Raw genomic sequence first — 57671 nt, 5'->3', positions numbered from 1 at the left:
CGTCTTTTCGTCACCGCTGGAACTCTGGGTCGCCGGCCGCGCCCGGCCGAACGCGGAATTGGACGCCACCCTGGATCGCGCCCACGCCTTCGGCTCGCGCTGGCTCAAGGTGTCCCTGGGCTACTTCACCGACACTAATGACCTCGAAAGCCTGCACGCCCTGCTCGACCGTCACCCGGTCAAGCTGCTGGTGGAAAACGACCAGACCCTGCACGGCGGGCGCATCGAACCTTTGCAACGTTTTTTCAGCGACGTCGAACGCCTGGGCCTGCCGGTGAAGATGACCTTCGACATCGGCAACTGGCAGTGGCAGGACCAATCGGCCCTCACCGCCGCTCGCCTGCTGGGCCGGCATGTGGATTACCTGCATTGCAAGGCCGTGGCCCGTCGCCCGGACGGCAAGCTGGTGGCCCTGCCGCCTGGCGCCACCGACCTGCATCTGTGGGAACAACTGCTCAAGCACATGACTCAAGGTATTACCCGGGCGGTGGAATTCCCGTTGCAAGGCGATGACTTGATCGACGTCACCGCGCAACAGGTCGCCGCCCTCACCCTGCTAGGCCAACCCCGTGCGGAGAACGCCCATGTCTGAGATCGATATCCTGTCGTTTGGTGAAACCATGGCGATGTTTGTCGCCGAGCAGACTGGGGAGCTCTCCCAGGTGGCGCAGTTTCACAAGCGCATTGCCGGGGCCGACAGCAACGTTGCCATCGGCCTGTCGCGCCTGGGCTTCAATGTCGCCTGGCTGAGCCGGGTGGGCGATGATTCCCTGGGTCGCTTCGTGGTCGACACGCTGCGCAGGGAAGGCCTGGATTGCCAGCACGTCGCCGTGGACCCGCAACACCCCACCGGCTTTCAGCTCAAGTCCCGCGAAGACGCCGGGGCCGATCCGCAGGTGGAGTACTTTCGCAAAGGCTCGGCAGCCAGCCACTTGTCCATCGCCGACATCTGCCCGGCGCTGCTGCAAGCTCGGCACCTGCACGCCACCGGCATCCCGCCCGCCTTGTCCGAGGCGACCCGTGAACTGTCCCGCGAGCTGATGACGCAGATGCGCAAGGCCGGCCGCAGCGTGTCGTTCGACCCGAACCTGCGGCCGTCGCTGTGGGCCAACCCGCAGATGATGATCCGCGAGATCAACGCCCTCGCCGCCCTGGCCGACTGGGTACTGCCGGGCCTGGGCGAAGGCCGTTTGCTCACCGGCTTCGACGACCCGGCCGACATCGCTGCCTTCTACCTCGACCAGGGCGCCGAAGCCGTGGCCATCAAGCTGGGGCCGGATGGCGCCTACTACCGCACGCAGATGGACCAGGGTTTTGTCGCCGCCGTGCCGGTGGAAAAAGTCGTGGACACGGTGGGTGCGGGCGATGGTTTTGCCGTCGGCATGATCAGCGCACTCCTGGAAAACCTCAGCTTCCCCGAGGCCATCCAACGCGGCAACTGGATCGGCAGCCGTGCCGTGCAGAGCCGTGGCGACATGGAAGGCTTGCCCACCCGTTCAGAGCTGCCCGTTCGATCCGTTGCATAACCCACTCCCTGTTGCCACAACTACAACAAGCTCAGGAGCCACACCATGGATACGCTGAAACTCGCCACCCGCCGCTGGTGGTACATCATGCCCATCGTTTTTATCACCTACAGCCTGGCCTACCTGGACCGCGCCAACTATGGCTTCGCCGCCGCCTCCGGGATGGCCGAAGACCTGATGATCACCCCCGGCATGTCGTCGTTGCTGGGGGCGCTGTTCTTCCTTGGCTACTTTTTCTTCCAGGTGCCGGGGGCGATCTACGCGCAGAAACGCAGCGTGAAGAAACTCATCTTCGTCAGCCTGATCCTCTGGGGCGGCCTGGCCACGCTGACCGGCGTGGTGTCCAACGCCTACATGCTCATCGCCATCCGCTTCATGCTCGGCGTGGTCGAAGCCGCGGTGATGCCGGCCATGCTGGTGTACCTGTGCCATTGGTTTACGCGGGCCGAACGCTCGCGGGCCAACACCTTCCTGATCCTCGGCAACCCGGTGACCATGCTGTGGATGTCGGTGGTGTCGGGCTACCTGGTGCAGCATTTCAGCTGGCGCTGGATGTTCATCATTGAGGGCCTGCCGGCAGTGATCTGGGCGTTTATCTGGTGGAAGCTGGCGGACGAGCGTCCCAAGGATGCCAAGTGGCTCAGCGACACTGAAAAGCGCGACCTGGACAGTGCCCTGGCCGCCGAGCAGGTCGGCATCAAGGCCGTGAAGAATTACGCCGAAGCGTTCCGCTCGCCCAAGGTGATCATCCTGGCGTTGCAGTTCTTTTGCTGGAGCATCGGCGTGTACGGCTTTGTGCTGTGGCTGCCGTCGATCCTCAAGGCCGGCTTGCAGATGGATATGGTCGAGGCCGGCTGGCTCTCGGCGTTGCCTTACCTGGCGGCCGTGATGGGCATGCTCGCGGTGTCGTGGGGCTCGGACAAACTGCAAAAGCGCAAACGCTTCGTGTGGCCGCCGTTGCTGATCGCCTCGGTCGCGTTCTACGCCTCCTACGTGCTGGGGGCCGAGCATTTCTGGTGGTCCTACACCCTGCTGGTGATCGCCGGGGCCTGCATGTATGCGCCCTACGGGCCGTTTTTCGCAATCGTCCCGGAGATCCTGCCAGCCAACGTGGCCGGCGGCGCCATGGCGCTGATCAACAGCATGGGCGCCCTGGGCTCCTTTGGCGGCTCCTACCTGGTGGGCTACCTCAATAGCAGCACCGGCTCGCCCGGTGCCTCGTACCTACTGATGAGCGGCGCGTTGCTGCTGTCGGTGGTACTGACGATTTTTCTCAAGCCCGGCGCCAGTGACCGCACGCCGGCGCCCCACCTGGAATTGAAGGTAAAGACCGCATGAAAAAGTCCGTCGTGTTGTACAAGAAACTCTCCGCACCGCTGATGGCCCGCCTGCATGAACAGGCCGATGTCACCCTGATCGAAGCCCTCGACGACACCGGCCTGGCCAAGCTGCGCGACGCCCTGCCCGGCGCCCATGGCCTGCTCGGCGCCAGCCTGCGCCTGGATGCGAACTTGCTGGACCTGGCGCCGCAGCTGGAAGCCGTGGCGAGCGTCTCGGTGGGCGTCGACAACTACGACATCGACTACCTGACCGCGCGCGGCATCCTGCTCAGCAATACCCCGGACGTGCTCACCGAAACCACTGCCGACACCGGCTTCGCACTGATCCTGGCCACCGCCCGCCGCGTGGTGGAACTGGCCGACATGGTGCGCGCCGGCCAATGGAACAAGAACATCGGCCCTGCGCATTTCGGCACCGATGTACACGGCAAGACCCTGGGCATCATCGGCATGGGCCGTATCGGCGAAGCCCTGGCTCAACGCGGGCATTTTGGCTTTGGCATGCCGGTGATCTATCACAGCCATTCGCCCAAGCCCGCAGTGGAGGCGCGTTTTGGCGCGCAGTACCGCAGCTTGAATGAGTTGCTGCAACAGGCCGACTTTGTTTGCCTGACACTGCCGTTGACCGCTGAAACCGAAAAGCTGGTGGGCGCCGAAGAATTTGCACTGATGGGCCCGGAGACGGTCTTCATCAACATCTCGCGGGGCAAGGTGGTGGATGAAGCGGCGCTGGTGGAGGCCTTGCAACAGCGTACGATTCGGGCGGCGGGCTTGGATGTGTTTGAGCGTGAGCCGTTGAGTCATGACTCGCCGTTGTTGCGCTTGAACAACGTGGTGGCCACGCCGCATATCGGCTCGGCCACGCATGAGACGCGGGAGGCGATGGCCAAGTGTGCGGTGGATAATCTGTTGCAGGCGCTAGCCGGTCAGCGTCCAAAGGACCTGGTCAATGCAGCCGCCTGGAAACAGTGAACCCATGTGGGAGCGGGCTTGCTCGCGAATACGGCGTGTCAGGCAATACATCCTTGACTGATACACCGCTTTCGCGAGCAAGCCCGCTCCCACATTTTTTGATCCCATTTCAAATCAGGTCATGTTAGATCACGAAGCGCGCCACCATCGCGTTCAGGTCCACCGCCAGGCGTGACAGCTCGTGGCTGGCCGCGCTGGTCTGGTTGGCGCCCGCTGCCGACTGGGTGGCGAGGTCGCGGATGTTGACCAGGTTGCGGTCCACTTCGCGCGACACCTGGGCCTGCTCTTCCGAGGCGCTGGCGATCACCAGGTTGCGTTCGTTGATCAGGCTGATGGACTGGGTGATCTGCTCCAGGGCCACACCGGCAGCGCGGGCCATTTCCAAGGTGTTCTGGGTGCGCTGGTTGCTCTGCTGCATCGATTGCACGGCTTCACCGGTGCCGTTCTGGATGCCGGCGACCATCTTCTCGATCTCTTGGGTCGACTGCGCCGTACGATGAGCCAGGGCGCGCACTTCATCGGCGACCACCGCAAAACCACGCCCCGCTTCACCGGCACGGGCCGCTTCGATGGCGGCGTTGAGCGCCAGCAGGTTGGTCTGCTCGGCAATTGCGCGGATCACGTCCAGCACCTTGCCAATGTCACGGCCTTGGGAGGCCAGGCCTTCGATCAGCACGGCGGTGTTCTGCACGTCCTGGGTCATGGTCTGGATCGCGCCGACGGTTTCCACCACGCGGTCACGGCCTTCACGCGCTGCGAGGTTGGACTGGCCGGAGGCTTCGGAGGTGGACACGGCATTGCGCGCCACCTCTTCCACCGCGGCGGTCATCTCGTTGACCGCCGTCGCCGCCTGGTCAATTTCATTGTTCTGTTGCTGCAGGCCTTTGGAGGCTTCTTCAGTGACGGCGCTCAACTCTTCCGCTGCCGAGGCCAGCTGGGTGGCGGAGCCGGCGATGTGCTGGATGGTCTGGCGCAGGTTGGCTTGCATCGACGCCAGGGCGCTGAGCAGACGGGCCGGTTCGTCTTTGCCGTCGTCTTCAATGGCCTTGCTCAGGTTGCCACCGGCAATCGTCTCGGCCACTTCCACTGCTTTGCGCAGCGGCGTGACGATGCTGCGGGTCAGCAACCAGGCCAGCAACACCGTCAGCAGCGCAGCAGCCACCGACACGGCAATCACCCCGGCGATGGCACCCTCGTAGCTCTGCCCCGCTTCAGCGTCGGCCTCCTTGGCATCGGCCGCGTTGATGGCGATCAACTTGTTCAACTGCTCGCCCATCAGGTCGGTGCCGTCCTTGATACGCGTGTTGATCAGCGTGCGCATCTCGTCGACTTTGCCCTGCTTGGACAAGGCCAGCATCTCGGCCTGGGCGGTGAAGTAGTTGTTCAGCGTGGTGACGAACGTCTTGTACAGCGCCGCTTCCTCGGTACCGGCCGGCAATGCTGCATAGCCGGCCTGGGCTGTCTTGACCTTGTCGGCCAACACGCCCATGCGGGTTTCGGCTTCCTGCAGGCCGGCCGGCTCACGGTTGACCAGCACACGGAACGACAGGATGCGCAGGCGCAAGACGTTTTCAGTGATGTTGCCAAGGTAGGTCACGCTGGGCAGTTGGGTGGCGCTCATATCCACCGACGACTGGCGGATCTGCGTCATGCGGTTGACCGCAAACACCCCCAGTAAAATCACTAGCAACGCAATGAACGCAAAACCGAGGAACGCGCGAGGGGCGATATTCAGATGACGGAGGGACATAGGGGGTGCTCTCAGAAGTAGTGTTTGCGAGCGTCCCTGCCGCGAAACGATCAGTCGGTGTCAACGCGCCGCTCTGACCTTTGGTCACCACTGTTATCGTTGGTATGTGGGCCTATACGAGGTATCGGCAGGGCTCGCGGTTTCCCGCAGGGCCTTCATAAATATTTTTTTACACTTCTGACGACCGGCAGTTTCTGGCATTCTTCGCCTCCATTTTCTGACCCGAGCCCGCATTTTGTCTGACGCTCAAGCCCCCCGCCCCCGCTATAAATCCGACCTGATCTACGGTCTGGAAGACCGCCCGCACTTCACTGCGGCGATCTTTGCCGCGCTGCAGCACGTGCTGGCGAGTTTCGTCGGCATCATCACCCCGACCCTGATCGTGGGCGGCGTGCTGGGCCTGGAAAGTGAAGTGCCGTACCTGGTGAGCATGGCGTTGTTCGTGTCGGGGCTGGGCACCTTTGTGCAAGCGCGCACGTTCGGCCCGGTGGGCTCGGGGCTGTTGTGCCTGCAAGGCACCAGCTTTTCGTTTATCAGCGTGATCCTCAGCGCGGGGTTCATGGTCAAGGCCCGGGGTGGCGGCACCGACGAGATCCTGTCGACCATCTTCGGCATCTGCTTTTTTGCCGCCTTTATCGAAGTGGTGCTCAGCCAGTTCATCGGCAAGCTGCGCAAACTGATCACCCCGGTGGTGACCGGCACCATCATCACCTTGATGGGCCTGTCGCTGATCAAGGTCGCGGTCACCGACATGGCCGGTGGCTTCGGCGCCAGCGACCTGGGCGCCGCTGGCAATATGGGCCTGGCCGCGCTGGTGCTGCTGACCATTGTGGTGCTCAACCGCTTCAGCAACCCGTTCCTGCGCCTGGGTTCGATCGTGATCGGCCTGACCTTGGGTTTTGTGGTGGCCTGGTGGATGGGCCGCGTCGACATGGCCGCCCTGCCCCATGTGCCACTGATCAGCGTGCCGGTGCCGTTCAAATACGGGTTCTCGTTCGACTGGGTAGCATTTATCCCGGTGGCGGTGATCTTCCTGATTTCCCCGCTGGAAGCAGCCGGTGACCTGACCGCCAACTCGATGATTTCCCAACAGCCGGTCAAAGGCCCGCTGTACATCAAGCGCATCAAGTCGGGCCTGCTGGCCGACGGCCTCAACTCGGCGATGGCCGCCACCTTCAACAGCCTGCCGATGGTGACCTTCGCCCAGAACAATGGGGTGATCCAGTTGACCGGCGTGGCCAGCCGCTACGTGGCGTACTTCATCGCCGGCCTGCTGGTGCTGCTGGGCCTGTTCCCGGTGATCGGCGCGGTGCTGCAACTGATGCCCAAGCCGGTGCTGGGCGGCGCTACCTTGATCATGTTCGGCACCGTGGCCGTGGCCGGTATCAAGATCCTCGCCGAGGCCGGGCTGCATCGACGCAATGTGCTGATCGTGGCAATCTCCCTCGGCATGGGCCTGGGTGTCGCCGCCGTGCCGGAAGTGTTGCGCGACCTGCCCAAGGCGTTGCACAACATCTTCGAATCGCCGATCACCGTGGGTGCGTTCTGTGCAATCCTGCTGAACATTTTCCTGCCGGAAGAGTTCATAGAACTGGAAGAAGATGAATTTGATCCGGAGTCCTCTACCCTCAAGGTGATGCAAGACCCGGACGTCACGAAATAGGGAGCACTGTTAATGCGCAAGCTCATGGTTCTATCGTTGTTGCTGCTGACCTTGAGCGCCTGCGCCCTGTTCCCCAACCGCGACCCGGTGAATATCACCGTGGTGGGCATTGAACCTCTGCAAAGCCAGGACCTGGAAGTGCGTTTCGCCGTGAAGCTGCGGGTGCAAAACCCCAATGAAACGGCGATCGACTACAACGGCGTGGCCCTGGACCTGGACGTCAATGGCCGGCCGCTGGCCTCGGGAGTGAGTGACCAAAGCGGTTCCATCCCACGTTTCTCTGAGACGGTTCTGATGGTGCCAGTGAGCGTTTCCGCATTCTCCGTGCTGCGCCAGACCCTTGGCCTGAGCCAGACCCAAAGCCTGAACAACCTGCCCTACGTGCTGCGCGGCAAACTGGCGGGTGGGCTGTTTGGCACCCAGCGTTTTGTCGACCGTGGCACGCTTGACCTGCCCAACACGGCCACGTGGTGATCGCCATGCAACCGACGCTCTATACCGAACGCCTGATCCTGCGCCCGCTGACCCTGGACGATGCCGACGCCATCCAGCAGATATTTCCCCACTGGGAAGTGGTGCGTTACCTCAACAACGAGGTGCCCTGGCCTTACCCGGCCGATGGTGCACGCAGCTTCCTGGAGAACGTGGCCTTGCCCGGCATGGCACGTGGCGAGCAATGGCACTGGGCGATGTACCTGAGGGACTCACCTGACACGTTGGTCGGCAACATCAGCCTGTTCGATACCGAAGACGACAACCGTGGCTTCTGGCTCGGCCAGCCATGGCACGGCCAGGGCTACATGACCGAAGCCTGTGCGGTAGTGACTGACTACTGGTTCAACGTGCTCGAGCGCCCGGTATTGCGCGCGCCCAAGGCCGCGCCCAACCAGGGATCGCGGCGGATCTCCGAGCGTGGCGGCATGCGCCTGGTCAAGACGGTCGAAGGCCACTTTGTCGAAGGCACCTTCCCACGGGAAATCTGGGAAATAACCCGGGAAGAATGGCTGGAATCCAAATCCTCCAGTCAATGAATATCCACTGTGGGAGCTGGCTTGCCTGCGATAGCGACCTATCAGCCAAGGATATGCAAGCTGACACACCGCTATCGCAGGCAAGCCAGCTCCCACAGTTTTCCCACCATAGTGTCAGTCGGTGATGAAACGCACGCCCGGTTTGGCGCGCTCATCCACGCTCAACTCGAACACATCCGGCCGGGCATAGTGCCCCACCACGTCGTAGTCATACCGCGCCCGCACCAGATCATCAGTGTCGATCTGTGCCGTCAACAGCCCCGCTTCCCCGACCAACGGCCCGGCCAGGATGTCGCCCATGGGCCCGACGATCACGCTGCCTCCGGCGATCAACGGGCGGTCCGACGGCCAGTTGGCCACCTCCACCCCCAACGCATCCGGCGAGGCCTGCACCTGGCATGCGCTCACCACAAAGCAGCGGCCTTCATGAGCCACATGGCGCATGCTCACCTGCCACATTTCACGTTCATCCACGGTGGGTGCGCACCAGACGTCCACGCCCTTGGCGTACATGGCCGTGCGCAGCAGCGGCATCATGTTTTCCCAGCACACAGCGCCGCCGATTCGCCCCACTGCCGCGTCGATCACTGGCAGGGTCGAGCCGTCGCCCTTGCCCCAGATCAAGCGTTCGGTGCCGGTAGGCATCAATTTGCGGTGCTTGGCCACCAACCCGCCCGTGGGTTCGAAATACAGCACCGTGCAATACAGGGTGTTGCCACTGCGCTCGATCACGCCCAGTACCAGGCTCGCGCCTGTGCGCGCCGACAGACCGGCCAGGGCGTCGGTCTCGGCGCCGGGCACATCGATGGCATTGGCAAAGTAGCGGGCAAAGGCTTCGCGGCCTTCCGGCAGGCGGTAGCCCAGTTGGGTGCCAAAGGCTTCACCTTTGGGATAGCCGCCCAGCAGCGCTTCGGGCATGACCACCAGTTGCGCACCGCTGCGGATGATTGCGTCCTCGTAGCCGAGGATTTGCGCCAGGGTCTCGCCCTTGCCGCCCGGCAAGGATCCGATTTGCAGGGCTGCCACAGTCGATACAGGCATTACGCTCACTCCAGAGTCAGGGGGGTTGCCCATTCTCCGGCCAGCCATGATCATGAATAAAGCCCACCTCAGTGCTGAATGATATGAACCAAACAAATATCGCCCAAGTTGACCTGAACCTGCTGAAAACCTTTGAAGCCCTGCATGACGAGTCCAGCGCCAGCCGCGCCGCCGTGCGCCTGGGGGTGACGCAGTCGGCCATCAGTGCAGGATTGCGGCGTTTGCGCGAGGTGTATGGCGACCCGTTGTTCGTGCGCACCGGGCGCGGCCTGGCGCCGACCTTGCGCGCCAACCAGTTGAAACCGGTGATAGGCGAAGCGCTGGAGCGTTGCCGGCAAAGCCTGGCCATGGTCAACCCGGATAACCAGCAGTATCAGGGCCGCTCCGTGGTGCTGGGGTTGTCGGATGATTTCGAGATTGCCTACGGCCGGCGTCTGATGGAAGAAATCGCCCGGCGCGCGCCGAAGCTGCGGGTGATCTTCCGTCAGACCCACAGCCAGATCGTCGCCGGCGCCCTGCTCGACCGCACCCTGGACCTGGCGATCACGGCGGGCGGCTTTGCCCACGGTCGACTCAGTCGGCAAGTGTTGGGAGAAGGCGATTACCGCTGCCTGGTGGATTCAGCCCAAACCAGCATCAGCCTGGACGAGTTCGTCGCCCGTGAACACGTGCTGGTGTCATCCGGTGGGTTTATCGGGATTACCGATGAAGGCTTGGCGGCACAGGGGTTGAGCCGACAGGTGTGCGCCTCCACCAGCCACTTCGCGGCGTTGCCGTTTCTGCTCAAGGGCAGCCAGGCGGTGGCGACCATTCCCGGGCATGCGGCGCAGGCCATCGCGGACATGACCAGTCTGCACGTACTGCCCTGCCCGCTGGCGTTGCCGCGCTACCCGGTGGAGTTGGGCTGGCGGACTCAGGCGCAGCTGGACCCGATGCTGCTGAAGGTGCGTGAAGCGATTGTGGCGAGCTTTATTTAGCCGCCGCCATCAACTTGTTGACCTCACTGCGCACCATGTTGGAGAACTCCGGCGGCGACATGCCGTCCAGTTCGGCACGGACCCACTCGGCCCACTTGCCCTTGCGTTTGGCGCGCTCGCCGAACAACCGTGCCGCTTCGCCCTTGGCCTTGCCCAGGTTGGTCTGCCACAGTTCGTAGAGGCGGGACTTTTCATCTTCCAGCTCCGCGCGTTCGGCGAGAGTCTTGTTGGCCAGATTGAAGCTCATGTTGAATTCCCTGCTGCACAAATAGACGACATCTTACACTGTAGGTCGAAATTTCCTGATTCGGATTTTTGCCCGGGACCCGGCGGGCGCAAAAAAACTGCAACTTTTGCCGCTGCCCGGCACTCCATTGTTCACTGTCACATTCACTCGCAAGGAGTCACACAATGGCCCGCAAAACCGCTGCCCAAGCCGTCGAAGACCAAATCAAGGACCAAGCCTTCAGCGAACTGACCGCGCTGATCGAAGAATCGGACAAGCTGCTCAAAAGCAGCGCATCCCTGGTGGGCGAAGAAGGTGAAACCCTGCGCGAGCAGGTCGCCATCAAGCTCAAGCAAGCCCTGGACTCGGTGTCCAATGTGCGCGAGCGCAGCAAGCCGGTGGTGGATGCCACCGAAACCTACATCGGTGGCCACCCGTGGCAGACCGTGGCGATTTCCGCAGGTTTCGGCCTGGTGGTCGGCCTGCTGCTGGGCCGCCGTAACTGATACATGAAGGCTGCGCCGGATGCGGCGCAGCCTGTTTTATTGCTCGGCCAGCACTCGCAACCGCGCCAATTCCTCTGCGTCAACCTCGATACCCTGCTGGTCCGACCGCGCCCGTGTGCGATGACGTCGGTCCCCTGGCAAGCGCCGCAACCCCGCCGCATGCATCTGCCGCACCAGTTCCTGGCTGCGCTCGGCGAAGCTTTGCCCGGCCGTCTTGCTCGGGTCGATCAGGATCAACAGTTGGCCGGTCCACGGCGTGCGCGCGCCCGGGTGGTCGACCCAATTGAATTCGAAAGAGAAATTGCCGCCTGTCAGGGCTGCGGCCAATAACTCGACCATCATCGACAGCGCCGACCCCTTGTGCCCGCCAAACGGCAACAAAGCCCCCCCTTCCAGCACCGCCTTCGGGTCCTGAGTGGGTTGGCCCAGGCTGTCTACGCCCATGCCCGGTGGCAAACGCTCGCCTTTACGCGCAGCGATCTGCACGTCGCCGTGGGCGATGGCGCTGGTGGCCAGGTCGAACACAATAGGCAGGCCATCGGCACGCGGTGCAGCAAAAGCAATGGGGTTGGTGCCAAACAGCGGACGGTCAGCCCCGTGGGGCACCACGCAGGTCATGCTGTTGACCACGCTCAGCGCCACCAGGCCCTGCTCGGCGAACGGCTCGACATCTGGCCATAACGCGGCGAAGTGGTGGGAGTTATGGATAGCCAGCAAGGCGATTCCGGCACTGCGGGCCTTTTCCACCAGCAACGCACGCGCGGCCTCCAGGGCGGGCTGGGCAAAACCGTTACCGGCATCCACCCGTACAAAGCCTGAAGCCACGTCGGTGACCACCGGCACGGCCTTGCCATTCACCCAGCCGCTGGCCAGGGTGCTGAGGTAACCGGGGATACGAAAAATACCGTGACTGTGGGCGCCATCACGTTCGGCGCTGGCGCAATTGTGCGCGAGGATGGCGGCCACTTCAGGCGAAGTGCCGTGGCGGACAAAGATGGCGTGGAGCAAGGCCACCAGCTTGGCGAAACCGATGGTGGCGCTGGAACTGTCAACAACCGTGGGCTGGGCAGACATCTGAAGCTCCGATTTTATGATTGGAGGGGGCATACAGCGTGAAATCCAGACCTGTGATTAAACAACGCCGCCTGCCGCTGCTGTCAATGCTGTTTACGGCAAATATGTAGCCCCATTCGCCAACACGACCGCCCTAGCCTGCTGGCCCGTCCCCATTACCCACGGAGAAAGGTCGATGGCACAGCTCACCCCCCCGTATTTTTTCGATGAATTCCTGCGCCCTATCCATCGCAAACACCCTTCAGAACGGGAGCGCGCGCTGGGGTTGACCTTGAAGGATCTCGACTGGCTGATGGCGGTCTACACCGCCACCCATGCCGGGCGCCAGGCCCGTGAGGCCCCCATGACCGTCGAAACGCTGGTGATCGAGAGGCCAGGACAGCCTGCGACAGCGCTGGCCGGCGCCTTCATGATGAGCCCGACACCTGATGGGAAGAAGGCCTTGCTGTATAGCCCCTATGGGGGAATCGAAGTATTCGACAACCGTGCCGTGGCGCTCGCAACCCTCAGGGAACGCCTCAGAAATGAAACTCAATATATTGATTTAATTAGCTTTCTATCCATAGAGGAGCGCCAAGCCTTTTCTTTCAGCGGCTTGTTCGCCGTGACCACCACAACGATTGAAGGCATCGTATTCGTGGATCAGGAACAGGCGATTGAGGCAAGCCAAAGGCAAAACGTACGGCGTGCCCTGGATGAATTACGCACCACGCCCACCCTGGCCTCAATGCTCAGCACACTGCTGAACATCATGGCGCGCCCTTATTTTCCCCACCTCGATCAACAATACACGTTGGTAAACACGTTTCTGGTTTCAGCGGAGGCTAACGGCGCTGATCGATGGATTGCCTCGGCGACCCTCAGTGAAACCCTGCTGCAGTACTACCTGAAACCGGAGTGGCCGGCCAACTGTACCCGCACGTTCACCCACCCCAGGCACGATAAAAGCGCCCTGCCTGAGAGGCGACTCAAACAGGATTTCGAACGCTGGGAGCGCGTTGTGGAACAGACGGCTGGCGTGCTGTCTTCGCTGTTAAGCAGCCTGTTGCAGACCTGGTGGAATGAAACCCGTGGCAGCAATCCATCGCGCCTGGATCTGTTTGCCCAACTGATGAGTGACAAATTTCGCGCCGACCTGCTGTTCAAGCATCAGAGCGGGATTCTTTCTTCCGAGGAGGCGCACCGACTGCGCGCGATTTTCCTCCCCGACAAGGCGTCACGCAGCGACTGGCATGCGACGTTGAATATCGAAAAAATCAGCATCCACGCACCTTATCAACATTATGTGGAACTGGCCGCGACGTTGTTGATCAGTGACCAGCATGCCTACCTCTACACCCAATCCCGCGGGCTGCAAACCTTGAAGGATGTTGAGGATCTCAAGGAAACCTTGCTGAGCATGCTCAAGGCCGCCGGCCATCAGGACGAGTTGCTGAACTTCCTGTCCCTGGACGAACGCAGCCTGTACCTGGCAATGGAGGGGGTGCAAGTCAGTGGGTTGCCCGTGAGTGACAATGTATTCACCGGGATGGTCAAGGACATCGCCCGCAAGCAATTGAGCAACATGGAACATGCACTCGGGCTGTTTCGCGCAAGCGATGGCGAAGCAGACCTGGCTGCCCTGCTCGATTGTGCCCTGGACGTGCGCCCCATGCTCGACAGTCGGCTGCTGGCCCTGGAAGCCGAAGGACGCTGGAGCCTGCACCCGGCCAGCAGCGGCAATGGTCGCCCGTCGACGGTACAGGCAGAGCGCGCCAAACAGCATCTGGTCACGCTGCGTGCGACGGAAGCGGTCCTGGCGACACAGCGGCAGAGGCACCCCACGTTGCGCAGCCTGGCCACCCATGCCCTGAAGGCGGAATTGAACCTGCGTTTGCTGGACCTGGACCCCGCAGATGTGTTTGCCAATACCTACGCCACCCAGGCTCGACAACGCGAGGATCGTGAGCCGGTATCCTCACGGAACATGGTCGATCACCTTGTAGAACGTTTAGCAAACAGTGCGGCTCCTATCGACGACTCGCCACGCACCGGCCTGTACAGCGCTCACCGCGCCGGGACCGCCACCCGTTGGAACAACCTGGACAGCCGAGGTTTCAATCAGGTGATCGAGCGGGCCATGCTCCCTTTTGTTCAGCACGACATTCACACATTGCCCCGCGCGTTCCTGGAAAGTCATCGCGCCGAGATGGGCGCGGCCCTGATGCAGGGGTTGCGCAGCGAGGCCCAATTACGACTGCTCAACAAGACGTTGAGCCCTGATCATTACGCCATGCTTGATACGGTCCTGCGGCCCGACAGCATGACCCGCGAGAAGCGCCATGGGCTTCAAGGCTTCCTGCCGGATGCCTACGGCTTGACACTGACCCTTGGCGATGACGAAACCCCACGGGCCCTGGCCAACTGTTTCGTGCTGACGCAGCGTGGCGGCCTCGACCCTGACCTGTCAGGTGAAGTCGTACTCTGGACCCCGCAGCAAGGTCATGAGCCCTTTGCCTCACTGAAAACTCTGCGCCAAGCCCTTCAACAGCGCTTGGCACTGCCCGACCGACGCCTGCTGCAGAACCTGCCCATCAGCCTTCGTACACCCCATCAAGTCTATCGCCTCGGCCCCCTGCAGCGCATTGATGAGCACCTGTTGAACAACCGCCAGCAGAGCTACCTGGACTTCCACCTGGATGCTCTCGACTACTGGCTCGCCATGCCCCTTGGGCCCACACAACTGCAAGACCGTCTGGACGATGAAATGCAACGGCTGGCGCCGTCGAATCTGCCGCGCGCCCGTGCAATCGCAGAAGCGATCGTTCACCAGCAGGCGCTGCCGGTGTGGCTGGGCATGGCATCTGCCGAAGAGCAATGGCTCCACGCCGAACTGCTTGAGCAGTACCGGCTCAGTGCACCGGACAATCAGGATTACCTGCACGGTTTACCCCCCCTGCGCGAGCACGTCGCCAGTGCCTTGACGAACCTGCTTAAAGCCCGTTATCCGGACGCCGCGCTGGACCCTGAAGCGATCTTGATACCCGCACGCGTCGCGCTCGACGGACGCACTCAAACCCTGACCGATTTTGCCTTGCGCCACCTCCCCGACCTGCAGGCCGACACGCTGACGCCCCGCGCGCTGGGCCTCACACCGCTGCCGACGACCCTGGACGGCACGGCGGTGGTGCAGTTGGTGCGCCAACTCGACATTGCCAAAACCTATCGCGAACTGCTCACCACTCACCTCAGCGCTGACACCGACGATGCCCGCCAGCGACGTGACCTGTTTTGTCGGCAGTTGCCGTGGCAACTCTTGCGCCATGCCCATGAGGAAAAACTCGAAGAACGCCTCAGCCCCTCGGCCTGGAGCTTTATCCAGCAAATCTTTGATATGCCGGATGCTGTGGCGCGGGATAAGGTCAGCGGCACCACAGCAATGATTCGCCCTCTGCAACTGATCGCCACGGCCGGGGCGGGACCGGTGACAGTGCCTTGTGTCTACATCATCGGCCCACAAACGCCAGCGACGGGCCCGCTTGTGCTGTATGCGCCGTATGCGCCACTGCGCGTGCTCACCGAATACGCCAACGAAGACAAGCTGCTCAATGACATCAATCGCGACGGCCCCCTTCAGGATTGGATCATCCTGCAACTGGGCGACCCCGACCAAGCGATATGGCGCAACCTGCTCAAACAGCCCACCAGCCAGGACAAAAGGGACGCCAGCCTGGCGTCGAACCCCATCAGGCAGAATATTTTGCTGCGGCTATTCAATGACAACGTCATACAACTGCTCAAGATGCTCGCCTGCCAATTCGCCCGCGACGGCAAGGATCAATGGGACGGGATCACCAGCCTGCTGCGCAAGGGTATTCCCATGACGTTGCAGTTCATTGCCGGCAAGCTTGCCTTCCCACTGGTGGTCTGGCGCAGCTACACACTGTTCAAAACCTCCGCCGAGGCGCTGCAATCACAGCATTTCGCAGAGGGCCTGCGCACATTTATCCAGGGCGTGGCGACACTGGCATCCCTTCGCGAACAGCTTGATGGGTTGATGACGGCCCTGCCGTCGTCATCGCCCGCCAATCTGCCGGAGGACTCACCGGCGCCCGCCATGACCCTCGCCAGCCTGGCTATCACCGACTCGACACGCACGCGAATGCGGCATTTTGAAGACGTCTGCGTATCCCTGGCAGCTCTGCAGGAGAGCCCTGTAAGCCACCTGTTTACCGACCCGACGCGCAACCGTACTTACGCACCGGTAGCCGGCCGGGTGTACCCGGTCCGGAGGGTGGGTGAGCGTTGGCGAGTCAGCCTTGCCCATGAACTGGGACCCTATGTCGAACGCAATTCGCAGGGCGAATGGGTACTTGACCTGTCCGAGCGGGAGCCACGCTTCGGCCCTGCGCTGTCCCGCATCAGAAGCCGTGTCATTACCCGAAGAACCGAGCGCGACTCGATCAATATCGAAGCCGTAGGCATGCCAGCCATCCGGGCGATGTCTCCCGTAAAGGCAGCCTGTATTGATGGGGCACTCAATGTCGCGGTTTTCTATACGTTCAGATGTGCGCGCAACCTGGCGCTGTTTGCGCGGCAACGTGATCCCAACTCCCCATGCGGTCGCTTCTTGACCGAGATGTTCGGCGTACTCAACGTTACCCCGGACCAGTTGATCAAGATTCGAAGACGTGTCGCAGAAATCTGCGATGGGCTGACCCAGCAAGATGTGATCAGCCCAAACTCCTCACGATTCGTCACCGGCTCCGCCCGCTGGTCGCCCACCCAAACCTACGCTTTTGTCATTCCTGAAGGCGCGGATCGAAAGATCTATTTGCTGGAGCACTTTTTCAATACACGAATGAGCACCTATCTACCGCACCTCACGGTGCCGTTCGACCTTGACGACCATGCGCGTGCGGCGACCTTGATTCACGAAATGAGTCATCTGGTCTCCGGGACTGAAGACATCGCCTACCTGGATTCGATGCGCCCTTTTCTCGACATCATCAACCGTGGTACCGCTGACGGCTTGCGCCAGCACACAGCCTTGTCCAACCTGCAAAGCACCGCGCTGTCTGTCTTGACACCCGCGACCATGCTATTCAAGAGCTGGGACGACCTGGCAGAGCGTTGGGAGGACTTCGGCAGCGCCGGGTCGACCAAACTGCGCAATAAAGTGCTGCACCTGACCGGTACGAAAACGCTGGAAGATGCCCGGCAAACGTTCATGAGTGATCCGGACCGGCGGATGGATATCATTTTGGCCAACGCAGATTCGGTGACGTACCTGATCACACACTTGGGCCGCAGATTAGAGCCGGGGGCCTGAACAGGCCCCCGAGGGGGGATCAGTCTTTCTGGTCACGCAGGATATTGCCCGACGCGCCATCGATGCGTACTTCGTACACGGTGCCATCTGATTTGCGTCCCTTGACCTCCCAATAACCGTTGTCGTCGGCCTCGGCGGCGTATACCTCGACATAACCACCCTTGGTCTTGGCGACTTCAATCGCCTTTTCGATGGTGATCCAGCCTGCGCCCGGCTTGTCAGCCATGGCAGAGCCGGCGCCAAGCAGCGCGGTAGTTGCACACAGGGCGACTAAGGTTTTCTTGAGCATTTTCGTTCTCCATTGTGGAAATGTCCTGAAATCGTTAGGTGCCCCCAAACGAGAATAAGTTCCAATTGATGTGCAATAGCCATGATGGCTGTTCTCGTCGTACACCCGGGGAGGTTAGAATGTGCGAAATCAGGATGAGTTAATGAGCGAAAAATCCCTCTCAGAAGCCGAATACGACGCTATCACCGATGCCGCCGCGCATTGGTGCATGCGCCTGCATGCCGGTGATTGCACCGCCATCGAACGTCAGGCTTTTGAGCAATGGCACGATGCTCATCCGTTGCACGCCTTCGAATACGCGGCCATGCTGGAAATCTGGGATGTTGCCGACCACCTGCCCCGCACTGAGCCCACGCCCACCGTGGTGCCGTTCAAGCCTCGCCGTCGTTGGCGCACCTATGCAGTGGCGGCGGCAGTCTGCCTTGCTGCACTGCCCCTCGCTGCGTTTACCGGCTGGGAGGCGGGCTGGCTGCCCAGCTCATATGAGCATTTCGAAGCAGCTAATGGCCTGCGCAAGGTCACCTTGGGCGATGGCAGCCAGGTGGAATTGAACCTCGGCACGGAGTTGGTCTACAGCAATTACAAGGACCAACGCCGAGTCACGCTGAAAAAGGGCGAGGCATTTTTCAAAGTTGCCCATGACAGCACCCACCCGTTCATCGTGCGGGCCGGCGAAGGCCAGGTACGGGTGACAGGCACACAGTTCAACGTCTGGAAATATGAAGACCAGGTGCGGGTGATGCTGCTCGAAGGCTCGGTGCAGATCGCAAGCGACACCGTGCACGGCAGCGTGCCGCTGACCCCCGGCATGCAAGCCAGCTACCAGCATGGCGATGCCACCCCTCGCGTAAACGCGTTCAACCCCAATGACAGCGCGCTGGCGTGGCGCCAAGGCAAGTTGGTGCTCGACAATTTGGCGCTGGCCGACGCATTACCGTTGATCAACCGCTACTTGAACAAGCCCGTGATGCTTGCGGATGCCAGCACCGGCGCGATCCGTATCGGCGGCATCTACAACATCAATGAGGTCAACAACCTCGTCCCTTCCTTGCCCAAGGTCTTGCCGGTCTACCTGACCCAGAACCTGGACGGCAACCCCGTACTCAATTCGATCCCGCGTAAAGCCCCGAAAGGCTGAGCCCAGCCTGCACGCACGGGCTTGCTTGTGCCGGCAGTGTCCATTTTTGAAACACCCTCCTCCCCTGTACGGCCCGCCCTGAGCGCGTTCATCGTTTTGTCATGCACAGTGTTGCGTTGCTGATACAGCAAGGTGAACCGTTTGCGCCGTGGGCACGTGCATGTGGATTTGCGGTGGGTTGTCTCAGCGTTGATACAACACTGCTATCACTTTGCCCTTCGATAATCACAACCCATTGAATATCCGTAATAAATAAAAAGCGGCACGCCTTCTGCTCTATCCCTTACAGCGCTGTTTAGGGTCAGCGCCGAGAATAAGGAATGCCGCCGTGAACACACTCACTCAAGGTTCGATGAACGTGCTGCTGATCAGCTGTGTACTCAGTGCCAGCATCAGTCTGCCGACCTTGGCGGGTGACGGCGTCATCGTGACCGGGCGCGACGTACAGGGACACATGTACGGTCGGGCTTCCTTTGGTCCCGACCCCTACCCCCAGACCGCCAACGTCAATCCGAGCAAGGACGTCCTGGGCGCCCTGTCAGGCGAACTCAGTGACCGCGATTTCGGCGCCGTGAGCAGCGGCTTGAGCATCACCCGCGCCCTCCAGCCCGCCGGCAACTTCTCCACCTTGAGTGCCACGCAAAACGGCATGTCCACCTTGGGCGCTGGCGCAGCTGCCAGCCGTTCGGGAGGCAGCGGTAGCATGGGCGGGCAGATCAGCGATTCGATCCAGCGTGGCCTGGCGCCCCTCAACAACATCGGCAGCATGATGGGGGGCAAGTAATGAACCGTTCCCTGCGCATCCTGCTCCCCCTGGCCCTGCTGGGCAGCGCCTCGGCCATGGCCGACAACACCGCCGTGATCAACAACAGCGGTCAGGATTACCGCGGCAACCTGATGGTCAACCAGGCGGCCGGCAACCAGCAGCAAACCGCCAACAACCGCGCCGTCGCGCTGGGTGGCCAAGCCACTACCAGCAATATCCAGAACATGAACGGCACGGTCGACCCTTCGCTGAATGCAAAGGCGGCGATCGAAGGCAGCTCCTTTACCAATGGCAACGGCATGTTGGGCATCAACCAATCAGCCGGTGCCAATAGCCAATTAGTCAATGCGGTGCGGATCAGCGTCAACCCTGGCCCGCAAAGCATCGACGACAGCGTCCTGTTGCAACAGAACACGACGACGCTGGCAACCGACTCAGGGCTCACCCCCACCACTGGCAGCCGCCAGGTCGTGACAAGCGACCAGGCCTTCACCGGCAGCCGAGGAGTGATTCAGGTGAACCAGAGTGCTGGGGTGGGGAACCGAATGGCTAACACCCTGGGCATCACTATCAAGTAACCGCTTGGTAGCACGAGTTAGACCGTACCAACACTTAACCAACTAATTAGAAGCAAGGAGAAACACCATGAAACCTCAAATGGCTCTGAAACCAATGGTTTTCGCTCTCGCCGCACTCATGGCTGCTGCTGCCCAAGCAGGTGGCTGGCACCCTGCGCCTCAACCAACCGGCGTGGTTGCCTCAGTGGTTACAGATGTTCAAAACAGCATCGGCAACAAGTACGACGACACCAAAACCGAAAACAACGCCTCTGCCGATGGCTCGGTCACCTACAACAGCGGTAACACCGGCGTCAACGTTCAGGCTGGCAGTGGTAACCAGGCTGACAACTCTGGCGCAATCTCCAGCGCCAAAGGCGACTTCGCTACCGTATTCGCCGTGGTCGACGTGAACCAGAACAGCGGCCTGAACAACTTCGTCAGCAAAGGCATCCAAAACAATGCCTCGCTGGATAACTCCGCTAACCACAACTCCGGCAACCTGGGCTACAACGGCCAGGCCGGTCAAGGCAACCAAGGCAAAAACAACCTGGCGATCACCACCGCAGATGGCAAAAACATCGCAGCGGCCGCCAACACCGAGCAAAACTCGCTCGCCAACAACTACCTCAACACTGCGGCCACCAGCCACGGCTATGGCCATGGCAGCAAGCCTCAATATGTGTCGAACAACGCCAGCGCCGACAACTCGATCAACAACAACGCCGGCAACATCGGTGTGAACCTGCAATCCGGTTCGGGCAACCAAGCCAGCAACAGCCTGTCTGTAGGCCAAGGCTGCAGCGTCTGCTCCAGCGGCGTGCGCTTCTGATCCAACGGGGCCTTGGCAACAAGGCCCTTTTTTATTCCAGTGTCCAACAGGTCCGACGATCATGCGCCTCGCGACTCTCACCCTCTTGATGCTGCTCACCGGCCCGACCTGGGCAGGGACCATGGCGATCTCCGCCATGCCTGGCGGTGCAGTCATCTTCAAGAAAGTCGAGAGTATCCGTGAACGCAAATTCGCCAACCTGGTGGAACAGAAAACCGACTTCAGTTGCGGTGCTGCGGCACTCGCCACCATCCTGCGTCAGGGCTATTGGCTGGACGTAGACGAAGACCACGTCATCAAAGGCATGCTGGTCAACGCAGACCAGAACCTGGTACGCACCCAGGGGTTTTCCATGCTGGACATGAAGCGCTACCTCGAAAGCATCGGCATGCGTGCGCGGGGCTACAAGATCGGGCCAGAGACACTGGTGACCGTGAAGATCCCTGTTGTGGTGCTGCTGGAGATTCGTGGCTACAAGCACTTCGTGGTGTTACAGCGCGCGGACAAGGACTGGGTCTATATCGGCGACCCGGTGCTGGGCCACAAACGCTATTCACACGACGACTTCCTCAAGGGTTGGAATGGCATCGTCTTCGCTGTGCTGGGTGAAGGCTACGACAAGGCCAACGCCTTGCTCGACCCACCCGTGCCGCTGACCGCCAAGAACCAGTTGAATGAGTTCAGGCCTGTCGGCGATGCCGAGCTGATGGATTTCGGTTTCATCCAGAGCGACTTCTTCTAACAAGAAGCGCAATAAGGGGCAGGACGCTCCAGGAGCAGAAGATGAACACTTCCCGTTGGCTGACGGTCTTGTGTCTGGCAGCCTCAATGCCCGCTTATGCTTCATCGGCGTTCAAGCCGATCGAACTCAAGGATTCGGAAATGGCCGAACTGCGCGGCCGCTACGTGATGCCGGGGCGAATCATCAGCTTCGGTATTGTCATGAGCAGCACCTGGACCAACGCCGTGGGTGACACGATTACGGGCAAGGCCAGCATGCAAGTCGACGCTTCCACCATTACCCCACAATTCTACGTACAGACCACGGGGTCGACCGGTACGGGCACCAACCCGAATACCGGCACTGGCAATGTCAGCGGCGGCGCCGGACTGGGCACAGGTTCGGGCGTGACCCAAAGCGTACGTGCCGCCGGCGACGGCAACGCCGCCTACAACAATGTCGGGATCAACGTCACCGAAAACGGCTTCGCGCCCTCCAACATCGTGCAGTCCGGCCAGGTGCTGGTTGCCGGCGGCACCGTCACCGGTGACAGCGCAGCAGGCCGCGTGAGTGTATCGGCCAACAATGGCGGCTTGCAGATGGCGATCCAGGGCAACCATAACCAAGGCAACAGCCTCCAGCAGATTGGCGGCGGCCAAGTCTTGCAGGGCACCGTGTTGACGGGGGATAGAAACTTCGTCACCAACATGACCCAGCTCAACGTTGTGATGAACAACGGCCTGAATAACCCGGCACTCAATTGCAATCTGGATCAACTCAAAGGCCTACGCACTCTCGGTTATTGAACTACGCTGACCCTCGTCACTTACGCATTAGAAAAGGACGGCTTATTTCATGCATCGATCGTTATCGCTACGTGCGGTGGTCTGTTTAAGTACGCTCTTGCCAGCATCCATGTTGTATGCCGCGCCAGACGCCGACATCGAGACCCTCAAGCAGGAACTTCTGGAACTCAAGCAGCGGTACGAAGTGCAACAGAAAGCCCTAGCGGTATTGGAACAACGCGTGCGCCAGGTCGAGGATCAACCGGCGACACCTGCGCCCAAGCGCCTGGCCAAATCCCCGGCCGACTTCCAGAAGGCCAGCGGGGCCACCGTTGCCGGTACTGGCGCGGCGGCCGCATCCGGTGGGGCGGGAGGCGGTGGCAGTTCCTATGGCCAGTCCCTCAAGGACGATTCAGCCCCAGCACAAAGCGTGAGCAACCTCTATAACGAAGCCAGCGGTTTCTTCGGCAATGGCAAGTTCAGCTTTGAAACCGGCGTCACCTACGCACGCTACGACGCGCGCCAGCTGACACTCAACGGCTTCCTGGCGTTGGACTCGATATTCCTGGGCAATATCAACCTGGATCGGATCAAGGCGGATAACTGGACACTCGACCTGACCGGTCGCTACAACGTCGATAACCGTTGGCAATTCGATGTGAACGTGCCAGTGGTGTACCGCGAATCGACCTATCAGTCCGGCGGCGCGGGCAACAATGCAAACGCCACGTCGGAAGAGTCGGTGAGTCGCGACCCCACCCTCGGCGACGTCAACTTCGGCGTGGCTTACAAGTTCCTGGATGAGACGCCCACCCTGCCCGACGCCGTGGTGTCGTTGCGCGTGAAAGCGCCTACGGGCAAAGAACCGTTTGGCATCAAGCTGGTGCGGTCTACCGCCAACGACAACCTGTATGTGCCGGAAAACCTGCCAACGGGCAACGGTGTCTGGTCGATCACGCCGGGGATCTCGCTGGTCAAGACCTTCGACCCGGCCGTGCTGTTTGGCTCGTTCTCCTACACCCACAACTTCGAAGAGTCGTTTGATGACATCAGCAGTGACGTCAATCAGAAAGTGGGGGGCAAAGTCAGCCTGGGCGACAGTTTCCAACTGGGCGTCGGCGTGGCCTTTGCGTTGAACGAGAAAATGAGTATGTCGTTCTCGGTCTCCGACCTGGTACAACGCAAGAGCAAGCTCAAGCCCAACGGCGGGGACTGGCAGTCGGTGGTGTCCAGCGATGCCAACGCGGGTTACTTCAACGTGGGGATGACAATTGCGGCATCGGAAAACCTGACGATCGTGCCCAACCTGGCCATCGGTATGACGGATGATGCACCGGACTTCACGTTCAGCCTGAAATTCCCCTATTACTTCTAGTGGTGTGTTTTAGGGCCTCATCGCCGGCAAGCCGGCGATGGCGGTCTCAAGATTGAAATGGCCAGCAAGCAAAAAAGGAAAAGCCCCGCAACGATAAGGGTCGTTGCGGGGCTTTTCGGTTTACCCGCCCTAGCGGATCTGGTGTTTGTGCAGCAACCGGTAGAACGTCGGCCGGGAAACCCCCAGCACACGGGCCGCGACACTCAGGTTGTCGCTGTGCCGGTTGAGCACATCGCACAGTGCCTGACGCTCGGCACGGTGCTTGTAATCCTCCAGTGTAGCCATCGGTGGCGCAATTGCCTGTTCACCCTGCAATCCCAGATCAACGGCTTCGATCTGTCGCCCTTCAGCCAGCACCAGGCCGCGGCGTACGCGGTTGGCCAATTCGCGCACATTGCCCGGCCACGGGTGTTGCCCCATGGCCACCAGGGCATCCTCACTGAAACTTCGGGGGCGGCGCCCGGTTTCCTGGCTGTAGAAACGTGAGAAGTGGTTGGCCAGCATGGCCACATCGCCATGGCGTTCGCGCAACGGCGCGGTGATCACTTGCAGCACATTGAGTCGGTAGTACAAGTCTTCGCGGAAAGTGCCCTTGGCCACGGCGGCTTCCAGGTCGACGTGGGTGGCCGCCAGCACTCGCACGTCCACGGGGATGGGCTGGCTGCCGCCGACGCGCTCGATCTGTTTTTCCTGCAGGAAGCGCAGCAGGTTGGCTTGCAATTCCATCGGCAAATCACCGATTTCATCAAGGAACAGCGTGCCGCCGTGGGCCGCTTCGATACGCCCGACCTTGCGCTGGTGGGCGCCGGTAAACGCCCCTTTTTCGTGGCCGAACAGTTCGGACTGGATCAGGTGTTCTGGGATGGCACCGCAGTTGATCGCGACAAACGGCTTGGCATGGCGTTGGGACTGGCGGTGCAGGGTCTTGGCCACCAGTTCCTTGCCGGTGCCGCTGTCGCCGCGAATCAACACGGGCGATTCCGTGGGTGCCAGTTTGGCGAGCAACTTGCGCAGGTCGCGAATCGGCCGGCTGTCGCCGAGCAGTTCATGCTCAGGCTCGTCCACCGGAGCAAACCCCTTGCCCCGCAGGCGCGCCATGCCAAACGCGCGGCCCAGGGTGACCTGCACCCGGGCCACGTCGAACGGCAAGGTGTGGAAGTCGAAAAACCATTCGCAGACAAAATCGCCGACATTCTGCAGACGCAGCACGTCCTGGCTGAGCACCGCGATCCACTCGGTGCCACTGCGCCCGATCAATTCCTTGACGGCTTCCGGGCGCTCCAGGTGCGAGGGCTGCAGGCGCAACAAACCGACATCACAGGAACGGTCACCGACGGTGGCCAGCGTGCAGCTGTCCACTTCCCACCCGGCAGTGCGCAGGCCTGGCAATAGCTCATGGCAGTCGTCACACGGGTCGACCACAAGCAGGCGACGCTGCACAGGTGTAACAACCATGACTATTCCTTGGCGCCAAAATTGTTAAAGTTATTTAGAAACAACGGTTTGTGACGCCTGCCGCTAACACTAGCAAGGTATTGACGCGTTCCTTGTACCGTTTCGCTATAAGTATTGGCAAAAAGCCACTTGCCGACACGTTCACACAAAAAAGTTGCGCGCCGGCGAAACTTTCATTCAGCTTTCAAAACAGGCGCTTACATGACATCAATCACGGAAAGTTGAAATTTCTTGCACTAAGATGTGACCCGTACCCCGCCTTCGTGCATCAGTACAAGTAACCCGCCGCACGGTCAGCCCAACCGCCGGCACTCACTTGAATGGGCAATGAGAGAGAACCCCACATGAACGCCCCGCTCCGCATCAACGAAGCTCTTTTGATCGCAGACCGTGCCTTCCAGCCCTTCCAGTGCGTGGCCTGGCACGATGGCCATGGCGCCCTCAGCCTGAGCGTCATCGACCGCACCAATAACCGTATCGGCAGCAAACAACTGTCTTCGAGCACCTATACCGACCCGGCCCAACTGGAAGACTTGTTGTTGCAGGCACGCGCCGAGCTCGACAAAGATGGCTACCAGTTGCAGTCCTGGGCCATGCCAAAGTAAGACAATGCTGTAACTTGCGCCCAGGGTTTAAAGGGGCGCAAGTTCAGTGTTAGTGCGAAAGCGTTTTAGTGTGCTGACAGAATAAAACGCTCGATGGCCTCTGCCGCGCCATCCTCGACATTGCTGCCGGTCACGACAGTGGCTTGGCGCTTGACGGTTTCTTCGGCCTGGCCCATGGCAATCGACAACCCGGCCACATGAAACATCGCCGGGTCGTTCCCGCCATCACCTATGGCCATGGTTTGCTCAAGCGGCACGCCAAGGTGCGCCGCCAGCGTCTTCAGCGCCTCTCCTTTGTTGGCCAGCATGGCGGTCACGTCCAGGTACACCGGCTGTGAACGCGATACGTGGGCCAGGCCGTGCACCTTGGGCTGCAGTTGCGCTTCGAGTTCGACCAGCAATTGCGTGTTGTTGCTGGCCGCGACGATCTTGTCGACGCGATCCAGGTATGGCTCGAAACTCTCGACCACGCGCGGTCCGTACCCCAGGCCATCCGCTTCCCGCTTGACCATCGGGCCAGGTGGGTCACGGCGCAGCCATTCGCCATCGGCAAACAGCCAGACCTCCACATCAGCCTGCGGCGTGAACAACGCCAGGGTCACCAGCGCCGCCTCTGCCGGCAGGTAATGGGCAACGAGCACGCTGCCATCGGGATTGATCAGCGTGCCGCCATTGAAACCCGCCACTGGCACATCGATACCGAACGCCTCGACCATCTGCAACATGGCGCGCGGCGGTCGCCCGCTGGCCAGGCTGAAGAACACCCCGGCATCGCGCAGGGCGCGCACTGTGTCGAGGGTGCGCTGGCTGGGCGTGTGATCGGGATGCAGCAAGGTGCCGTCCATGTCACTCAATACAAACCGGATGGGATGGATCGCTGCGTCACTCATCCGAGGCTGTGCCAGGTACGGCCATCGCGAGCCAACAACGCATCGGCGGCGGCCGGGCCATCTTCACCCGCCTTGTAGGCCTGGATGCCATCGTCTTCCTTCCACGCATCGAGGAACGGCTGCACCGCACGCCAACCGTTTTCAATGTTGTCGGCGCGTTGGAACAAGGTCTGGTCGCCGGTCATGCAGTCGTAGATCAGGGTTTCATACCCGGTCGACGGTTGCATCTCGAAGAAGTCCTTGTAGTCAAAACCCAGCTCGATATTGGCCATTTCCAGGGTCGGTCCAGGCCTTTTGGCCAGCAGGTCGAACCACATGCCTTCATTGGGCTGGATCTTGATTTTCAAGTAGGTGGGCTTGAGCTCATCCACATCGGTATCGCGAAACTGTGCGTAAGGCGCAGGCTTGAAGCAAATCACGATTTCGGTGTCGCGCACGCTCATGCGCTTGCCGGTGCGCAGGTAGAACGGCACGCCGACCCAACGCCAGTTGTCGATCATCACCTTGAGCGCCACGAACGTCTCAGTGCTGCTGTCCGGCGCCACGTTGGCTTCTTCGCGGTAACCCGGCAGTTGCTTGCCACCGATTTCACCAGCGGTGTACTGGCCGCGCACCGAGTTCGCGCGAGCGTCCTCCAGCGACCATGGCCGGATTGCACCGACCACCTTGGCCTTTTCACCGCGCACCGCGTCGGCACCAAAGGCCGCAGGCGGCTCCATGGCCACCATGGCGAGCAGTTGGAACAGGTGGTTGGGCACCATGTCCCGCAGGGTGCCGGTCTTCTCGAAGAAGTTGCCCCGGGTTTCCACGCCGACGGTTTCGGCGGCAGTGATCTGCACGTGATCGATGTAATGGTTGTTCCAGAACGCCTCGAACAACACGTTGGAGAAACGGCTGATCAGGATGTTCTGTACCGTTTCCTTGCCCAGGTAATGGTCGATGCGATAGATCTGCTTCTCGCTCATCACCTTGAGCAGGCATGCATTGAGCGCCTCTGCGGTGGCCAGGTCGGAACCGAAAGGTTTCTCGATGACGACACGGCGAAACCCTTCCTCGGTTTCCGCCAGCAGGCCGGCGCTGCCCAGGCGCTGCACTACTTCACTGAAGAAGCGCGGTGCAGTGGCCAGGTAGAACACGGCGTTGCCGGTGCCACTATCGGCGATTTTCCGAGCGATGTCGGCATAGGTGCTGTCGTCGAGGAAGTCACCCTCGACGTAGCTGATGCCTTTGGCCAACTGCGCCCACAGTTCCGGGTCCAGGGCGTTCTCGGCATTGCCACGCACCTTGCTCGCGGCCTCGGTGCGAATGAAATCCTCGAGCTTCTTGGCGAAGTCCGCATCGCTGATGGCGTTGTGGTCAACGCCGACAATGCGCAGGCCGTCGCCCAGCAACCCGTCACGGCTGAGGTTGTACAGCGCCGGCATGAGCAGGCGCTTGACCAGGTCACCATGGGCACCAAACAGAAACAGGGTGGTGGGTGGAGCGGGTTCGGCCTCTGGTTTCTTGCCGTTGGCGGTCATTTTTTGGAAGTCTCCACATGGCCGCCAAAGCCGAAGCGCATGGCAGAAAGCATTTTGTCACCGTAGGTGCTCTGCTGGCGCGAACGGAAACGCGCAAACAGCGAGGTGGACAGCACCGGTACCGGCACCGCCTGCTCCATGGCGGCTTCGATGGTCCAGCGGCCTTCACCGCTGTCAGCCACGGAACCGGAGTAGCCGTCGAGTTTCGGATCGGTGGCCAGGGCGTCGGCCGTCAGGTCCAGCAGCCAGGACGAGACCACGCTGCCACGACGCCACACTTCGGCGATGTCCGCCACATTGAGGTCAAAGCGCTGGTCTTCCGGCAGGTTGTCCGAGTTTTTGGTCTTGAGGATGTCGAAGCCTTCGGCGAACGCCTGCATCATCCCGTACTCGATGCCGTTGTGGATCATCTTGACGAAGTGCCCGGAACCCGCGGGGCCTGCATGGATGTAGCCTTGCTCGGCACGCGGGTCGGCGCTGGCGGAACGGTCCTTGGTGCGCGGGATGTTACCCAGGCCTGGCGCCAGGCTCTTGAAGATCGGGTCGAGGCGCTGCACGGTCTCGGTGTCACCACCGATCATCATGCAGTAGCCGCGTTCCAGGCCCCAGACGCCACCGGAGGTGCCCACGTCGACATAGTGCAGGCCCTTTTCTGCCAGGGCCTTGCCACGACGCACGTCATCCTTATAGTTGGTGTTGCCGCCATCGATGATCACGTCACCGTCTTCCAGCAGCTCGCTCAGTTCATTGATGGTGTCTTCGGTGGGTGCGCCAGCAGGCAGCATGACCCAGACGGCGCGAGGCTTCTGCAGCCCGGCGACCAGGGCTTTCAGGTCGGAAACGCCAGTGGCGCCCTCTTCGCTCAGCCCTTTCACAAAGGCTTCGTTACGGTCGTATACAACGGTGGTATGCCCATTGAGCATCAGGCGCCGCGCAATGTTACCGCCCATGCGGCCTAGTCCGATAATCCCCAGTTGCATGTGCTGATGCTCCTAACTACTCAATAAATGTGTGACATAGTTTATAGCGCAATGAGGCTAATGAGGGTTAGTCCAGAGCGGATCCGTGGAGTTTCATGACAAAAAGTTGCCATCGTTTCACCATCACGGCATGAAAAGTCACACGACCACCAAAAATAAAAAAGTTCCATTGCTACAAAAAAGAATTCAGAATTGCTTCCGACTGCTGCCGAGAACCTCGACTCAAGCGTTCTGGCACACCGCGACACACCGGCTATTTGCGAGGTAAGCAATGACCACTGCACAGATGACCCGTCCGCCACAGACCCTCTACGTCACTATCCGTCGCGATGAGTTGCGCCAGTTGAAAGACGAACGCGATCAACTGCAGCAAGAAGTCATGCGCCTGCGCTCACACTTGCAAGCCCAGCTCGCACAGCCCTCCGGCACCCAGCCCGCGCTCTGCTGAGCCGCGCCGTGAGCGGCTCGTAAGATAATGACTACATAAATCTCACGAACTTTTCACACCCCCCTCCCGATACTCCCGCCCGAAGGGCCACCCCATGCAAGGGTGGCCTCTGTTGCGTGCACCCTTGCGCGTCAGCTGAGAATTTTTGGGTTGGAGCGCTGGATGGCGATGTTCAAACGCAGCACCACGTCTGCGAAAAGTTTTGATTGGGCGGGCCTTGGCTGGCTGTTCCTGTTCTTCTGGTACTTCTCGGGCATTACCCAACTGCTTATCCAACTGACCGGCACTTCCGGCTTCAGTGGGTTCCGCCAAGCGTTTTTCATGAGCGCGCTGTGGTTGGCGCCGATGTTGTTGTTCCCACGCCGCACCCGTTTGCTTGCCGCCTTGATCGGCGTGGTGCTGTGGGCCTGCTCCATGGCCAGCCTGGGTTACTTCTTCATCTACCAGCAGGAATTTTCGCAAAGCGTCATCTTCATCATGTTCGAGTCGAACATCTCTGAAGCCGGCGAATACGCAACCCAATACTTCGCCTGGTGGATCGTCCTGGCGTTCATCGCCCATACCGCCGTGGCGGTGTTCCTGTGGAGCCGCGTGCGCCCGGTGTACCTGCCCCGCGGCCAATCGATGCTGGCGGCGACAGCAATCGTGCTGGCTGTGGTGGGTTACCCGCTGGTCAAGCAGATCGCCACCAGTGACAACATGGAGCAGGCCATCGACCGTTTCGAAACCCGCATCGAACCTGCCGTGCCTTGGCAGATGATCGTCGCGTATCGCCGCTACACCGAGCAGTTGGACAACATGCAAGGCATGCTGACCAGCGCCAGCCAGATCCCGCCCCTGAAGAACCTCAAGGACACCATGGCAGGCCAACCGTCGACCCTGGTGCTAGTGATCGGCGAATCCACCAACCGCCAGCGCATGAGCCTCTACGGCTACCCGCGCAACACCACGCCAGAACTGGACAAGTTGCGCGACCAACTGGCGGTGTTCGACAACGTCATCACCCCGCGCCCCTACACCATCGAAGCGTTGCAACAGGTGCTGACCTTCGCCGACGAAGAAAACCCGGACCTGTACCTCAAGACGCCGTCGATCGTCAGCGTGATGAAACAGGCCGGCTACAAGACCTTCTGGATCACCAACCAGCAGACGATGACCAAGCGCAATACCATGCTCACGACCTTTTCCGAACAGGCCGACGAGCAGGTGTACCTGAACAACAACCGCAACCAGAACGCCCGCCAGTACGATGGCGATGTACTCGAACCCTTCTCCAAGGCCCTGGCCGATACGGCCGAGCGCAAGTTCATCGTGGTGCACCTGCTGGGTACGCACATGAGCTACCAGTACCGTTACCCGCCGACGTTCGACAAGTTCACCGACCGCCAGGGCGTGCCGGCCGGCATCAGCGACGAACAGTTGCCGGTGTACAACAGCTACGACAATGCGGTGCTGTACAACGATTTCGTGGTGTCGAGCCTGATCAAGGATTACGCCAAGACCGACCCCAACGGCTTCCTGCTGTACCTGTCCGACCACGGCGAAGACGTCTACGACTCGGCCGGCCACAGCACGCTGGGGCGTAACGAAGGCAAACCCACGGCGCCGATGTACACCATTCCGTTCATGGCCTACGCCTCGCCGAAATGGCGTGAAACCCACGACTGGAGTTTCGCCAGCGACCTGCAACGCCCTTACAGCAGCTCGCAATTGATCCACACCTGGGCCGACCTGGCCGGGCTGAGTTTCGATGAGTGGGACCGCAGCAAGAGCCTGGTCAACGTCAGCTTCAAGCCGCGACCGCTGATGATCGGCAACCCTTACGAGCGCCAGCAGAAAGGCCTGATCGATTTCAGTCTGATCAAGCCGAAGAAGGCCGATGCGTCAGAAGTCGTCCTCAAGTAACCGCGGCGCTTGGCAGCAGAAAGATAACAATCATTCTCGTTTAAACCTAAAGTTCCACGCCTCCTTTCGTCTTTGAGCCAAGGCCTTTCCTTTCTGGAAGGCCGCAAAGACGACAAGGAGTCTGCCGCGATGTTCGCGCCTTTTACCCGTTCCATGACGTTCTCCCTGAGCCTGGCCGGCGCCTTGCTGAGCCCGGACCTGCTGGCCGAAACCGACCCCGAGCACACCCCGACCAAAGCGCTGGAGCTGGGCAGCACGAGCATCACCGCCGAAGGCCTGGGTGCCATCACCGAGCACACCGGGGCCTACACCACAGGCTCCATGAACACCGCCACGCGCCTGAACCTGTCCCTCAAGGAAACCCCGCAATCGGTCTCGGTGATCACCCGCCAGCAGATGGACGATTTCAACCTCAATACCCTCACCGACGTCCTGCGCCAGACCACCGGGGTGACCGTCCAGCATCTGGATTCGGACCGTGCCGGCTACTCTTCCCGGGGCTATTCGATCAGCAACTACCAGGTCGACGGCATGCTCAGCACCTTCGGGCGCATGAAGTCCGATGCCGACACCATCATCTACGACCGCATCGAGGTGGTACGCGGCGCCACGGGCTTGACCACCGGCGCAGGCGACCCCTCGGCCACGGTCAACATGATCCGCAAGCGCCCCACCGCCCAGTGGCAGGCCAAGACCGGCGTGAGTGGCGCCAGCCATGACAACTATTACAGCTATGTGGATGTGGGCGGCCCCCTGGCCTTCGACGGGCGGCTGCGCGGGCGCACGGTGCTGGCATACCGGGACAGCCAGTCGTTTCGCGACAACTATGCGCTGCAACGGGAAGTCGGCTACGGCATTCTCGAAGGCGACCTGACAGACGACACCGTGGTGGCTGCCGGCTTCGACTACCAGAACAAACATGTGCAGGGCACCTCTTGGGGCACCCTGCCCTACTGGAACAGCGACGGCAGCAAGGCGCGGCTGTCGCGCTCGGCCAACATGGCGGCTGACTGGAGTTCCTGGCCGCTCAAGGACAAGACGACCTTTGCGTCCATCGACCACAGGTTGTCGCCGGACTGGCGCTTGAAAGCCGCCTACACCCACCGGCAAAGCGACTCAGACGGCAAGGTCTACTACGGCGGTGCCGGGTTCCCCAACCCGGACGGCAGAGGGATGACCGCCTGGGCCAGCCAGATGGTGGGCACCTCGAAAATGGACGTGGCGGACTTCAGCCTCACCGGCACCTACACCCTGCTCGGGCGCGAGCATGAACTGATGGTGGGCTACGGCGAGTCCGAACAACGCGACAGCGCCCCGTACCAGCGCAACGGCCTGCCCGCCAGCTACCTCACCATCGAAGACTGGAAGCACATGGGCGGCATCGGCAAGTTCGCCGACCGTACCACCGGCCTCAAGGGTGCGCACAGCAGCAAGACCCAGAAAGCCGGCTACCTTGCCACCCGCCTGAGCCTGACCGAGCGCCTGCATGCCGTGCTCGGCAGTCGTTATGGCAGTTGGGAGATCGAAAGTGTCGAACCCGCCTACGACAGCAGCAACCAGTTGACCGGTTCGACCAAGACCCGCCAGACCCACAATGACATGCTCACGCCCTACGCGGGCCTGCTCTACGACATCACACCCGAATACACGGTGTACGCCAGCTACACCGACATCTTCAACCCGCAGGACGAGCGCGATGCCAACCGCAAATACCTGGAGCCGGTGGTGGGCAGCAACTACGAGGTCGGTCTCAAGGGCAGTCTGCTCAACGAACGCGTGAACCTGGCCACTGCGTTCTTCTGGAGCACCCAGGACAACGTTGCCGAACTCGATAGCACGGTGCAACCAGACCCGGACACCGGGGAACAGTTCTACAAATCCGGCGGCAAAGGCAACAAGGTGCAAGGGTTTGAAGTGGAGGTGTCAGGGGAAGTCATGCAGGACTGGAACCTCACGGCGGGCTATACCTACACCCACTCACGCAACGGCGACAATCAGCGCGCCAACACCAGCCAGCCATTGAACCTGCTGAAGGTCTCCACCGCTTACCGCCTGCCGGGAGAGTGGCGTGACCTGACCGTGGGCGGCGCCGTGAATTGGCAGAGCGACTTCTATGACCTTGCCGGGCGCCCGACGGGTGGTCGCGACGCCGACGGTAACCTGCTCACCGAACCCACCCGGATCACTCAGCAGGCGTACACCGTGGTCAACCTGATGTCACGCTACAGGTTCGACGACCATTTATCGGCCTCGCTCAATATTAATAATCTATTTGATAAAAAATATTACGAGCGCGTCGGGTTTTATAACGGCGTGTATTGGGGAGACCCGCGTACTGTCACGCTGGCGCTCGACTGGAGGCTGTAAAAGCATTCAACCAAGGCTTCCAAACTTAACAAAAACGTTAAGGTTGGAAGCCATTCTATTAAGCCTGACTTAATCCTCCCTCCACATAATCGGCCCCACGAGTCTGATCCGAGTGAACAGACACCGATCACACTATATGGGAATACCGATGATGAAACTTTCGACTTTGATGCTTGCCGGACTGATGACCCTGACCTCCGTTGCCGCCTTTGCAGAAGGCGGTTCAGAGCGTTCTAAGGAGTTCTACAACAACTTCACCTTCGTTCAGCAGAAGCTTCACGGTACCACCGATCAAACAGCCATCGCCGATGGCAAGAGCATGAAAAAAGACAGCGCCGATCAATCCAGCGCCGAGCAACAACCGAACTCCTGATTCAACCGTAATACCCTCTGCCATTCCGCTCCTATGGCTAAGGTCTACTTGGCGCCACTGTGTGGCGCCTTTTTTTTGAACTTTATTTATTAAAGCGGTTTATTCCAGAACAACATGCGGCCATAAGCAGGATCAAACTTTGAGTCATCAAAACCAAACTTTCGATAAGCTGCCTGCGCCACTTCATTACCCTCAAGCACTTCCAGGGTGATCTTGCAGCAACCGCGTTGGCGGGCGATTTCCTCGACCTTCTGCAGCATCTTCTGGCTCAGCCCCAGGCCTCGAAACTGATTCATCACCACCACATCGTGGACGTTGACCAGTGGGCGACAGGCAAACGTGGAAAACCCCTCGAAGCAATTGACCAACCCCGCCGGCTCACCACCGACGAACGCCAGCACGCTGAATGCATGGGGACGCTTGGCCAGTTCGGTGGGCAGTTGCTGCAAGAGGTCGGCCGGCAAGGCATGGCCACCGCCCATCGGGTCTTGCGCATAGTGATCGAGCACTCGACCGATGGCCTCGGCGTGCACAGGGTTGGTGTAGCTGGCTTGCAGCACCAGAACGTCTGGGGTGTCCATGGCCTTCCTCGATAACGACAACCTGGGAGTCGATTCCCTTTTAGGGGCACGATTGTAAGCGTGGCGTCGGCAGTAGATGAAGACGATTTACCAGAAATACGTGCCAGAAAGTGCAAAAACTGGGCGCACCCAAAAAGCACGCACGGTGTTTCAAGCGGATTTTTCCGACATCCCAAAGCGCTGCAGCTGCATCTCTTGCAGACGGCTCAAGGTGCGCCGGAAGGCAAACTCCAGATAACCTTCGGTATAGAGCGCTTCAAGGGCAACCCTGGCTTCGATGAACAACGGCACCTTGCGGTCGTAGCATTCATCCACCAGCGCAATGAAACGCCGCACACTGTCGTCGTGCACCGACAACTCCGGCAACTCACGGTCGCCCGCCACCACCCGCTGAGCACCGTCTTCGGTGCCACGGGCAATCCGCCCCGGACGCTTCTGCGCGCTAAGGTTGGGCACCTCCCCCAACAGGATCGCCTGGAAGCGGTCACACAGCAGCATGAAATCCATGGCGGCAAAAGGCTGCTCGCACAGGTCGGCGTAGCGGCACCACAGCACCGTCTCGCTGGCCTGCACGGCCACAATCGTGCGATAGCCGACGGTGACCGGCCCGCTGCGCACCGCCTGCCCTGGGGTCAATTGCTGGAATACCCTGGCGAGGGCGCCTGGCTCGTTCACCCAATAACGCTGCACACCCTCCCCCGGATGCAGACGGTGATCCTCACCCCCATCCACCGCCACCACCTGCATGTGTTGCTTGATGGCCGCGATCCCCGGCAAGAAGCGTTCGCGGTTGAAGCCATCGGCGTACAACTGGTCGGGTGGCTGGTTGGACGTGCAGACCATCACCACGCCCTCGTCGAACATCACTTGGAACAAGCGACCGAGGATGATTGCGTCGCCGATGTCGTTGACGAACAGCTCATCGAAACACAACACCCGCACTTCCCGGCTCAGTTCGCGGGCCAGCGCCTGCAGCGGGTCCGATATGCCCGTGAGCTGGAACGAACGCTGGTGCACCCAGCCCATGAAGTGGTGAAAGTGCTGGCGCCGCGCGGGCACCCGCAGGCTTTGGTAGAACTGGTCCATCAGCCAGGTCTTGCCCCGACCCACCGGCCCCCACAGGTAAACCCCGGTGATCGGTGAGCGCCCTTGGTGCAAAGCCTCGTGACAGGCTTGCAGGGCCTGCACCGCCCGGCGCTGGGCGTCGTCGGCAACAAAACCCTGCTGGGCGATGGCGTGTTGGTAAGCGGCGAGCGGGGAGTCGAAAGTCATGGGCGCCAGTATGGCTTACAGCGAGATGTCCAGGCGCGAAATCTTGCCCTGCTCGTTCAGGCGAAACGTATAGCGAAGCTCCAGCGGGCTGCCGGGGAAGTTGCCGGACACCACGTTGCTGACCAGCACCTTGCCCGTGCGGTGCTGCACATTGAGCACTTCGACCCGTGGCTGGTAACGGCGCCCCGTGTCTTCCATCCAGCGTGCAATGGCGGCCGTACCCACCTGATGCTCGCCCTCGTCGAACACGTTGGCATCGTCGGCAAAACACTGGGCAACAGCTGAAGTGTCGCGCGTATTGGTCGCCGCAATGTAGGCCAGGATGGCCGGGGCCAATTCAGGAAGAGACATGACACAGCTCCTTTTTGATGATTTATGGCGCCATGCTAAGCCAGGGTTGTGTCAGTTTTTGTCAGGAGTAAACGGGCCGTCGTGCTGCTGCTCCATCAGCTTGCGCCAGCCCCGCAACAGGTCGCTGCGCCGCCCCGGGTAGCGTTCACCGGTAGTTTCCGCAGCGGCCACGCGGTCGGTGCGAAAGGTGCGATAGGCCCCGCGCAATTCACACCAGGCCACAATCACGCGCACCTCATTGAGAAAACCCAAGGCCAACGGCCACACCAGGCGCTGGCTCTGGGATTGGCTGGCGTCGGCGTAGTCGATATGCAGCTTGGACTGGTTGCGAATGGCCTCGCGGAACACGTTGAGCGGCACCCGGTTTTCCGGGTAGCCAAAACCCGGCGGGCCGGGCAACAACGTCGGGTTGCGCAGGGCTTCCTGAGCGGAAGGGTCGAGCACGTCGGCGATCTTTGCCAGGGCGTTGGCGGCGGCACGGCTCAGCACGTCGTCGCCGCGCTGGTCCACGTAGCGCAAGCCGAGCACGATGGCTTCGGTTTCCTCGGCATTCAGCATCAATGGCGGCAGGAACAGCCCACTGCGCAACACATACCCTACCCCGGCCTCACCGAAGATCGGCGCGCCCAGAGCGGTCAACTCGGCAATATCGCGGTACAGCGTGCGTTCGGACACTTCCAATTGTTCGGCCAACACGGCGGCCGTCACCGGGCGTTTCTTGCCGCGCAGGGCCTGGAGCAACGTCAGCAATCTTGTGGTACGTGACACGGTGATCCCGCCGAGAAGAAAAACGTGCCGCAGCTTAACAGAGCGCCCTGTCAGAAAATGTCAGCAGTAAAAAAGCCCCTTGACCAAATAAATTACCGCGATCATATTATTTAAATGTCACCAAACATTTAAACAACACCTGAGCGTCAAGGAGTGTGTATGCGCAATAAAGTCTTTGGCCGCCGCAGCGGCCTGCAGGTCTCGGAACTGGCATTGGGCACGGGGAATTTTGGTACGGGCTGGGGGCATGGCGCCGAGCGAGACGAAGCCAAGCAGATGTTCGATGGCTACCTTGAGGCCGGCGGCAACTTCCTCGATACCGCCAACGGCTACCAGTTCGGCCAGGCGGAAGAATTGCTGGGCGAGTTCATTGCCTCCGAGCGTGACAACCTGGTGGTCGCCACCAAATACACCCTGCGCACCCAACCAGCCGATGCCGACACGATCAAGATCGGCAACAACCGCAAGAACATGGTGCGGGCCGTGGAAGAAAGCCTCAAGCGTCTGAACACCGACCACATCGACCTGCTCTGGGCGCACATGAGCGACAACGTCACACCCATGGAAGAGATCCTGCGCGGCTTCGACGACCTGGTGCGTGCAGGCAAGATCCACTACGCCGGCCTGTCCAACTTCCCCGCCTGGCGCATTGCCCGTGCCGACCTGTTGGCGGAAGTGCGCAACTTTTCACCCATCATCGGCATCCAGGTGGAATACAGCCTGGCCGAACGCACCGCCGACCGCGAATTGCTGCCGATGGCCGAAGCCCTGGGCCTGGCCGCCACGCTGTGGTCGCCGTTGGGTGGCGGTTTTCTCACCGGCAAGTACCGTGAAAGCCAAGGCGATAACCGCGCCAACAAGCTGGGCATGCTGATCCACGCCGAGAAAAGTGCCCGCGAAACGGCAGTGCTCGACACCCTGCTGGCAGTGGCCGCCGAACTGGACGCCACGCCGACCCACGTCGCCATCGCCTGGCTGCGCGAGAAAGCCCGACGCTCCACCACCGCGCTGATCCCGATCCTCGGCTCACGCACCCGCGCCCAGCTGGACGCCACCCTCGGCGCCCTGAATGTGGTGTTATCTGCTGAACAGGTGACGCGCCTGGATACCGCCAGCGCGATTCCATTGGGCGTGCCCCACGGCATCATCGCCGAACGGTTCCCGGTCGATAATCTGCTGGACACCCCACGGCCACCGGTTATTTGAGACAAAAAAAACGGCCCGAACGGGCCGTTTTTCATTACACGGAATGCTTAGGCAAGGCTTTTGCTGACCACCTCAAACACATCGCTGGACAGCTCACCCGAGCCACGAATGCGCTCCAGTTCGGCCTTCATCAAGGCCTGGCGCGCACCGTCGTATTTGCGCCAGCGGGTCAACGGCGCCAGTTGGCGCGAGGCGATCTGCGGGTTGAACCCGTTCAGCTGGATCACCAGGTCTGCCAGGAAGCGATACCCCGAGCCATCGGCCGCATGGAAGTTGATTAGGTTCTGAGCGGCGAATGCGCCCACCAGTGCCCGCACCTTGTTCGGGTTCTTGATGTTGAACGCAGGGTGCTCCATCAGCGCCTTGACCCGCGCCAGCCCGCCCGGCAACACACTGCCGGCCTGCACGCTGAACCACTGGTCCATGACCAGAGGGTTATCCTTGAAGTTCTCGGCAAACACCGCCAGGGCCTGGGCTTTTTCCGCCTCGAACGGCGAATTCACCAGCACCGCCAGTGCCGTCAGGCGCTCGGTCATGTTGTCGCTGGTGTCGAACTGATCCAAGGTGGCCGCCAACACTTCAGGCTTGCCACTGAGCATCAGGTAAGACAACGCGATGTTCTGCAAGGCGCGACGGGCAAAGTGCTCGGCAGCGGCCACGTACGGGGTCGTCTTCGACAGCTCGCGATTGGCCTGGTAACGCAGCCACAAGCCTTCGAACAACTGATCGGCCAATTGCTTGCGGGCGAACTCGCGGGCCGTGTGAATGGCCTCTACATCCGCCACTTCGCTGATTTCGGTGAGGTAGGCTTCGCTCGGCAGCGAGAGCATCTCGGCAACCATCGCCTGGTCCAGCGACTCATCACTGAGCACCGTGCGCAGCGCGTCGATCAGTCGCTGATCCAGCTTCAGCGGCTGGCCGGCCTGATGCTGGCCGATCAGCTCCTGCAACACTTGCACCGACAGTTGCTGGCCCGCATCCCAGCGGTTGAAGCCATCGCTGTCGTGCTGCATCAGGAACATCAGTTGGTCGCGGTTGTACGGGAAGCTCAGTTTCACCGGCGCCGAGAAACCGCGCAGCAGCGATGGCAACGGCTGTTCGGCGATGTCGAGGAAAGTGAAGGTCTGCTCGGCCTCGGTTACGGAGATCACGCGGGACGTACCACCTGCCGTCGCTTCACCGGCCAGGCGCAAGGCGATAGCGGCGCCCTGCCCGTCCAGCAAGCCCAGCTCGACCGGGATCACGAACGGCAGCTTTTCAACTTTGTCCGGCGTTTCCGGGCAGCTCTGGCGGAAGGTCAGGCTGTAGGTCTTGGCCACAGCGTCATAGGACTCGCTCACTGCCAAACGTGGCGTACCCGCCTGGCTGTACCAGCGCTTGAACTGGCTCAGGTCGGCGCCGTTGGCGTCTTCCATGGCCCTGATGAAATCGTCGCAGGTCACCGCCTGGCCATCGTGACGTTCGAAGTACAGGTCGCTGCCTTTGCGGAAGCCTTCTGCGCCGAGCAAGGTGTGGATCATGCCGACCACTTCCGAACCCTTTTCATACACGGTGAGGGTGTAGAAGTTGGAGATCTCGATAAAGCTGTCCGGGCGCACCGCGTGGGCCATCGGGCCGGCGTCTTCGGCGAACTGGTGGGTACGCAGGTACGCCACGTCCTGGATACGCTTGACCGTGGCCGAGTTCATGTCGGCAGAGAAGCCCGAATCACGGAACACGGTGAACCCTTCCTTGAGCGACAGCTGGAACCAGTCGCGGCAGGTCACGCGGTTGCCCGACCAGTTGTGGAAGTATTCGTGGGCGACGATCGCCTCGACGCGCTGGTGCGCAGCGTCGGTGGCGGTTTCGGCGCGGGCCAGCACGGCGCTGGAGTTGAAGATGTTGAGGCCCTTGTTCTCCATCGCGCCCATGTTGAAGTCGTTCACCGCCACGATCATGAAGATGTCGAGGTCGTACTCGCGGCCGTAGGTTTCTTCGTCCCAGCGCATGGATTTCTTCAGGCTGGTCATGGCGTGCTGGCACTTGTCGATGTTTTCCGGCTCGACGTAAATGCGCAGCGCCACGGTGCGGTTGGTCATGGTGGTGAAGCTGTCTTCGACGCACCACAGGTCACCGGCCACCAGCGCAAACAGGTACGCCGGTTTCTTGAACGGGTCTTCCCAGGTCGCCCAGTGACGGCCGTCTTCGCCCGGGCCGCTGGCGATCGGGTTGCCGTTGCTCAGCAGCACCGGGTAGCTGTGCTGTTCAGCAATCACCGTGGTGGTGAAGGTGCTCATCACGTCCGGGCGGTCGAGGTAATAGGTGATCTTGCGGAAACCCTCGGCTTCGCACTGGGTGCAGAACATGCCGCTGGATTTGTACAAGCCTTCCAGCGCCGTGTTGGTTTCCGGGTGGATCTTTACCGTGGTGTCCAGGGTAAAGGTCTCACTCTGCGGGTGCACTGTCAGGTGGCTGTCGGTCAACTGGTAGTCAGCGGCCGTCAGTTCCTGGTCGGCCAGGTTCACGCTCAACAGCTCCAGCTGCTGGCCATCCAGCACCAGCGGCGGCAGGCCCGCGCCACGCGCCGGGTTGCGGCGCATCACCAGCTGCGCGTGGACCAGGCTGTGGTCCTCGAACAACTCGAAGGTCAGGTGCGTCTCGTCGATCAGGTAGTCCGGCGCCTGATAGTCCTTCAGGTAGATCATCTTCGGTTGTTCGGTGCGCATGGATAGCATCCTTCTACTGATGCACGGCGAGCTGGTAGGCCGTGTACTTACGAATATTGATAACGCCAGTGTCGAAGATCAGGTACTGGCCCTTGATCCCCAGCAGCGTGCCTTCGGCAATCGGGTTCTTGTCCAGGTTGAAGCTGACGATTTTGGCCGGGTACTGCTCCACCGGGTAGCGAATTTCGATCGGCTCCAGGTCGGTCACCGGCTGGATCGCCTGCAGGCCAAAGCGCTCCTGCAACCCCAGCAGGCCTTCGGCGCACGAGGCGAACAGCTCATCGCGCACCTGCTTGAGGTCGACAGACTGCGCATCGCCCTTGAGCAGCGCGCGCCAGTTGGTCTTGTCGGCCACCTGGCTGCGGAACAGGTCTTCGACGAAGCCGGACTGTTGGCGGGTGGCCACGCGCATGATCGGCAATGCCTGGCTCGCGCCCTGGTCCAGCCAACGGGTCGGCAACTGGGTGGCGCGGGTGATGCCGACCTTGATCCCCGAGGAATTCGCCAGGTAGACCACGTGGTCGGTCATGCAGAACGTCTCGCCCCAGCTTGGCTCACGGCACGTGCCGGCGTCGTAATGGCAACGCTCGGGGCTCATGATGCACAGGTCACACTGGGCCAGCTTGGTCATGCACGGGTAGCAATAACCCTGGCTGAAACTGGTCTTGGTCTTGCGGCCGCAATGGCTGCAATGGATGGCACCGAGGTATTCCAGGCGCACGTGGGTGCCGATCATGGGGTTGACCGGCACCTCGGTTTCCCCGAGGCGAAAGGCGTATTGAACGGTCGGCTCACCGAGTTGCGCCGACATCTTGCTGACTGCACCGCGACCTATTTCAATCAATGGATCGCATCCGACTTGAACAGGATGTTCGGCACCGGCGCCGACTTGGACGCGCATTCCTGCGGGCCCATGTAGCCGGTGCGCTGGTCTTCCGGCAGGTTCTGGATTTCCCAGGCGATCACCGCCTGCAGGGACAATTCGCGCTGCTCGGCAGTGAGCTTGCGGCCATCGGACCATTTGCCGATTTCCACGGCCAGTTTGAGGCTCTCGTAGATATCCGGGGTGATGTTTTCGATCATTTCAGCAAAAGAGGACATAAGGCTCTTCCTTATCAAAGTGAGGCTTTGCGGCGGTTGTACAACCCACCCAGCAAACCCGTCAGGCAACCGATGAGCAATCCACTCACATGCGCCGCGTTGGCGATTTCGCCGAAACCGATCATCGAGATCAGCCCCGACATACAGAGCACCAGCCAGATCAGCATCATCGCCAGCACGCCACGGGGCAGGCGATAAGCCGGGTTAGGCGATAACAACTGGAAAATCCAGCAATGCCCGAGCAGGCCATACAACACGCCGGACAACCCGCCAAACAGGCTCGGGCCGCCGTAGGCGTATTGCGCGTAGTTTGAGACCAGGCTGAACAGCAGGGTCAGGCCGAGCAGGTTGATGCTGCCCTGGCGCACTTCGATGCGCCGGCCCAGTTCCCAGTACCACATGCCGTTCATGGCCAGGTGCAGGATGCCGAAGTGAATCAGCATCGGCGTGACCAGCCGCCACCACTGCCCCGACGCCAGGCTGTCGGCCAGCGGTGTGAACTGGATGTACTCGCCCAGCACGCGGAACGGCAGGAAGGTCAGCCAACCCATGGTCTGCAGGTTTTCACCGAGCAACGTCACCGCGCCCACGATGATGCTCGCCAACAGCACCAGCGCGGTCACGGGGCTCATGCGCAGTTGCTGGGCGAAACTGGGGCGGGTCTGCGGCGCCTGGAACTGTTCGGGAATATCCAGTTGCTGGTCCGGATCGCCGGCAGGAAAACGCTGATACAGCACGCGCACGTCATCGCTGATGGTTTCCGGTACCCACAGCACCTGCTCCCCCGCTTCTTCGCTGACGCGATGGGGCACCTGCATGCGTTGCAGCAGCTTGACGAAACCGCCCAGGTCGACGCTCAGGGGCAAGCGCAATACAGCCACGGTACTCATGAGATAACCTCGGGACGCTCGACGTCGACCCATACAAATTTACGCGGATCCAATTGGGTTTCCTGGTCCAGGCGATACGCCACCAGCTTGCCGTACAGCACGGCGCTGTAGTCCAGGCAGGCCAGGTTCTCGCGGATCGGTGCCGGCTTGCCGCTGCGCCAGTAGTGGCCGACGAACAACAACGGTTCGTCCACGCCGTAGCGCAGCAGGGAATTCTTTTGTGTGGACGACAACGGCGTACGGGCCACCGGTTCGGGCAGCGCGTCGGGTTGGAACACAATGTCGCCGTAGGTCTTCGGGTCGTCTTCCCAGAATTTGGTGCGGAAGAACGAGCGCGTCAGGCCATCGCCACCGGTCAGCGTCAGGCCATCCGGCAGGCGCATGTCGGTGCCGCGCAGCAGGCGGTCGAACGCATTGCAGGCAAAACTGCCCGGCACGGCGGCGGCTTGCAGGAAATGCTGGTCGATGCAGCCGTCCGGGAAGGTGGCGCGCAAAGGCTGGATAAAACCGTCGTCCCAGCACGCGTGCACCACACGGAAACGCCCGGCATCGACAAACAACGGCATGTCGTAGAACCAGCCGAGGAAGTCATGCCAGTCGCCCGGGTGCTGCTCGAACTGGGTCAGGGTTTCGTGGATCAAACGCGCATGCCGTGGGTTGTGCTCGCGCACGAACTGCTTGCCACTGCCCGGCGGCGCAGGCGTGGTCCAGCCCAGGGCATTGAATTCATGGTTGCCCATGATGCACAGCGCCTGGCCGGCCTCGACCATGTCATGGACGATATGCAGCGCCTCGCGGATACGCGGGCCACGGTCGATGATATCGCCGAGAAACACCGCCATGCGCGACGGGTGCCGCCAGACACCGCCGATCTTGTGGTAGCCCAACTGGTCGAGCAAGTGCTCAAGGGTATGAGCGCAACCGTGCACGTCACCAATCAGGTCGTAGCTACGCGCGGGATCGAGCATCAGTCGCCTCCACCCCCCAAGCGGCTGCCCCAGCCCAGCTTGGTGCGGCACACTTCGTAGTAGTTGTGATCCAGCGGGTGGATCAACCGCAACTTCTGCGCCTTTTTACTCACGGTGATGGTGTCACCGGGGGCACAGGTGAAATGGTTCTGCCCGTCGCAGGACACCTGCGGGTAGATCTGCATGTCTTTGGACACCACGATTTTCAGCTCGCTGTTGCCGTCGACCACAATCGGCCGGCTGGACAACATATGGGGGTACATCGGCACGATCACAATGGCATCGAGCTTGGGATGCATGATCGGGCCACCCGCCGACAGCGCATACGCCGTGGAACCGGTAGGCGTGGCGACGATCAGGCCGTCGGCCTTTTGGCTGCACACGAACTGGCCGTCGATATACAGCTCGAACTCGATCATGCGCGTGGATTTGCCCGGGTGCAGCACCACGTCGTTCAGCGCATCGCCCTGGCCGATGGCTTCGCCGTGGCGACGCACTTCGGCTTGCAGCAGGAAGCGGTTTTCCACCAGGTAATGGCCGTCGAGCACCTTGGCCACTTCGACTTCCAGCTCATCCGGGCGGATATCGGTCAGAAACCCCAGGCTGCCCCGGTTGATCCCCAGCACCGGCACGTTATGTCGTGCCAGGGCGCGGGCGGCGCCGAGCAGGCTGCCGTCGCCGCCGACCACAATCACCATGTCACACACTTCGCCGAGCATCTTGCGCGACGAGGTCTGCAGGCCGTGGCCGGGAAGAATCTCGGCGATGGTGTCTTCGAGGATCACATGCAGGTGGCGTTCCAGCAGGAATTTTTTCAGCCGGCGGACGGTGTCCAACACCTGGGTACTGCCCAGGCGACCGATAATGCCGATATTGCGAAATTGCTCCATGGGGCTCCTGCGGGATTTGGGGTGTGGCAAAAAAGAACGATTATGGGCGAAAGGCCGCGTCAGGCAAAACCCTTTGTCGCCGTCAGGCCTTGATGACAACGGTTCTCAGCCACCTGCACCGCACGTAAAAGGCTATGCTCGGACCATGACTGTGTTCCCCGATCTGCACAACCTGCCCCGCCAACTGCGCCACCCGGAGGTGCGCGACCTGGCGTGGGTGATGCTCGCCCCGCCGATGCTCACGCACACGCCGTGGCCGCAACGCCACCCGCTGGCCGGCAGCGACTGGGTGCAGGCGCCCCATCTTCTCGAACACTGGTTACGCACACTTGATCAAGACAGCAGCGCGTTGCAGCAGTGGCTGAGCCAGGCACGCACCCGGCGCCTGGGCCTTTATTACGAGCGGCTGTGGCAATTTGCGGTGCAGCATGCGCCGGGGGTGGAACTGATCGCTGCCAACCTGCCGATCCGTCGCGCCGGGCACACCCTGGGCGAGTTGGACATGCTGATTCGTGATCGCGATGGCGTGCATCACCTGGAACTGGCGATCAAGCTCTACCTGGGCCCACAAGACGGCAACGGCAGGGACGCGGCCCTGTGGCTGGGCCCCGGTTGCCATGATCGACTGGACCGCAAGCTGGCCCACCTGGCCCAGCACCAACTGCCGATATCTGCACGCCCTGAAAGCCGTGAAGCGTTGGCGGCGCTGGATATCCAGCAGTTCGATGCGCATTTGTGGTTGGGTGGCTATTTGCTTTACCCCTGGCCTGGGTTGGCGGAATCACCGAATGGCGCGCACCCACAGCACCTGCGCGGACGCTGGCTGCATCAGCGCAATTGGCGCGCATTTGCCAGCGCCAGCGCGCCCGGCCGCTGGCAACCCCTGCCCCGCCATGCGTGGCTGGCGCCGGCGCATTACCCGGCGGACGACGTCTGGAGTGAAGAACGGATGCACGGCTGGTTGGCAGAACTGGACCCGATGGCACCGGCGCAGTTGCTGGTGCGGATGGTTCAGGTGGGTGAGGATTGGGAAGAGGCCGAACGGCTGTTCCTGGTGGCAGATCTTTGGCCGAATGTGCCGGGGGCTGGCTGATTGCTTTGCGGTGCATTCAAGGGACTCATCGCAGGCAAGCCAGCTCCCACATGTGATAGGCGGCGCGTTCAAAATGTGGGAGCTGGCTTGCCTGCGATGGCGGTAGTTCAGGCACTACAACTTGTCGATATGCCGATAATCCAGCTGCAAGCCGGCTGCCAACGCCTCAGCCCGGCCTAGGCGAATCGGGCCGCGCTCGATATCCACCAGCAGTCCTGGGCACTCCAAGTGAGGCAACTCGGCAACATCCTTGAGGCGCCCATCCGTTATCACTAGCAACCGTTGCTGCTCCGTCGGATACCGCTTGCGCCGCACCGCCAACCAATGCCCCGCCTCGGTCAGCGCTGCCAGCAACGGTGTACCACCGCCCGCGCCTAATTGCTCCAGCCAACCCACCAAGCCCTTCGCCGCCTTCAACCCCTGAACCTGCCACTTCGGCGCCTGCCCGCTGGCTGTCAGCAATGCCATGCGCGCCCGCTGGCGATAGGCGTCATCAAACAGTTGGGCCAACAAGCCCTTGGCATCGGTCAGTGCTCGGTGGCGCCGGGTAGACGCAGACGCATCGACAATCACCAGCCACAGCTCATGGGCAGCACGACTGCGCAGGTGGAACAGCAAATCCTCTCGCGATTGCGGGCGGCCGCCCAGCAACGTGCCGGGCCAGTTGATCGCGCCCTGCCTGGCGCTGCGTGCCTTGCCGTGCCTGCCTCTCTCCACTCGCCCTGCCTTGGGCCGGGCATCCGCCCCCACGTCAGGTCGAGGGCGAATGCCTAGGGCTTTTTTGGCCAGGTGGGGACTTCACGGCGTGCGCCTGTGGGCAGGGCCGGCGCGGGCATGTCACCCCATTGGCCCTGGCCTTGGCTCGGCGAGGTGTCGGATGGCTTGGGCGACGGCCCTTCGCTCGGCGGACTCGCCGGTGGGGTCTGCACCTGGCGGCGATGACGCAGGGCAAACTCGGCGACCGCTTCAATATCCTCTTCAGCGATGACACCCGCACCGCGCCATGCCGCATGGGCCCTGGCGCCGCGCAACCACACCAGGTCCGCACGCAGGCCATCGACACCGGCCGCAAAACAGCGCTCGGTGATCTGTGCCAGCGCCGCATCATCCAGCGCAATGCTGTCGAGCCGCGCCCGCGCCTGGGTGCAACGCTCACGCAGTGCGGCCTGTTCTGCGGCCCAGTGTGCAAGGAACGCCACGGGATCACTGTCGAAATCCAGGCGGCGGCGGATGATCTGCCCCCGCTCGGCCGGCAAGGTCTGCCCGCTCAGCGCTACATTGAAGCCGAAGCGGTCGAGCAATTGCGGGCGTAACTCGCCCTCCTCCGGGTTCATGGTGCCGATCAGCACAAACCGCGCCGAATGGCGGTGCGAGATACCGTCGCGTTCAATCAGGTTGGTGCCGCTGGCGGCCACGTCGAGCAGCAGGTCCACCAGGTGGTCGGGCAGCAGGTTGACTTCATCGACGTACAACACACCACCGTCGGCCTTGGCCAGCACGCCGGGGGAAAACTGCGCACGGCCTTCGCCGAGGGCTGCGTCCAGGTCCAGCGTGCCGACCAAGCGTTCTTCGGTAGCGCCCAGCGGCAAGGTCACAAACTGCCCGCTGGCCAGCAGGTCTGCCAACCCACGCGCCAAGGTGGACTTGGCCATCCCGCGCGGGCCTTCGATCAGCACGCCGCCAATCTTGGGGTCGATGGCGGTCAGGCACAGGGCCAGTTTCAAGTCGTCGGCGCCGACCACGGCGGACAGCGGAAAATGCGGAGTATCAGTCATCAGCTGTCTTCTTCTATATCCAGCAACAGGTTTTCCAACGCCGCCTTGTAAGCCCCGGGCTCTTGCCACAGGCCGCGCTGCTGGGCTTCGAGCATGCGCTCGGCCATATCGCGCAGGGCATCGGGGTTGTGCTGTTGCACAAAGGCCCGGGTGTCAGGGTCCAGCAGGTAGGCGTCGGCAAGCAACGCGTATTGATGATCGTCGATCAGCGCGGTGGTGGCGTCGAACGCGAACAGATTGTCCACGGTGGCGGCCATTTCGAACGCACCTTTGTAGCCATGGCGCTTCACACCTTCGATCCACTTGGGGTTGGCAGCGCGGGAACGGATCACCCGGTTCAGCTCTTCCTTCAAGGTGCGGATCTTCGGCAAATCAGGTTGGCTGTGGTCGCCATGATAGCTGGCGGCCTTGTCGCCGCTCAGGGTTTCCACGGCGGCGAGCATGCCGCCCTGGAATTGGTAGTAGTCGTTGGAGTCGAGCAGGTCATGCTCGCGGTTGTCCTGGTTCTGCAACACCGCCTGCACCTGGCTCAGGCGCTGAGCGAATTGTTCACGGGCGGCCGTGCCTTCGTCGGCACCGCCATAGGCGTAACCGCCCCAATTAAGGTAGACCTCGGCCAGGTCTTCACGGGTTTGCCACAGGCGACCGTCGACCGCGCCCTGCACGCCGGCCCCATAGGCACCGGGCTTGGCCCCAAAAATGCGCCACCCGGCCTGCTTGGCGGCGGTTTCTTCGTCCAGGCCGGACACACGCAACGCCTCACGCTCGCTGCGCACCTTGGCCGCCAGCGGGTTCATATCGTCCGGCTCATCCAACGCCGCTACCGCCTGCACCGCCGCGTCAAACAGGCGAATCAAATTGGCAAACGCATCGCGAAAGAAGCCTGACACTCGCAACGTCACATCGACACGCGGACGGTCCAGCAGGCTGATCGGCAGGATCTCGAAGTCATCCACCCGCTGGCTGCCCGTGGCCCACACCGGGCGCACGCCCATCAGCGCCATGGCTTGGGCAATGTCATCACCGCCGGTGCGCATGGTGGCCGTGCCCCACACCGACAGGCCCAGCTGACGCAGGTGGTCACCGTGGTCTTGCAAGTGGCGCTCAAGAATCAGGTTGGCGGACTGGAAACCGATGCGCCAGGCGGTCGTGGTGGGCAAGTTACGCACATCGACGGTGAAGAAGTTGCGACCGGTGGGCAGCACGTCCAGGCGTCCACGGCTGGGGGCGCCGCTCGGCCCTGCGGGTACAAAGCGGCCGGCTAACGCATCGAGCAAGCCGCGCATTTCGGCCGGGCCGCAGGCATCCAGGCGCGGCGCGACGACGATGCGCAGGCTCTCGATCACCGCCTTCACGTCTTCCCAACCGGGTTCTTCCAGCTGTTCCAGCGGCCCTTCCAGCGCCTGCTCGATCAACCGCGCGGCGTACAGTTCCAAACGCTCGCGGGTGTCGCCTGCGGTGCGCCACAACTGTGGGTCGATTTTCTGCAATACAAGCGGACGGCGCCCGGTCCAGGGCTCGGCCAAGGCGCAGTCCAACGGGTCAAAGCCCAGCTCGAATGCCTTGGCCAGCACCCGCAAGAGGCTCGATTGCGGGCCGCGCCCATCGCCACGCGGGATACGCAGCAAGGCCAGCAAGGTGTCGATACGCAGGCGACCTTCGGGCGACTCGCCGAAAATATGCAGGCCGTCGCGGATCTGCGACTCCTTCAAGTCACACAGGTAAGTGTCCAGGCGCGGCAGCCAAACGGCGGCGTCCGCCTCGCTGTCCAGCTCAAGCTCCTGGTCGATGCGGGTTTCGCGCACCAGCTTGAGGATGTCTTTCTGCAATTCCAGAGCGCGGCGCGGGTCGAGCAACTGCGCTTCGTAGTATTCGTCCGCCAGCAGTTCAAGGTTGCGCAGCGGCCCGTAGGTTTCGGCGCGGGTCAGCGGTGGCATCAAGTGGTCGATGATCACCGCCTGGGTACGCCGCTTGGCCTGGGCGCCCTCGCCCGGGTCGTTGACGATAAACGGGTAGATATTCGGCAACGGCCCCAGCAATGCATCGGGCCAGCAGTTTTCCGACAGGCCCACGCCCTTACCGGGCAGCCATTCGAGGTTGCCGTGCTTGCCCACGTGGATCACGCCGTGGGCGCCGTAGGTGTGGCGCAGCCAGAAGTAAAACGCCAGGTAGGCGTGAGGCGGTACCAGGTCCGGGTCGTGATAGACGGCGCTGGCGTCCACTTGATAGCCACGCGCCGGCTGGATGCCGACAAACGTCAGGCCCAGGCGCAGGCCGGCGATCATCATGCGGCCGTCGCGGAACATCGGATCGCTGTGCGGTGCACCCCAGCGTGCCAAAACAGCTTGGCGGTTGGATTCAGGCAGGCGACTGAACATCGCCTCGTAGTCATCCAGGCTCAGGCTTTGATGGCAGGGGCGCAGGTCGAGGCTGTCGAGGTCGTTGGTCACGCCGCCAAGCAAATCGTGGATCAGCGCAGTGCCGCTTTCAGGCAGCTCGCTCGGCAGCGGATAGCCTTCGGCTTGCAGCGCACGCAGGATATTCAGCGCGGCAGCCGGCGTATCCAGGCCCACGCCGTTGCCGATACGGCCGTCGCGGGTCGGGTAGTTGGCGAGGATCAGCGCGATGCGCTTGTCAGCATTCGGCACCCGCGCCAGCTCGACCCAACGCCGCGCCAGTTCAGCGACAAAGTCCATGCGTTCAGGCGCGGCGCGGTAACAGACCACGTCCGACTGGCTGCGCTCGCTGCGCCAGGCCAGGTCCTTGAAACTGATCGGCCGGCTGATGATGCGCCCGTCCAGCTCCGGCAAGGCAATGTGCATCGCCAGGTCGCGCGGGCCCAGGCCTTGTTCGCTGGCCTGCCAGCCGGGCTCGTTGTCTTGGGCGCAAATCGCCTGGATCACCGGGATATTGCGGCGAAACGGTCGCAAATGCGGCGCTTCGGGGCTGGATTGGGCAAAGCCGGTGGTGTTCAAAATCACCGCCGCACCCACTTCATCCAGCAGGTCCTCGACCACCGTCAGGCAGCCGGGCTCTTTCAAACTGGCCAGCGCAATCGGCAGCGGGTTAAGGCCCGCTGCCTGTAAGCGTTGGCAAAACACATCGATAAAACCCGTATTGGCCGCCTGCAAATGGGAGCGGTAGAACAGCACCGCCGCCACCGGCCACTCGGGGTTCCAATCCGTCTGCCAGTCGTTCAGGCGCGGGTTGGCTTTATGCGGGTGATAAATCGCCGTGCGCGGCAGGGTTTGCGGCTCGGCCCAGGTGTAGTCGCGGCCCAGGTAAGCGCTGGCCAGGCAGCGATAGAAATCCAGCGCGTTGCCCAGGCCGCCCTGGCGCAAAAAGTGCCACAGGCGGTCGCGGCTTTCGGCGTTTACCGTACTCAGGCTGCTGAGTTCCGGGTCCGGGCGATCGTCCCCCGGCACCAGGATCAGCTGCACGCCGCGTTCGGCCAGCTCCACCAGCCGCTCGATGCCGTACCGCCAATAACCGATGCCGCCGTGCAGCGAAATCAGGATGACCTTGGCGTGGCGCAGCACTTCATCGACGTACAGGTCGACCGACGCATGGTTCTGCACCTGCATCGGGTTGGCCAGCCGGAAGCTGGGGTAATCGTCGGGCAATTGCTGGGCCGCTTCGGCCAGCAATGCCAGGCTGGAATCACCGCTGCACAGGATCACCAGGTCAGCGGGGGTTTGGCCAAGGTCGGCAATATTGTCGTCCGAGACGAAACCACCGGGCTGGGTCCTGAGCAGGTGCATGGGTCAGACGCTGAGTGCAGCGCGCAACTGCGCTTCGAGGCCGGCGGCATCGAGGTCCTGACCGATCAGCACCAGGCGCGTGATGCGCGCTTCGTCAGCGCCCCAGGCACGGTCGAAGTGCTTGTCGAAACGTGTGCCCACACCCTGGATCAGCAGGCGCATCGGCTTGTTGGGGATGGCCGCGAAACCTTTGACGCGCAGGATGCCGTGTTGCACCACCAGTTGGGTCAGGGCGTCGAGCAGCAGGGCTTCGTCGGCTTGCGGCAGGTCGATGGAAATGGAATCGAAAGCGTCGTGGTCGTGATCGTCGTCTTCACCTTCGTGGTGATGATCGTGATGGCTGTGGCGACCGTCGATGTGCTCTTCAGAGCCGGCACCCAAGCCGATCAGCACGTCCAGCGGCAGGCGACCGCTGCTGGCTTCGATGATCTTCACCGCAGGCGGCAGCTCTTCGGCGACTTCCAGGCGCACGCGGGCCAGGTCTTCCGGGTTGATCAGGTCGGTTTTGTTGAGGATCACCAGGTCGGCGCTGGCCAGTTGGTCGGCGAACAGCTCGTGCAACGGCGACTCGTGATCCAGGTTCGGGTCCAGTTTACGCTGGGCGTCGACCTGGTCCGGGAAGGCGGCGAAGGTGCCCGCGGCGACGGCCGGGCTGTCGACCACGGTGATTACCGCGTCGACGGTGCAGGCGCTGCGGATTTCCGGCCACTGGAAGGCTTGTACCAAGGGTTTTGGCAGGGCCAGGCCTGAGGTTTCGATGAGAATGTGGTCGAGGTCACCACGACGGGCCACCAGTTCGCGCATCACCGGGAAGAACTCTTCCTGCACGGTGCAGCACAGGCAGCCGTTGGCCAATTCGTAGACGCGGCCGTTGGCTTCTTCTTCGGTGCAACCGATGGAGCACTGCTTGAGGATTTCACCGTCGATGCCCAATTCGCCGAATTCGTTGACGATTACCGCGATGCGACGGCCCTGGGCGTTGTCGAGCATGTGGCGCAGCAAGGTGGTTTTGCCCGAGCCGAGGAAGCCGGTAACGATGGTGACGGGGAGTTTGGCCAGTGTTTTCATCGGATGCCCTTTGGGGCGGGCATACGGGACGATAGGCCCTGCGACGGCGCGCAGCAGCGGATTTCGTCACCGGATCACCCCGCCCGGTTGAAGTAGAAAATCGGTTGCGAGGCAGGTCTCCTGGCTTGGGGCGTGCGGGTCTTGCGACCGGCGCTGGCTGCGCCTTCCCGCCTTGTCGGCAGTGGCGTGGCAGTCAGCTGAACCCTTTACAGTTGCGGGGGCAGCCGCGGCTTGGACCGCGTTCCCTTCTTAGCTCCGGCCTGGGCTGGAGAACCTCGAGGGTGCAAGGCTACGCAGTGCCACAGAGCGGGTCAATGCCAACACATGAGGTTCGCGCCATACCGCGGCAGTCGAATGAAACTTACAACTCGCATTAATTGCCCGATAGCCAGCTAGGAACAGCTTGGACTTTTGCACCACACAGATTTGGCTCATAAGCGCTCAATGCGCGCCAGACATACCAACGCAATAAAGGATCAAACATGACACTTTCGGCACTTTCCCCCCTCCACTTTAACCTGCCACCTAACGCACCGAGCTACAAAGGCGAGAAAGAAGCTGATGCCCCGCAGGACAGTATTCAGATCCAACACGCTGCATACACCAGCACGAGTAGCCTCGAAACTCGGGCAAAGAGAAGTACAACAGAGCAAAAGCCCCAGGTCTGGTTCTACAGTGACAAAGAGTTGCTACAAGAGGTGAAGAAACACTTCGATGAATATGCAGCCGGACAGGGCGATGAATACGTCAACTTCAAAGAATTAAAAGAGGCCGCCGGTCAGGTGCCAACCACGAGAACCTTCTCTCCAAAAGCCTCAGCCGTTGCCGAGGAGATCCTCAAACGCACCCGGCTTCTCAACCAGCTGGACATAGGAGTGGGCTGGACACACACCGGAAGGGGATTACAAGACGAGAGGTTTGATCATGACAACCTTGACTACTTGATCACCTACGCTTCCACTAAGCGCAGAGTCAAGTTAATTCGAAATTAATATGAAAATTTGTCTGATCCGCAAAAAATCAACATCAGATTGCTCGTCATCCTTGAGGTCAACTCTATCCTTCAAACACCTTAAACATTTACAGCCGCTCAAGGTGTTTGACGCACATCAACCGCCCATGTTCTCCTACACATCTTGTTTCGGGTGCCCTGCAAAGGGTGAAACGGGAAACCGGTACGCCATACCTCTATGGCAAGTCCGGTGCTGCCCCCGCAACGGTAAGCGAGCGAAGCGTCATAACCACTGTGCACTTGCATGGGAAGGCGATGCTTTCAGGACTCTCCCAAGAGCCCCCTCGCAAGCCCGGAGACCGGCCCGAAAAAATCAGATAACAAACCCGCGGTGGGCGGGCGCTGTTCGAACCCTGCGTGCCCGGCTCGCGGGGTTTTCATGCGCTCGTGTCACCCTGAAACCCTGAAGGGACGCGCCATGTCGATCATCACCAGCACCTCGCACGCCACCGGCAACACCACCACCCTCAGCCAACGCCTGACCGCCGCCATCGGTGCGTCGATCCTCGGCGCGTGCCTGGTGTATTTCGCCGGTTTCTCTCATATCGAGGCGGTGCACAACGCAGCCCACGATACCCGCCACAGCGCCGCGTTCCCGTGCCACTGAGACTTGCCGACATGATCAAGCGTATTGCGCAAACCGCAGGGTTCACTGGCCTGCTGGCCGCCCTGCTGCTGACCCTGCTGCAAAGCTTCTGGGTCGCCCCGCTGATTCTGCAGGCGGAAACCTTCGAAAACGCCCCGGCCGCCACCGAAGTGGCCCACGAACACGCCGAAGGCGCCGCCGCCCACAGCCATGACGCCGAGGCCTGGGAGCCGGAAGATGGCTGGCAGCGTGTGCTGTCCACCACGGGTGGCAACCTGGTGGTCGCCGTCGGTTTCGCCTTGATGCTGGCCGGTCTCTACACCCTGCGCGCACCGACCCGTACCGCGCAAGGCTTGCTGTGGGGCTTGGCCGGTTACGCCACCTTCGTACTGGCGCCGACCATGGGCCTGCCACCTGAGCTGCCAGGCACTGCGGCAGCCGATCTGGCGCAACGGCAGATCTGGTGGATCGGCACCGCCGCCTCCACCGCCGCCGGTATTGCGCTGCTGGTGTTTGGCCGTAACTGGCTGCTGAAAGTGCTGGGTGCCGCGATCCTGGCCGTGCCTCACGTCATCGGCGCGCCACAACCGGAAGTGCACTCGATGCTGGCACCCGAGGCGCTGGAAGCGCAGTTCAAGATCGCCTCGCACCTGACCAACGTCGCCTTCTGGCTGGCGCTGGGCCTGATCAGCGCGTGGTTGTTCCGTCGCAACCGTGACGATCACTACGCCGCATGATCCTGGCGGTCGGCTTGGGCTGCCAGCGGGGTTGTGACGTTCACGCCCTGCTGGATCTGTTTGACAGCGCCCTCGCGGAGGGGGGCGTTGATCGCAACAGCATTACCGCGCTGGCCAGTATCGATCTGAAAAAGGATGAACGGGGAATACGGGCCATGGCCCGGGCGCTGGATCTCCCGTTGCACTGTTTCAACGCAGGACAACTGGCGGTTTATGCCGAGCGTTTAAGTCACAAATCCGAGGTCGCCTTTGCCCATACCGGCTGCTACGGCGTCGCCGAAAGCGCTGCCCTGGCCCTGGCCGAACACCTCGCGGGTGCCCCTGCCGGACTGCTGATCACCCGCAAAAAAGCCGCCCAGGCTACCTTTGCGTTGGCGTGCGCCGGCTAAAATCCCGATAATCGCCGCTTCCGATCATGAGCCACTTTCATGCTCGCCCGTTTTTCGACAGGAATTTCCCATGACCGTCTACTTCATCGGCGCAGGCCCCGGCGACCCGGAATTGATCACCGTCAAGGGTCAGCGGCTGATTCGCAACTGCCCGGTGATCATCTATGCCGGCTCGCTGGTGCCCGCAGCGGTGCTGGAAGGTCATCAGGCAGAGACCGTCGTCAATAGCGCCGAATTGCACCTGGAACAGATCATCGACCTGATCAAGACAGCCCACGCCAAAGGCCAGGACGTGGCGCGGGTGCATTCCGGCGACCCAAGCCTTTACGGGGCGATTGGCGAGCAGATCCGTCATTTGCGCGAGTTGGGCATTCCTTTCCAGATCATCCCGGGCGTTACCGCAGTGGCCGCCTGTGCGGCGTTACTGGAAACCGAGTTGACCCTGCCGGACATCGCCCAGAGCGTGATTCTGACCCGCTATGCCGATAAAACAGGCATGCCGGCCGGCGAGAGCTTCGACAGCCTGGCGCGGCATGGCACGACCATGGCGATCCACCTGGGGGTCAACCACTTGGACAAGATCGTCGCTGAGCTGCTGCCACACTATGGCGCCGACTGCCCGATTGCGGTGGTGCACCGGGCGACATGGCCGGACCAGGATTGGGCGGTCGGCACACTGGCGGATATTGCCCAGAAGGTGGCCGCCAAGGGCTTTCGGCGTACGGCGCTGATTGTGGTGGGCCGAGTGCTGGCCAGTGACAGCTTCAGCGAGTCGTCGCTGTACCGCGCAGGCCATGCCCACCTCTACCGCCCTTGATCAAGCCCAGAGAGCTACGCAAAACCCTGTGGGAGCCGGGCTTGCCCGCGATGACGGTGTGCCAGATAAAACATTTGTCTGCTGATATAACGCTATCGCAGCGATGCGGCGACCCGACAAGCCAGCTCCCACAGTTGATCTATTTTTTTAAATAGATAGTGCAAGCCATTGAATTTAAGGCATAAAAAAACGGCGCTCACGGGGCGCCGTTTTTTTGTTCGCAGTGAACGCCTTACTCAGTAGTAGGCGTTTTCTTTCTGCGTGTGGTCAGTCACGTCGCGTACGCCCTTGAGCTCTGGAATACGTTCGAGCAAGGTGCGCTCGATGCCTTCACGCAAGGTCACGTCCGCCTGGCCGCAGCCTTGGCAGCCGCCGCCAAACTTCAATACGGCGATGCCGTCGTCAACCACGTCGATCAGGCTGACCTGGCCGCCGTGGCTGGCCAGGCCCGGGTTGATCTCGGTTTGCAGGTAGTAGTTGATGCGCTCGTTGACCGGGCTGTCGGCATTGACGTTCGGCACCTTGGCGTTGGGCGCCTTGATGGTCAACTGGCCGCCCATGCGGTCGGTGGCGTAATCGACCACAGCGTCGTCAAGGAAGGCTTCGCTGAAGGCATCGATGTACGCGGTGAAGCTTTTCAGCCCCAGGGCGGTGTCTTCAGGCTTTTCTTCACCCGGCTTGCAGTAGGCAATGCAGGTCTCGGCGTACTGGGTGCCGGGCTGGGTGATAAAGACGCGGATGCCGATACCCGGGGTGTTCTGCTTGGACAGCAGGTCAGCCAGGTAATCGTGGGCGGCGTCGGTAATGGTTATGGCAGTCATGGAAACTCCTCACAGGCTTGCCGGCAGTTTACGCCAAAATATTACGCAGGTACAAAGTCCTAGTGTTTTTGTCGGGATAGGCGGTTTCTCGGACGGGGTACATATCCGTTTTGGGGGTAACGGCTGCTTAGGGTTCCGCCCTTACGGCGGCTCACTTTGGAAAAGAGCCGGAATGCCGGCCCAGCCCAAAGTAAGCAAAGGGCTCTTGCCCCAACACTCGGCACCTCGCCTAGGCTCGGTGTGCCCGTAATCCGACAGGTATTTGGGGGGCGCCTAAGATCAAAAGCAAGATCAAGAGCAAAAGCACAGCGGCCTGACAGCCGGCTTGAGTGGTGTAGATCAAGAGCGAATAGCACGCTTTATGTGGGAGCTGGCTTGCCTGCGATGGCATCGATTGGGTGTGCCTGATGTACCGAGGTGTTTGCATCGCAGGCAAGCCAGCTCCCACAGTTGACCC

53 protein-coding genes and 2 riboswitches (1 of these 55 running past the window's edge) are annotated in these 57671 nt (G+C 61.4%); of the genes, 29 read left to right on the top strand and 24 right to left on the bottom strand.

Annotated features, from left to right (window positions below; genetic code table 11):
- The 4 genes in view from M2394_RS30085 to M2394_RS30070 are tightly spaced (at most 45 nt apart) and all read left to right on the top strand, a layout consistent with a single transcriptional unit that may run on beyond the window.
- Positions 1-592, top strand: the 3' portion of a protein-coding gene (locus M2394_RS30085; protein ID WP_259175800.1) for a sugar phosphate isomerase/epimerase. The gene continues 191 nt to the left of window position 1, outside the view; only the last 592 of its 783 coding nucleotides appear in the window; its start codon lies beyond the left edge, outside the window; it ends in the stop codon at positions 590-592.
- Entirely contained in the window at positions 585-1526 is a 942-nt protein-coding gene (locus M2394_RS30080; RefSeq protein ID WP_259175799.1) for a sugar kinase, read from the top strand. Before M2394_RS30085 ends, M2394_RS30080 begins: the two co-directional genes overlap by 8 nt.
- A gap of 45 nt (positions 1527-1571) precedes the next feature.
- Positions 1572-2864 (top strand): MFS transporter, encoded by a 1293-nt coding sequence (locus M2394_RS30075; protein WP_259175798.1) that lies wholly within the window; start codon positions 1572-1574, stop codon positions 2862-2864.
- Positions 2861-3838 carry a D-glycerate dehydrogenase gene (locus M2394_RS30070; protein WP_259175797.1) on the top strand — a complete coding sequence of 326 codons (978 nt, stop codon included), beginning with the start codon at positions 2861-2863 and terminating at the stop codon, positions 3836-3838. Before M2394_RS30075 ends, M2394_RS30070 begins: the two co-directional genes overlap by 4 nt.
- Positions 3839-3962: 124 nt before the next feature.
- Here the strand turns inward: M2394_RS30070 and M2394_RS30065 are convergent, their stop codons facing one another.
- Complete coding sequence (locus M2394_RS30065; protein ID WP_178919623.1) at positions 3963-5588, bottom strand: methyl-accepting chemotaxis protein; 1626 nt, start codon at positions 5586-5588, stop codon at positions 3963-3965.
- Positions 5589-5823: 235 nt separating this feature from the next.
- On the opposite strand from M2394_RS30065, the gene M2394_RS30060 reads away from it, so the two are divergent.
- From M2394_RS30060 to M2394_RS30050, 3 genes are read left to right on the top strand one after another with little or no spacing between them, the layout of a single operon-like run.
- Positions 5824-7251: a nucleobase:cation symporter-2 family protein gene (locus M2394_RS30060; RefSeq protein ID WP_178919622.1), complete on the top strand. Its 1428-nt coding sequence runs from the start codon at positions 5824-5826 to the stop codon at positions 7249-7251.
- 12 nt (positions 7252-7263) lie between these two features.
- Positions 7264-7725 (top strand): LEA type 2 family protein, encoded by a 462-nt coding sequence (locus tag M2394_RS30055; protein ID WP_178919621.1) that lies wholly within the window; start codon positions 7264-7266, stop codon positions 7723-7725.
- Between the two features lie 5 nt (positions 7726-7730).
- The gene (locus M2394_RS30050; protein ID WP_178919620.1) at positions 7731-8282 is read left to right on the top strand and encodes a GNAT family N-acetyltransferase; all 552 of its coding nucleotides are present in this window, start codon (positions 7731-7733) and stop codon (positions 8280-8282) included.
- A gap of 114 nt (positions 8283-8396) precedes the next feature.
- On the opposite strand, the gene M2394_RS30045 is transcribed toward M2394_RS30050, so the two are convergent.
- On the bottom strand, positions 8397-9323 hold the full coding sequence (locus tag M2394_RS30045; RefSeq protein WP_259175795.1) for a carbon-nitrogen hydrolase family protein: 927 nt from the start codon (positions 9321-9323) through the stop codon (positions 8397-8399).
- Between the two features lie 83 nt (positions 9324-9406).
- Here M2394_RS30045 and M2394_RS30040 point away from each other — a divergent pair, with 83 nt between their 5' ends.
- Complete coding sequence (locus tag M2394_RS30040; protein WP_259175794.1) at positions 9407-10300, top strand: LysR family transcriptional regulator; 894 nt, start codon at positions 9407-9409, stop codon at positions 10298-10300.
- Here M2394_RS30040 and M2394_RS30035 read toward each other — a convergent pair.
- Complete coding sequence (locus M2394_RS30035; protein WP_060757089.1) at positions 10293-10547, bottom strand: hypothetical protein; 255 nt, start codon at positions 10545-10547, stop codon at positions 10293-10295. The genes M2394_RS30040 and M2394_RS30035 overlap by 8 nt on opposite strands.
- 164 nt (positions 10548-10711) lie before the next feature.
- On the opposite strand from M2394_RS30035, the gene M2394_RS30030 reads away from it, so the two are divergent.
- Positions 10712-11032: a YqjD family protein gene (locus M2394_RS30030; RefSeq protein ID WP_016979401.1), complete on the top strand. Its 321-nt coding sequence runs from the start codon at positions 10712-10714 to the stop codon at positions 11030-11032.
- 36 nt (positions 11033-11068) lie between these two features.
- Here M2394_RS30030 and M2394_RS30025 read toward each other — a convergent pair whose 3' ends face one another.
- Positions 11069-12106 carry an Ldh family oxidoreductase gene (locus M2394_RS30025; RefSeq protein WP_259175788.1) on the bottom strand — a complete coding sequence of 346 codons (1038 nt, stop codon included), beginning with the start codon at positions 12104-12106 and terminating at the stop codon, positions 11069-11071.
- Positions 12107-12449: 343 nt separating this feature from the next.
- Between M2394_RS30025 and M2394_RS30020 the strand changes: the two genes are divergently transcribed.
- Complete coding sequence (locus M2394_RS30020; RefSeq protein WP_310522036.1) at positions 12450-17417, top strand: dermonecrotic toxin domain-containing protein; 4968 nt, start codon at positions 12450-12452, stop codon at positions 17415-17417.
- A 19-nt stretch (positions 17418-17436) separates the two neighbouring features.
- Here M2394_RS30020 and M2394_RS30015 read toward each other — a convergent pair whose 3' ends face one another.
- Entirely contained in the window at positions 17437-17706 is a 270-nt protein-coding gene (locus M2394_RS30015) for a PepSY domain-containing protein (RefSeq protein WP_259175784.1), read from the bottom strand.
- 142 nt (positions 17707-17848) lie between these two features.
- Between M2394_RS30015 and M2394_RS30010 the strand changes: the two genes are divergently transcribed.
- The 7 genes from M2394_RS30010 (at position 17849) to M2394_RS29980 (ending at position 23880) form a co-directional block, all read left to right on the top strand.
- Positions 17849-18844, top strand: a complete 996-nt coding sequence (locus M2394_RS30010; protein ID WP_178919614.1) for a FecR family protein — start codon at positions 17849-17851, stop codon at positions 18842-18844.
- A gap of 328 nt (positions 18845-19172) precedes the next feature.
- The gene (locus tag M2394_RS30005; protein ID WP_178919613.1) at positions 19173-19628 is read left to right on the top strand and encodes a hypothetical protein; all 456 of its coding nucleotides are present in this window, start codon (positions 19173-19175) and stop codon (positions 19626-19628) included.
- The gene (locus M2394_RS30000) at positions 19628-20188 is read left to right on the top strand and encodes an adhesin (RefSeq protein WP_178919612.1); all 561 of its coding nucleotides are present in this window, start codon (positions 19628-19630) and stop codon (positions 20186-20188) included. The genes M2394_RS30005 and M2394_RS30000 overlap by 1 nt, the downstream gene beginning before the upstream one ends.
- 67 nt (positions 20189-20255) lie before the next feature.
- Positions 20256-20999, top strand: coding sequence for a hypothetical protein (locus tag M2394_RS29995; RefSeq protein WP_178919611.1), 744 nt, complete (start codon positions 20256-20258; stop codon positions 20997-20999).
- 61 nt (positions 21000-21060) lie between these two features.
- Entirely contained in the window at positions 21061-21741 is a 681-nt protein-coding gene (locus M2394_RS29990; RefSeq protein WP_178919610.1) for a C39 family peptidase, read from the top strand.
- Between the two features lie 41 nt (positions 21742-21782).
- Entirely contained in the window at positions 21783-22526 is a 744-nt protein-coding gene (locus tag M2394_RS29985; protein ID WP_178919609.1) for a hypothetical protein, read from the top strand.
- Between the two features lie 49 nt (positions 22527-22575).
- Positions 22576-23880, top strand: coding sequence for a hypothetical protein (locus tag M2394_RS29980; protein WP_178919608.1), 1305 nt, complete (start codon positions 22576-22578; stop codon positions 23878-23880).
- 129 nt (positions 23881-24009) lie between these two features.
- Here M2394_RS29980 and M2394_RS29975 read toward each other — a convergent pair whose 3' ends face one another.
- Entirely contained in the window at positions 24010-25335 is a 1326-nt protein-coding gene (locus M2394_RS29975; protein WP_178919607.1) for a sigma-54 dependent transcriptional regulator, read from the bottom strand.
- A 344-nt stretch (positions 25336-25679) separates the two neighbouring features.
- Between M2394_RS29975 and M2394_RS29970 the strand changes: the two genes are divergently transcribed.
- A complete protein-coding gene (locus tag M2394_RS29970) occupies positions 25680-25940 on the top strand; it encodes a hypothetical protein (RefSeq protein ID WP_178919606.1) in 261 nt (86 codons plus the stop codon).
- 65 nt (positions 25941-26005) lie between these two features.
- On the opposite strand, the gene M2394_RS29965 is transcribed toward M2394_RS29970, so the two are convergent.
- From M2394_RS29965 to gnd, 3 genes are read right to left on the bottom strand one after another with little or no spacing between them, the layout of a single operon-like run.
- Entirely contained in the window at positions 26006-26830 is an 825-nt protein-coding gene (locus M2394_RS29965) for an HAD family hydrolase (RefSeq protein WP_178919605.1), read from the bottom strand.
- Entirely contained in the window at positions 26827-28350 is a 1524-nt protein-coding gene (zwf, locus tag M2394_RS29960; RefSeq protein WP_178919604.1) for a glucose-6-phosphate dehydrogenase, read from the bottom strand. Before zwf ends, M2394_RS29965 begins: the two co-directional genes overlap by 4 nt.
- Positions 28347-29330 (bottom strand): phosphogluconate dehydrogenase (NAD(+)-dependent, decarboxylating), encoded by a 984-nt coding sequence (gene gnd / locus M2394_RS29955; protein WP_259175783.1) that lies wholly within the window; start codon positions 29328-29330, stop codon positions 28347-28349. Before gnd ends, zwf begins: the two co-directional genes overlap by 4 nt.
- A 271-nt stretch (positions 29331-29601) precedes the next feature.
- On the opposite strand from gnd, the gene M2394_RS29950 reads away from it, so the two are divergent.
- The 4 genes from M2394_RS29950 (at position 29602) to M2394_RS29935 (ending at position 34423) form a co-directional block, all read left to right on the top strand.
- Complete coding sequence (locus M2394_RS29950; RefSeq protein ID WP_178919583.1) at positions 29602-29778, top strand: DUF6026 family protein; 177 nt, start codon at positions 29602-29604, stop codon at positions 29776-29778.
- A 162-nt stretch (positions 29779-29940) separates the two neighbouring features.
- Positions 29941-31683 carry a phosphoethanolamine transferase CptA gene (locus tag M2394_RS29945; RefSeq protein WP_259175782.1) on the top strand — a complete coding sequence of 581 codons (1743 nt, stop codon included), beginning with the start codon at positions 29941-29943 and terminating at the stop codon, positions 31681-31683.
- A gap of 129 nt (positions 31684-31812) precedes the next feature.
- Positions 31813-34050, top strand: a complete 2238-nt coding sequence (locus M2394_RS29940; protein ID WP_259175780.1) for a TonB-dependent siderophore receptor — start codon at positions 31813-31815, stop codon at positions 34048-34050.
- A gap of 151 nt (positions 34051-34201) precedes the next feature.
- Entirely contained in the window at positions 34202-34423 is a 222-nt protein-coding gene (locus M2394_RS29935; protein ID WP_178919601.1) for a hypothetical protein, read from the top strand.
- Positions 34424-34512: 89 nt separating this feature from the next.
- Here M2394_RS29935 and M2394_RS29930 read toward each other — a convergent pair whose 3' ends face one another.
- The 4 genes from M2394_RS29930 to M2394_RS29915 all read right to left on the bottom strand — a co-directional run bounded on the left by M2394_RS29930 (position 34513) and on the right by M2394_RS29915 (position 37395).
- Positions 34513-35004, bottom strand: a complete 492-nt coding sequence (locus M2394_RS29930) for a GNAT family N-acetyltransferase (RefSeq protein WP_178919600.1) — start codon at positions 35002-35004, stop codon at positions 34513-34515.
- A 150-nt stretch (positions 35005-35154) separates the two neighbouring features.
- The gene (gene zapE / locus M2394_RS29925) at positions 35155-36276 is read right to left on the bottom strand and encodes a cell division protein ZapE (RefSeq protein ID WP_259175777.1); all 1122 of its coding nucleotides are present in this window, start codon (positions 36274-36276) and stop codon (positions 35155-35157) included.
- A gap of 15 nt (positions 36277-36291) precedes the next feature.
- Positions 36292-36627, bottom strand: coding sequence for a nuclear transport factor 2 family protein (locus tag M2394_RS29920; RefSeq protein ID WP_178919598.1), 336 nt, complete (start codon positions 36625-36627; stop codon positions 36292-36294).
- Positions 36628-36678: 51 nt separating this feature from the next.
- Positions 36679-37395, bottom strand: coding sequence for a YafY family protein (locus M2394_RS29915; protein WP_259175774.1), 717 nt, complete (start codon positions 37393-37395; stop codon positions 36679-36681).
- A 159-nt stretch (positions 37396-37554) separates the two neighbouring features.
- Here M2394_RS29915 and M2394_RS29910 point away from each other — a divergent pair, with 159 nt between their 5' ends.
- A complete protein-coding gene (locus tag M2394_RS29910) occupies positions 37555-38601 on the top strand; it encodes an aldo/keto reductase (protein WP_259175772.1) in 1047 nt (348 codons plus the stop codon).
- 47 nt (positions 38602-38648) lie between these two features.
- Here M2394_RS29910 and pepN read toward each other — a convergent pair whose 3' ends face one another.
- From pepN to M2394_RS29880, 6 genes are read right to left on the bottom strand one after another with little or no spacing between them, the layout of a single operon-like run.
- The gene (gene pepN / locus M2394_RS29905) at positions 38649-41306 is read right to left on the bottom strand and encodes an aminopeptidase N (RefSeq protein ID WP_259175770.1); all 2658 of its coding nucleotides are present in this window, start codon (positions 41304-41306) and stop codon (positions 38649-38651) included.
- 13 nt (positions 41307-41319) lie between these two features.
- Positions 41320-42150, bottom strand: coding sequence for a DUF2797 domain-containing protein (locus M2394_RS29900; RefSeq protein WP_178919594.1), 831 nt, complete (start codon positions 42148-42150; stop codon positions 41320-41322).
- Complete coding sequence (locus M2394_RS29895) at positions 42147-42407, bottom strand: YeaC family protein (protein ID WP_016972751.1); 261 nt, start codon at positions 42405-42407, stop codon at positions 42147-42149. Before M2394_RS29895 ends, M2394_RS29900 begins: the two co-directional genes overlap by 4 nt.
- Before the next feature lie 14 nt (positions 42408-42421).
- Complete coding sequence (locus M2394_RS29890; RefSeq protein WP_178919593.1) at positions 42422-43297, bottom strand: rhomboid family intramembrane serine protease; 876 nt, start codon at positions 43295-43297, stop codon at positions 42422-42424.
- Positions 43294-44268 carry a metallophosphoesterase gene (locus tag M2394_RS29885; protein WP_371319376.1) on the bottom strand — a complete coding sequence of 325 codons (975 nt, stop codon included), beginning with the start codon at positions 44266-44268 and terminating at the stop codon, positions 43294-43296. Before M2394_RS29885 ends, M2394_RS29890 begins: the two co-directional genes overlap by 4 nt.
- On the bottom strand, positions 44265-45155 hold the full coding sequence (locus M2394_RS29880; RefSeq protein ID WP_003217892.1) for an NAD(+) kinase: 891 nt from the start codon (positions 45153-45155) through the stop codon (positions 44265-44267). Before M2394_RS29880 ends, M2394_RS29885 begins: the two co-directional genes overlap by 4 nt.
- A 145-nt stretch (positions 45156-45300) precedes the next feature.
- Between M2394_RS29880 and M2394_RS29875 the strand changes: the two genes are divergently transcribed.
- Positions 45301-46248 (top strand): DUF1853 family protein, encoded by a 948-nt coding sequence (locus M2394_RS29875; protein WP_259175758.1) that lies wholly within the window; start codon positions 45301-45303, stop codon positions 46246-46248.
- Positions 46249-46362: 114 nt separating this feature from the next.
- On the opposite strand, the gene M2394_RS29870 is transcribed toward M2394_RS29875, so the two are convergent.
- Genes M2394_RS29870 through cobW form a run of 4 tightly spaced genes read right to left on the bottom strand, consistent with a single transcriptional unit; the run spans position 46363 to position 52852 of the window.
- The gene (locus tag M2394_RS29870) at positions 46363-46965 is read right to left on the bottom strand and encodes a VWA domain-containing protein (RefSeq protein ID WP_259175757.1); all 603 of its coding nucleotides are present in this window, start codon (positions 46963-46965) and stop codon (positions 46363-46365) included.
- A gap of 53 nt (positions 46966-47018) precedes the next feature.
- A complete protein-coding gene (locus M2394_RS29865; RefSeq protein ID WP_259175755.1) occupies positions 47019-48023 on the bottom strand; it encodes an ATP-binding protein in 1005 nt (334 codons plus the stop codon).
- Entirely contained in the window at positions 48023-51784 is a 3762-nt protein-coding gene (cobN, locus tag M2394_RS29860; protein WP_259175753.1) for a cobaltochelatase subunit CobN, read from the bottom strand. The genes M2394_RS29865 and cobN overlap by 1 nt, the downstream gene beginning before the upstream one ends.
- Positions 51785-51787: 3 nt before the next feature.
- Entirely contained in the window at positions 51788-52852 is a 1065-nt protein-coding gene (gene cobW / locus M2394_RS29855) for a cobalamin biosynthesis protein CobW (protein WP_178919588.1), read from the bottom strand.
- Between the two features lie 92 nt (positions 52853-52944).
- A riboswitch (cobalamin riboswitch) is annotated at positions 52945-53145 on the bottom strand.
- A gap of 189 nt (positions 53146-53334) precedes the next feature.
- Between cobW and M2394_RS29850 the strand changes: the two genes are divergently transcribed.
- From M2394_RS29850 to cobM, 5 genes are all read left to right on the top strand, one after another.
- Entirely contained in the window at positions 53335-53844 is a 510-nt protein-coding gene (locus M2394_RS29850; protein ID WP_259175750.1) for a hypothetical protein, read from the top strand.
- Positions 53845-53978: 134 nt separating this feature from the next.
- Positions 53979-54187: riboswitch (cobalamin riboswitch) on the top strand.
- A gap of 95 nt (positions 54188-54282) precedes the next feature.
- Positions 54283-54471: a CbtB-domain containing protein gene (locus M2394_RS29845; protein WP_259175747.1), complete on the top strand. Its 189-nt coding sequence runs from the start codon at positions 54283-54285 to the stop codon at positions 54469-54471.
- Positions 54472-54482: 11 nt separating this feature from the next.
- Positions 54483-55187, top strand: coding sequence for a CbtA family protein (locus M2394_RS29840; protein ID WP_178919586.1), 705 nt, complete (start codon positions 54483-54485; stop codon positions 55185-55187).
- Entirely contained in the window at positions 55184-55576 is a 393-nt protein-coding gene (locus tag M2394_RS29835) for a cobalamin biosynthesis protein (protein ID WP_259175746.1), read from the top strand. The genes M2394_RS29840 and M2394_RS29835 overlap by 4 nt, the downstream gene beginning before the upstream one ends.
- Positions 55577-55646: 70 nt before the next feature.
- On the top strand, positions 55647-56393 hold the full coding sequence (gene cobM / locus M2394_RS29830) for a precorrin-4 C(11)-methyltransferase (protein WP_259175744.1): 747 nt from the start codon (positions 55647-55649) through the stop codon (positions 56391-56393).
- A gap of 236 nt (positions 56394-56629) precedes the next feature.
- On the opposite strand, the gene nfuA is transcribed toward cobM, so the two are convergent.
- Positions 56630-57214, bottom strand: coding sequence for a Fe-S biogenesis protein NfuA (nfuA, locus tag M2394_RS29825; RefSeq protein WP_003190728.1), 585 nt, complete (start codon positions 57212-57214; stop codon positions 56630-56632).
- Positions 57215-57671: the final 457 nt, after the last annotated feature.

This window comes from Pseudomonas sp. BIGb0164, from assembly GCF_024810135.1.
In the GTDB taxonomy this organism is placed as follows: domain Bacteria; phylum Pseudomonadota; class Gammaproteobacteria; order Pseudomonadales; family Pseudomonadaceae; genus Aquipseudomonas.
This window is presented reverse-complemented; position numbering and strand designations above follow the sequence as displayed.

Coding starts and splice junctions, on each gene's coding strand:
- M2394_RS30080 (WP_259175799.1), top strand. CDS start 585: ATGTCTGAGATCGATATCCTGTCGTTTGGTGAAACCATGGCGATGTTT.
- M2394_RS30075 (WP_259175798.1), top strand. CDS start 1,572: ATGGATACGCTGAAACTCGCCACCCGCCGCTGGTGGTACATCATGCCC.
- M2394_RS30070 (WP_259175797.1), top strand. CDS start 2,861: ATGAAAAAGTCCGTCGTGTTGTACAAGAAACTCTCCGCACCGCTGATG.
- M2394_RS30065 (WP_178919623.1), bottom strand. CDS start 5,588: ATGTCCCTCCGTCATCTGAATATCGCCCCTCGCGCGTTCCTCGGTTTT.
- M2394_RS30055 (WP_178919621.1), top strand. CDS start 7,264: ATGCGCAAGCTCATGGTTCTATCGTTGTTGCTGCTGACCTTGAGCGCC.
- M2394_RS30050 (WP_178919620.1), top strand. CDS start 7,731: ATGCAACCGACGCTCTATACCGAACGCCTGATCCTGCGCCCGCTGACC.
- M2394_RS30045 (WP_259175795.1), bottom strand. CDS start 9,323: ATGCCTGTATCGACTGTGGCAGCCCTGCAAATCGGATCCTTGCCGGGC.
- M2394_RS30040 (WP_259175794.1), top strand. CDS start 9,407: ATGAACCAAACAAATATCGCCCAAGTTGACCTGAACCTGCTGAAAACC.
- M2394_RS30035 (WP_060757089.1), bottom strand. CDS start 10,547: ATGAGCTTCAATCTGGCCAACAAGACTCTCGCCGAACGCGCGGAGCTG.
- M2394_RS30030 (WP_016979401.1), top strand. CDS start 10,712: ATGGCCCGCAAAACCGCTGCCCAAGCCGTCGAAGACCAAATCAAGGAC.
- M2394_RS30025 (WP_259175788.1), bottom strand. CDS start 12,106: ATGTCTGCCCAGCCCACGGTTGTTGACAGTTCCAGCGCCACCATCGGT.
- M2394_RS30020 (WP_310522036.1), top strand. CDS start 12,450: ATGACCGTCGAAACGCTGGTGATCGAGAGGCCAGGACAGCCTGCGACA.
- M2394_RS30015 (WP_259175784.1), bottom strand. CDS start 17,706: ATGCTCAAGAAAACCTTAGTCGCCCTGTGTGCAACTACCGCGCTGCTT.
- M2394_RS30010 (WP_178919614.1), top strand. CDS start 17,849: ATGAGCGAAAAATCCCTCTCAGAAGCCGAATACGACGCTATCACCGAT.
- M2394_RS30000 (WP_178919612.1), top strand. CDS start 19,628: ATGAACCGTTCCCTGCGCATCCTGCTCCCCCTGGCCCTGCTGGGCAGC.
- M2394_RS29995 (WP_178919611.1), top strand. CDS start 20,256: ATGAAACCTCAAATGGCTCTGAAACCAATGGTTTTCGCTCTCGCCGCA.
- M2394_RS29990 (WP_178919610.1), top strand. CDS start 21,061: ATGCGCCTCGCGACTCTCACCCTCTTGATGCTGCTCACCGGCCCGACC.
- M2394_RS29985 (WP_178919609.1), top strand. CDS start 21,783: ATGAACACTTCCCGTTGGCTGACGGTCTTGTGTCTGGCAGCCTCAATG.
- M2394_RS29980 (WP_178919608.1), top strand. CDS start 22,576: ATGCATCGATCGTTATCGCTACGTGCGGTGGTCTGTTTAAGTACGCTC.
- M2394_RS29975 (WP_178919607.1), bottom strand. CDS start 25,335: ATGGTTGTTACACCTGTGCAGCGTCGCCTGCTTGTGGTCGACCCGTGT.
- M2394_RS29970 (WP_178919606.1), top strand. CDS start 25,680: ATGAACGCCCCGCTCCGCATCAACGAAGCTCTTTTGATCGCAGACCGT.
- M2394_RS29965 (WP_178919605.1), bottom strand. CDS start 26,830: ATGAGTGACGCAGCGATCCATCCCATCCGGTTTGTATTGAGTGACATG.
- zwf (WP_178919604.1), bottom strand. CDS start 28,350: ATGACCGCCAACGGCAAGAAACCAGAGGCCGAACCCGCTCCACCCACC.
- gnd (WP_259175783.1), bottom strand. CDS start 29,330: ATGCAACTGGGGATTATCGGACTAGGCCGCATGGGCGGTAACATTGCG.
- M2394_RS29950 (WP_178919583.1), top strand. CDS start 29,602: ATGACCACTGCACAGATGACCCGTCCGCCACAGACCCTCTACGTCACT.
- M2394_RS29945 (WP_259175782.1), top strand. CDS start 29,941: ATGGCGATGTTCAAACGCAGCACCACGTCTGCGAAAAGTTTTGATTGG.
- M2394_RS29940 (WP_259175780.1), top strand. CDS start 31,813: ATGTTCGCGCCTTTTACCCGTTCCATGACGTTCTCCCTGAGCCTGGCC.
- M2394_RS29935 (WP_178919601.1), top strand. CDS start 34,202: ATGAAACTTTCGACTTTGATGCTTGCCGGACTGATGACCCTGACCTCC.
- M2394_RS29930 (WP_178919600.1), bottom strand. CDS start 35,004: ATGGACACCCCAGACGTTCTGGTGCTGCAAGCCAGCTACACCAACCCT.
- zapE (WP_259175777.1), bottom strand. CDS start 36,276: ATGACTTTCGACTCCCCGCTCGCCGCTTACCAACACGCCATCGCCCAG.
- M2394_RS29920 (WP_178919598.1), bottom strand. CDS start 36,627: ATGTCTCTTCCTGAATTGGCCCCGGCCATCCTGGCCTACATTGCGGCG.
- M2394_RS29910 (WP_259175772.1), top strand. CDS start 37,555: ATGCGCAATAAAGTCTTTGGCCGCCGCAGCGGCCTGCAGGTCTCGGAA.
- pepN (WP_259175770.1), bottom strand. CDS start 41,306: ATGCGCACCGAACAACCGAAGATGATCTACCTGAAGGACTATCAGGCG.
- M2394_RS29895 (WP_016972751.1), bottom strand. CDS start 42,407: ATGTCCTCTTTTGCTGAAATGATCGAAAACATCACCCCGGATATCTAC.
- M2394_RS29890 (WP_178919593.1), bottom strand. CDS start 43,297: ATGAGTACCGTGGCTGTATTGCGCTTGCCCCTGAGCGTCGACCTGGGC.
- M2394_RS29880 (WP_003217892.1), bottom strand. CDS start 45,155: ATGGAGCAATTTCGCAATATCGGCATTATCGGTCGCCTGGGCAGTACC.
- M2394_RS29875 (WP_259175758.1), top strand. CDS start 45,301: ATGACTGTGTTCCCCGATCTGCACAACCTGCCCCGCCAACTGCGCCAC.
- M2394_RS29865 (WP_259175755.1), bottom strand. CDS start 48,023: ATGACTGATACTCCGCATTTTCCGCTGTCCGCCGTGGTCGGCGCCGAC.
- cobN (WP_259175753.1), bottom strand. CDS start 51,784: ATGCACCTGCTCAGGACCCAGCCCGGTGGTTTCGTCTCGGACGACAAT.
- cobW (WP_178919588.1), bottom strand. CDS start 52,852: ATGAAAACACTGGCCAAACTCCCCGTCACCATCGTTACCGGCTTCCTC.
- M2394_RS29850 (WP_259175750.1), top strand. CDS start 53,335: ATGACACTTTCGGCACTTTCCCCCCTCCACTTTAACCTGCCACCTAAC.
- M2394_RS29845 (WP_259175747.1), top strand. CDS start 54,283: ATGTCGATCATCACCAGCACCTCGCACGCCACCGGCAACACCACCACC.
- M2394_RS29840 (WP_178919586.1), top strand. CDS start 54,483: ATGATCAAGCGTATTGCGCAAACCGCAGGGTTCACTGGCCTGCTGGCC.
- M2394_RS29835 (WP_259175746.1), top strand. CDS start 55,184: ATGATCCTGGCGGTCGGCTTGGGCTGCCAGCGGGGTTGTGACGTTCAC.
- cobM (WP_259175744.1), top strand. CDS start 55,647: ATGACCGTCTACTTCATCGGCGCAGGCCCCGGCGACCCGGAATTGATC.
- nfuA (WP_003190728.1), bottom strand. CDS start 57,214: ATGACTGCCATAACCATTACCGACGCCGCCCACGATTACCTGGCTGAC.